Consider the following 42507-nt stretch of genomic DNA (forward strand, 5'->3'; position numbering starts at 1 on the left):
CATGAGGAACGCGTTGGCCGCCCCCCCGCCATCCACCCGGAGCTCCCGGATGGGGATCCCGGACTCGACGTTCATGACGTCGATCACGTCGCGGGTCTGGTAGGCAATGCTCTCCAGGGTGGCGCGAATGAGGTGGCGGCGTCCCGCGCCCCGAGTGAGGCCCACGATGGCCCCCCGCGCGCCCATATCCCAATAGGGAGCACCGAGGCCGGCGAAGGCGGGGACGATGTAGACCCCTCCCGTGTCCTTTAGCCCGGCCGCGATGGCCTCGGTTTCCGCGGCGTTGTGGATGAGGCCGAGTTCGTCGCGCAGCCACTGCACCGCTGCTCCCGCGATGAAGATGGACCCCTCCAGGGCGTAGACGGGACTCCCGGTGGCGTCGCAGCAAAGGGTGGCGAGAAGGCCCCCGGTGCTCTTCACCCGCTTCCGGCCCATGTTCATCATCACGAAACAGCCGGTGCCGTAGGTGTTCTTGGCAAGACCGGGCTCCCAGCATCCCTGCCCGAAAAGGGCGGCCTGCTGGTCGCCGGCGATCCCGGAAACGGGGACCCCTGCGGGCAGGCCGGACTTGGGCGCGGTCTCCCCGAAGAACCCGCTGCTCGGCCGCACCTCGGGAAGCATGGCGGGGGGGATGTCGAGGATCTGGAGGAGGCGGGGATCCCACCGCCGCTCGTGGATGTCGAAGATCAGCGTCCGCGAGGCATTGGTGGGATCGGTGGCGTGGACGGCGCCGTCGGTGAGCCGAAAGAGCAGCCAGGTGTCGATGGTCCCAAAGAGCACGTCTCCAGCCGCGGCGCCCGCCCGAAGCTCGGGGTAGCGGTCCAGAATCCAGCGAATCTTCGTCCCTGAGAAGTAGGGGTCGAGGACGAGGCCGGTACGCTCGCGGAAGGTAGGCTCATGGCCGTCCCTCCGCAGGCGCTCGCAAATCTCCGCGGTCTGGCGGCTCTGCCAGACGATCGCGGGATGAACCGGCCGACCGGTTTTCCGCTCCCACACCACCGTGGTCTCGCGCTGGTTGGTGACGCCGATGGCCCTGAGCTCTCCCGGTCCCACCCCGGCCGCGTCCAGAGCCTCCTTCATGACCCGGCGGCTGACTTGCCAAATCTCCTCCGGGTCGTGCTCCACCCAACCCGGCTGGGGGTAGAACTGCTTGAACTCGGAGTAAGCGCGGCCCAACACCTGGCCGTCGTGCGAGAAAGCGAGGGCGGTGCTCCCGGTCGTGCCCTGATCGAGGGCGAGGACGGCGGCGGGCATGGGGGCGGCTCCTTTCGAGTCCTTATTGTAGCGGGGAGGCCCGTGGAAGCGATGGCCGGGCACGGCCTCGTGATAATCTCGAACGCCCGGCGCCGGGTGAACCTTCCCCGACCGAGCCGGAGGATCGCACGGTGGGCCTTGAGATTTCTGGTTCGCGGGCCGCGACGGGTCGTCCCGCGCCTTCTGGCTTGGCGAGGGTGATGCGGGCGCTCCGCAGCAGCGCGTTCCTCGCTGTCTACGCCATCCACATGCTCCTCACGTTCGGCGCCGTCCAGCGTTTTCTCGTCTGGCCCCTGGCCCTCCTATGGCCTGCGCGTCGCCGGAATATCGTGGGCTGGTGGTTCCGCCTCCAAGCGCACTTGACCCTGGCCATGGCGCGGGTGCTCGCCAACGTGCGGATCACGATCCAGGGGGCGATTGAGCCGGGGACCTGTGTGGTGGTCATGAACCACCAGTCCGTTCTCGACATTCCCATCGCCTATGCCCTGGTGCGGGGGCCCTACCCGCTCATCCCCACCCGCGCCCGGTACCGGTACGGCATGCCCGCGGTGTCACCCCTAATCCGGCTGGGCCGGCTTCCCCTGGTCCGGCAGGAGCCGGGGTCGGCGCGGGCGGATGTCAAGAGCATGCAGGCCGCGGCCGAGCAGGTGGCGCGGGAGGAGCACTCCCTGCTGATCTTCGCGGAGGGGCATCGCACCCGGGACGGCGAGATCGGTCCATTCATGCGGACGGGCCTGAAGGTCGTCCTGGCCCGCGCCCGGCGTCCCGTCTACTGCATCGTGGAAGACGGGCTCTGGCACGTGCGCACGTTCGCCGATGTCTGCCTGCGCTTCGCGGACAGCTCGGCGGAGGTGGTGGTCCTGGGTCCGTTCGAGGCGCCCGCGGGGAAGGACATCGAGGGCTTTATCGAATCCCTCCGCGAGCGGATGGTGACCGCCCTCCGGGAGATACGGGCCCGCCGGCAGGGGAGGGAAGGAACGGCCGCCTGACGGCGGGGACCGGCCCCGGATCCCCTCCCCGGGTCAATCCGGGAGGATCAGGCTCGAGTCGCCGAATTCGTGACCGACATACCCCGCCGCTTCCATGTGGCGGTAGGCCCGCTCGAGCAGTTCCGTGGGCGCAAAGGCGGTGAGAAGCGCGAAGTGGCTGGTGCCTGGCTCGTGGATCCCGGTCAAGAGTCCATCCACGACGCGAGGACGATGAGCGGCCCCGATCCGGAGGGTCGTGACGCCCCTACCGGGATCCAGCCGGCCCGCTCCTACCGCCGCCGCTCCTTCGAGGGCCCGGACCACGGTGGTCCCCACCGCCACCACACGACGACCCCGGGCCTTCGCGAGTTCCACCGCCTCCACGGTTTCCGGGGGGACCTCGTAGGGCTCCGGGAGGGGCAGCTGGGCGTCCAGGGTGGGGTCTCCGGTCGAAGAGAGGCCGGCGGCGTGGGTGAGCGTCGCCAGGTCGACCCCCGACCGCCGGAGGCGGAGCAGCAGGCCCAGGGTGAGGGGGTGCCCCGCCGAGGGCAGCTCCGCCGACCAGGGGCGCGAGGCGTATGCGGTCTGGACGTGGGCGAGGGCCAGCGGGCGCTCGATATAGGAGTACTGCACCGGCCGGCCCTGGCGGTAGAGCGCATTCCATAGGGCCTCTCCGTCCTGATCGAAGCGGAGTCTCACGAGGCGGGCGGAGAGGGGGGAGATGCTGGTCAGCGTCGCCATGAGATCGGGGCCGAAGGTCAGCCGTTCGCGCTCCCGCAGGGGAGGGGGCGGCGGGCGGTCCTCGGTGCGCAGCCGCCAGTCCCCGGCTCCGAAAAGCACGGCCGTGAAGTCCCCTCCGGGAACGCTGCCCACGAGCCGCACCTCCAGGGGCTCTCCGGTGGACGTGCGCCCACCCAACGACGCAGGCAAGGTGGCGGCGTCATTGACCACGATGAGGTCTCCGGCGCGCAGGAGGCGAGGCAAATCAACCACCCGAGCGTCCGAGAGCGTGTTGCGACCGGGATCGATCCGCAGCAGCCGCGCCGTCTCGGGCTCGGCGCGGGGCCAGGTCGCGGGCGTCATGCCCCCGCTGCCTCAAGGGGGGGATGCGGAGCCCAGGACATCACCTCGATACGCGCCCCCTCGGCCAGACTCTCCGCGTGTTCTATGAGGGCGAGAATGCGCTCCGCGACGCGGGCGGGGTCCCGGAGCGACCCGGGATCCTCATCGGGAACGGCGTCGGCGTGCATCCGGGTGTTCATCTCCCCGGGGTCTACGGCGAGGAACCGCACCCCCGTCCCCCGGAGCTCCGCGGCCGCGATCCTCGCCAAGTGATCGAGGGCGGCCTTGGAAATGCCGTAGGCGCCCCAGCGCGGATAACCCACGACGGCCGCGTCGGAGCTGATGTGTAGGACGAGCCCGCGCCCGCGCAAGAGCATCGATCCGGCCACGGCCTTCGTCAGTCGGAAAGGGCCGACAAGGTTGGTTTCGAGAACCCGCTGCAGTTCCTCGGCCTCCGTCTCCAGGAGCAGTCGTAGGGGCAGCCGCCCCAGGGTGCTTGCGTTGTGAACGAGAAGGTCGATGGGCCCGACCAGGGCCGCGGCAGCCCCCACCAAGGGGGGGATCGCCTCGGCCTGGGAGACGTCGGCCACCAGGGCATGGGCTTCTCCTCCGGAGGCTCGGATCTCCGCCACCACCCCCTCGAGGTCTGCGCGACCCCGGGCCACGAGCACGACCCGGGCGCCCTTCCGGGCCAAGGCCCGGCCGAGGGCGGCCCCCAGGCCCCGGCTCCCCCCGGTTATGAGCACCGACCGTCCCCTTAGATCCATGGCCTGCCTCCCGCCTTCAAAGGTATGTCGCCCCCGCCAGAGGGCGAGCGTTCTTGCCAATAGATTGGCAGGGGGCTATCCTGCTGGCCATGGCGGGGGAGATCTCCGGACGCTTGGCCAGGAACATCAAACAGCTCCGGGAGGCCCGCGGCCTCACCCAGGTACAAATGGCGAAAGTCTGCGGGATACCCAGAGCCACCTGGGGTCACTTGGAGTCGGGGGCAGCCAATCCAACCCTTTTAGTGCTACACAAGGTTGCCCTCGCGCTCCAGGTGCCGCTCGAGGAGTTGACCGCCGCCCCCCGGGCCTCGGGCCGCCGGTACCCGAAAGAGGCCCTCCCGACGCGCAAGCAGGGGGACGGGGTGGTCCGCAGTCTGCTTCCGGACCCTATCCCGGCCATGCTGATCGACCGCATGGAGATCCCGCCTCAGGGACGGATCCCGGGCGTTCCGCACATGCCGGGCACGCGTGAGTATCTGACCTGCGAAGCCGGGCAGATCGTGCTCGCGGTGGCGGGAGAGCAGTGGACGCTCGGCCCCGGTGATGTCGTGGTCTTCCGGGGTGACCAGCGCCACTCCTACCGGAACGGTGGGACGCGGTCGGCGATCGGCTATTCGGTGGTGCTCCTGGCCCCGGTGGGCTGACCAGGAGAAGCCTCGCCCGCGGACGACGGCTCCCCCCGGGGTAGGCGATGGAGGGCTCCCGCAATCCCCAGCGCGGTTGCGGCTCTAGGCCTCGGCGGTCAGGGGTTTCGCGCCGGCGGGAATCAGGTTGTCCGGGAAGGGTGCGTCGAGGAAGCGGAGGCCTAGGCGCAAGACCGCCTCCGCGGTGGCGCCCTTGGTGGCGGTTACGTACATGACTTCCGCCCGCGTTCTGAAGCCGCCCTCCGCCTCGAACACCACCACCTCGCCCTTTTCGACCGCCATGTGACTCAGCACCAAGGCTCCGCCCCGGGCGATCACCTCCGTAGCCGTGTCCTCCGCCTGGGCAGTCGGGTTCTTCCAGAAGGGCATCCGGCCCAATCGAACCGGGATAGTCGCCTCGAACCGTTGGAACTCACGCCGCTCGCCCCCCTCGACCCGCGCCTTGGCCTCTGCGTAGTCTTCGGCGGTGGCGGGCTTGCCCAGGCTCTTCCACTCCCCGAGGCTGACCACAAGGCCCTGGTCCGGGCCATTTCCAGAACCCGCGCAGGGCGAGGCGGGAACCTCTCCCAAGACGACCCAAGCGCCGCCCCGGCAGGAGCAGCTCGTCGAGTGCAGCCCGACTCTCATCTCATGTTCCACCTAAAGGTCACTCCTCTTAGGGCCGGGGGCCGAGCGTCTTCCCTCACGTGAGGGGGGCGCGGGCCCAGGCTCCGGTCTCCGGGTGCGTCCGACGGCGGAAGGAGGCGTTCTCCAGCGCCACCCCCGCTTGATTAATGAACACCTCCAGGGTCTCCAGTCGGCGGAAGTCCGCCCCGGTGGCGGGGTTGTCGCCGAGGAGCAACGCGATCGTCTCCCGCTGGGCGACGAGGGGGAGCAGGGCCACGGCCTGGGAACGGACTCGACCGAGGGTGGAACCGAGGCGGGCCCAATCATCCTTCGAAAGCGGTCCCCGGTAGGGCCGGGCGCTCGCCACCACCTCCTCGAACACCGATGGCTCGGCCAGGGGGAGGGCCAGATCGCGCGCCTTCAGGCCGACTTCATCGCCCTCGGGCCCAAAGCCTCCCAGCCCCCGCAACTCTCCGTCTTTCACCACGAAGAGGACGGCGCGCTCGAAGAACTCTCGAGCCGCCTTCACGACCAGTAAAGAGACTTGGTGAGCGTCCTGAGGACGGCTGAGCTCGTCAAGCCAGCGACGGAGCGAGGTGACCTCGTCCCAGGATTCGACGCTTCGAGGGAGCTGGACAAAGGGTGAGGACCGAGCGGCGGGGGCCGCCTCCGCGGCTCCCTCCAACCGGGCCAGGATCTCCAGTAGGCGGTCGCCGAATGCCCGGAGGTCTGCCTCGAACTGGGCGGGGTCGAGGCGGGACAACACGGGCTTGAAGACCCAGCGGGACACGCCCACTCTCCGGGCGCGAGCGTGGAGCGTACGGGTCATACGGTCCGTCATCAAGAGCACGGGCGGATGCATACCCGCCTTCTGAAGGCGTTCCACGACCTCCAAGCCGCCGTTGAACGAGGAGCCATCCGAGGTGGGCATCCCCCGGTCGGCAACAAGGGTGAAGGGCAGCCCGACATCTCCCAGGCCCTTGGCCTTCTTCACCGCCGCCGAGGGCTGGCCGACCTCCACGACCTGGTAGTCGGCGTCGATGAGCCGCTGGGCCAGGCTCTCGCGAAGGTCGTCCTCGTCCTCCAGGAGCAGCACGATGCGGTGACGATCGGAAGCGGGGGGATCCGCAACGGTCTCGGGGGGTGATGCGAGAGCGGGAGGCTTCTCCTCCGGGAGAGCGGGTGCCGACGGCTTCGTCTCCGCGGAGCCGGCATCGCTCGGCTCTGCCATGGGCTCGGCAAAGCCGGATTCCACCAAAGCCACGGAGTCCCGCCGGTCTTCATCCATGGTCCGGGCCAGCTCCAACAGCAACTCCTCGGGCTTGATGCCCTGGCGCAGCGTCAGGGAGGAGATGTCGTGGGACCCGACCGCCACCGGCGGTTCCGCCATGAGGTGGAAGCAGAAGGCCCCCTCCCGGAGGCGGATGAGTTGCTCCAGCGCTACCTCGACCCGCTGCCGGATGAGCGTCCCGCGCTTCTCTTCCGAAAGCTCAGCCACGCGGGGGTCGTTCGGGAGGCTGTCGGGAGTGGTGGCGGAGACAACGAGGCCCTCGCGAAAGACAAGCGCGGCCTCGCCACCCGAGGTCTGGACGGTCAGGTATCCGGTCTTCTGGCTGAAAGCGATGATCTGAAGGATGTCGAGGAGGGGCATGTCCTCCAGGTTGCCGTTCAGGCTCACGGTAACTCCACGCGTCCCGATTCCACCGGGGGCAGCATGTGCAAGGCCTGGGCCACGAGGGGAGCGGGGAGCCGCCATCGCGCTAACCCGCAGAAGGAGATAGGGTTGCGTGGGCAGGGGTAAGGGAGGACGCGAAAGCGGGGATCCGGGATGTCGCACGGCCGTCTTGATTCCAGGATGAAGCCGGTCGGGAGCCGTATGGAGGAGGCATCCGCCGAGCACCGGCGCTTCCGGCGGCGGGGGAGTCGGCTGCGAATCGTTCTCGCGGAGCGGGCTTCCTAGCTCCGTCGGCATCCACTAACTGTTTCTGCTACTCTCGTCGAGACCCGTAGTGACGCTTCGGAATTCGGGTGAGGGGCGGAGGGGCTTGGTGGAGCGGGCCCGCCCGGGACCGGCACTCTGGCCGCCAAGGGAAGGCGAGGCCGACATCGGGCCCGGCCCTGGGGTACGGGAAACACCGAGAGTGACTCCCATCCCTCAAGTGCTCCTCCGCAGGTAGTGGCGTGGTGCGGCGACCCACCGGCTTGGTTTCTGGAAGCGGTTACGATCGATGAGGCAAATCGGAGCACGATCTCCGGGGCCGCGGCCGAGGCGAGGCCGGCTCCGCGCTCGTGACCACGCGTGCCGGAGAGGGTCCCGGCTGCAGACGGGTCCCAGCTTCCCGCGGCAGGGCGGGGTGGGCAATGCCCCCCCCCGTTTCTTGGCCACCACCGGCGCTGGCCCTGCCGTCGGGGCCGCACCCGGCGAGCGGGGGACGCGTCCGTCCCGCCCGGGATCCCAGATCGAACGATTCTCTGCCCGACGCCTGGCAAGGCGACGACCTTGAGCGACGGCGTGGGGGGTCGGACTCCCCTCGTGCGCGCGGCGATGGTCGCCGCGTTCACTTTTGCCGCGATGCTCTCTTTCGAGACCGCGAAGGAATCGCTCGCCCCCTACGCGTTCAGCCGCTGGCAGTCCCACTGGGTGACAATCGCTTTCGCCACCCTGGTCGGGGGCTTGGTCTCCTTGGTCGCGTTTCGTGCCTACGAGCGCGAGGCGCGGGCGCGGCGCGAGGCCCAAGCGGAGCGGGAGGCCGTCGTCCGGAGGCTTGAGTCGACCCTCCGCGAGAGGGAGGACCTGGCGTCCTCGCTGCGGGAGAGCGAGCATCGATATCGGACCTTCCAAGCTCTCAGCAGCGAGGGCATAGCCCGTCTCGACCTGGACGAACCTCTGGCCGTCGAGCGGCCAGAGGCGGAACAACTGGATCACATCTTGCGGACGGCCCGGCTGGCGGAGTGCAACGAGGCGTTCGTGAGGATGCTGCGCCGACCCGCCGGCGAACGGCTCGAGGGCCTGAGGCTGGCCGAACTAGCCGCGGTGTCGGAGCTGAGGGAAGGGCTGCGGGGGTTTGTGCGGGGGGGATACCGGCTGGTGGAGAGCGAAGCGCCCCGGATCCGGCCGGATGGGGTCACCGTCTGGGCGAGGGCAAGCGCGACCGGCATCGTCGAAGACGGACACCTAAGAGCGATCTGGGTCACGCAGCAGGATGTCACGGGCCGGAAGCAGGCGGAGGAGGACCTGCGCACTCGGGACCGGATTCTGGAGGCGGTGGCCTTCTGCTCGGCTCGTTTCCTGCAAGCGGGCCGGTGGGAGGACTCGGTGCCGGAGGCGCTGGCCCGGCTTGGCGAGGCCGTCAGTAGCAGCCGTGCCTACATTCTCAAGAACCACGAAGCTCCGGATGGGGAGCTTCGGGCCAGCCTCTGGCAAGAGTGGGCCGCGCCTGGCATCGCTCCTTACGCCCTCGAGAGCATCCCCTGGCGACGGGGGGGATTGGCGCGGTGGGAGGCTCTGCTCTCCGAGGGGCAAGCCGTGGTGGGGGTGGTCCGGGAGCTGCCCGAGGGCAGCAGCCCCCTCTTGAAGAACTCTGATATTCGCTCCGTCCTCCTGGTGCCGTTCTTCGTGGAGGGCCGGTGGTGGGGTTGCTTGGGCTTTGCCGAATCCCGCCACGAGCGCCACTGGTCCCCTACCGAGGTCGAGACCCTTCGGACCGCCGCCCTCATCCTGGGGGCATCGCTGGACCGGGAGAGCGGGGAGCGGGCCTTGCGGGAGAGCGAAGAAAGATTCGCACGGCTGGCGGCCGCGTCTTTTGAGGGGATCGCCATCACCGAGGAGGGGGTCTTCGTCGACGCGAACGACCAGCTCGCGACCATGCTGGGCTGCGAGCTGAGCGCCTTGATCGGGCAGAGCCCGCTGGAGTTCGTGGCGCCCGAGCACCGGGAGCTCGTTACCTCCCGCCTCCGCAACAGCTCCGACGAGCCTTACTCCCATCTGGCGCGCCGGCGGGATGGCTCGATATTCCCCGTCGAAATACGCGCTAAGCCCGTGCCCTACAAGGGGCGGACCGCCCGCGTCACCGCCCTGCGCGAGATCACGGAAAAAGTGGCCGCGGAGCACGCCCTGCGCGCGTCGGAGAAGAAGTACCGAGACATTGTCGATTTCTCTCCGATCGGAATATACCAGGCGCGGCCAGACGGGACGGTCATCACCGCCAACCTGGCCTTCGCTCAACTCCTTGGTTGCGAAAGGGTCGAAGATGTCCTCGGCCTGAACCTCATCCGGGAGGTCTACTTCGACCCCGAGGAGCGGGCCCGCCTGATCGCCGCCTACGAAGAGCTTGGCCAGGGATCTCACGTCGGGGTGCTGCTCAAGCGGAGGGACGGCACACCTTTTTGGGCCGAGATGTCGGCCCACGCGGTGAAGGACCCGGCGGGTCAAACCCTTTACTTCGAGAGCTTCGTGCAGGACATCAGCGCGCGCAAATCCGCGGAGGAGGCCCTGGGCGCCTCCGAAGAGCGGTATCGGCTTCTGTTTGAGGGCAATCCGCTCCCCATGCTGGTGTCGGACTTGGCGACGCTGCGCTTCCTGGCCGTGAACGAGGCGGCGGTGCGGCAATATGGCTACTCCCGCGAGGAACTCCTCGGGCTCTCGGTTCCGGACCTGGCTGTGCCCGGGGATCCCGATCTCGAGCGGTACCTTTCCACCCGCTTCGATCCTCGGCCCGACCTCCTCCACCTGGGATTGCGCCAACAGCGCCGCAAGGATGGCGCCCTTATCGACATCGACCTGACCAGCCTGGCCATCGCCTTTGGGGGAAGGGCCGCTCGCCTCGCCCTGGCCCGGGATGTCACCGCCGAGCGAAAGGCCAACGCCGAGCGGGAGGGGTTGCGCGCCGCCCTGGAGCGCGCGGGCACGGAATGGCAGCGGAGTGTGGACGCGGTGGACACGGCTGTGCTCGTCCTGGACCGGGATGGGCGCATGGCCCGCCTCAATCGGGCCGCTCGCGAGCTCCTGGGAAAGGAATACCAAGAGGTGCTGGGCCACCGCATCGATGAGGTGGGGCGAGAGGAACCCTGGCTCAGCGCGGCCGAGGTGGTCCGAGTCTCCCGGCGGACGGGCTCCCGGGAATCGATGGCCGCCCAGAATGCGAAGGGCACCCGTACTTGGGACCTGAGCGCCTACCGCTCGCCCGCGGGAACGGCGGTGGAGGAGCGGACGATCCTCACCGTACGGGACATCACGAGCTTCGTAGCCCTGCAGGAAAAGCTCCGGCGCAGCGAGACTATGGCCGCCATGGGTACCCTCGTGGCGGGGGTGGCCCACGAGGTCCGCAATCCGCTTTTCAGCATCTCCGCCACCCTGGACACCTTCGACGCGGAGTTCGGGACGAGCGAGGAGCACACCGAATTCTCGGGCCTCTTGCGTTCCCAGGTGACCCGCCTCACCCATCTGATGAGGGACCTGTTGGATTACGGCAAGCCGCCCGCGCTCCGGGTGTCGCCGGCCCGAGCCCAGGATGTCATCCACCGCGGGCTCCGTTCCTGCGCGCCCCTGGCCCGCGAGCGCGGGGTGAGGGTCTCGGAAGAGGCCGCGCCCGACCTGCCCGTCCTCTCCCTGGACGTCGGTCGGATGGAGCAGGTCTTCGAGAATCTAATCAAGAACGCTATCCAGCATTCGCCCGCGGGCGCAACCGTTCGCGCCGCGGCTCGCCGGGGGGGGGAGGAGCCGAATCTCAACGTCGTGTGCACGGTAGAGGACGAAGGGCCGGGTTTTCCCGAAGAGGACATCCCGCGGATCTTCCAGCCCTTTTTCAGTCGGCGGAGGGGCGGGACAGGCCTCGGGCTATCGATCGTTCAGCGGATCGTCGAGGCGCACGGTGGTAGCATCGTCGCCGCGAATCGAGCCGGGGGAGGCGCAGTGTTCGCGGTCACCCTGCCCACGATGGGGCAGGCCCCGCGAGGGTGAAGCATGTCCGAGAAGCGCAGCATCCTCGTCGTGGACGATGATCAGGACGTGCGGGTTCCGCTGCGCCGCTTTCTGGCCGGGAAGGGCTTCGAAGTGGAGGAGGCGGAGAGCCTGGTTGCCGCGCAGGAAGCGTTCAAGCGACAGCGCCCGGATCTGGTGGTCATGGATTTCTCCCTGCCCGACGGGGATGGGTTGGCGCTTCTCCGGAGCTTGAAGTCGCTGGACGTGGCCATTCCCGTCGTCATGCTGACCGGACACGGCACCATCGACCTCGCGGTGGCGGCCATCAAGGAAGGGGCGGAGCAGTTCTTCACCAAGCCCGTCGAGCTGCCCGCCCTCTTGGTCGTCATCGAGCGGGCGCTCGAGAATCAGCGCATGCGCCAGGCCTCCCTGGTAGGGAAGTCCTCGCAGGCCCGGCGGGCCGTAGACCCATTTCTGGGGGAGAGCCCCGCCATCGGCCAGCTTGCCGCGCAGGCCCGCCGGGTGGCGGCCTCCTCGATCCCCGTCCTGATCCAAGGAGAGACGGGGACCGGCAAGGGCGTGCTTGCCCGTTGGCTCCACGAGAACGGTCCCCGGAACGAGGAGGCCTTTGTCGATCTCAATTGCGCGGGCCTGTCGCGGGACCTGCTGGAGACCGAGCTGTTCGGCCACGAGAAGGGGGCATTCACGGGGGCGGTGACCGCCAAACCCGGCCTGATGGAGATGGCGCACCGGGGAACCCTCTTCCTGGATGAGATTGGCGACGTCGATCTCCAGGTGCAGCCCAAGCTTCTGAAGGTCATGGAGGAACTCCGCTTCCGCAGGCTGGGCGATGTGCGGGACCGGCAAGTGGATGTGCGCCTCGTGGCGGCCACCCATCGGGACCTGGTGCGGCTGGTTCAAGAGGAGAAGTTCCGGGAAGACCTGTTCTACCGAATCAACACCGTCTCCCTCGTGGTGCCCCCCCTGCGTGAGAGGGGTCGCGATGTCGTCCTTCTCGCCCGTAGCTTCATGGCGCGCATCGGTAGCGAGCTTGGTCGACCCGGGGTGCGGCTCTCGGAAGGGGCGGAGAGCGCCCTCGGTTCGCGCTCCTGGCCCGGCAATATCCGGCAGCTCCGCAACGTGCTCGAACAGGCGGTTCTGTTGAGCGAGCGCACGGTGTTGGAAGCGGAAGACCTACGGGATACGTCGGTGCCGGCCGTGCCCAGCGCGCGCCCGCGCGCGAGCCTGGTGGAGGCGGAGCGCCAACACATCGAAGCCATGCTGCGGGAAGAGAAGTGGAGCGTGCCTCGCACCGCCACCACGCTGGGCCTGTCCCGGAGCGCTCTCTACGAAAAGATTAGGAAGCACGGGATCCGCCTACCCAGTTCCGGCCGCTAGAAGGGCCGGAGCCGACGCCCCGGGGGCGCGCCCCCTCCCTCCTGCATAAACGATAGCGCCTGACTCGAGCCCCGTCCCGGATTCGAGACGGGAAGGTCCGGGATCCCGGAGCCTCTGTCGCTTGGGGTCTCCGTCTCCCCAGAAGAAGTATCGCGCCCGGCAGAGCTTAGCCGGAACCGAGGGCGCCGCCGAGCACTTGGCAAGAGTGTTGCTCAGTGACTCCCTGCCGGCGGTGGCCGCAGACCAAACCGGAGTGAATTGACGGCGTGGCGGCGGGAAGACAGCAGTCCTGCCCGCCGATGGAGCTCAGGGAGAAACAGATGGCACGCAAGAAGATCTTGCTCGTCGATGATTCGAAGACGGCCCTCCTGATGGAACAGATGATCTTGAGGAATGGCCCCTACCAGCTCGTGATCGCGGGGGATGGGGCGGAGGGGGTAGCCAAGGCCGTCTCCGAACTCCCCGATCTCATCCTGATGGACGTCGTGATGCCTCACATGACCGGGTTGGATGCCCTCAAGGAACTCCGCCGGCGCGAGGCCACCAAGGAGATACCCGTGATCATGGTCACCACGCGTGGGGAGGGCGAGAACGTCGAGGCCGGCTTCGCCTCCGGCTGCAACGACTACTTGACCAAGCCCATTGATTCCGTCGCGCTCCTCGCAAAGGTTCGCGACTATCTGGGGGAGTGAGGTTCGGGATGAAGAACGAAGGGCAAGAACACGGCGAATACGTGCGGCGGGTACAGGGCGAAACCCAGCGATACGCCCAGACCCTGCTCGCCGAGAACGAGCACCTCCGGCGTCGGGTGGCCGCCGTGGAGAGCGAACGGGCCGCCCTGGCGGGCAAGGCCAGCCAACTCGAGGCCGTTCTCGCGCGAAACGAGGCTCTGCAGGAAGAGAGCAGCTGGGTCGCCGCCGAACAGCGCCGCCTTCGGGGTCAAATCGCCGATCTCCGCCAGCAGATCGATGGCCATGAGACCGCGCGGCGGGACCTGGAGAGCCGCCTCAAGCTGGTGGAGGACGAGAACCAGCGCTTCTCCCAGGAGTACCTGGCGGTCGAACAGCAGAACTCCAATCTCGCGAACCTCTACGTTGCCAGCTACCAGCTGCACGGCACTCTGGACCGACGGGTGGTCTTGTCGACCATACAGGAGATCGTAGCCAACCTGGTCGGTTCCGAGGAGATGGCTCTCTTCGAGCTGGATTCCATGGGCTCAACGCTCTCGCTGATTGCCTCCTTCGGCATTGCCCCCGGTCCCTTCCAACGGGTTTCGGTCGGGCAAGGGCTGATCGGCCGGGCGGTCCGGAAGGGCACCGTCCACGTCGTGGAACGCGAAGGGCGGGAGGGGGCTTCCTCCGAGGAGGCGCACTTGAGCGCCTGCATCCCGCTGAAACTCGACGGGCGGGTGATGGGGGCCCTGGCTCTGTTCCGACTGTTGCCGCACAAGGACGGGTTCCAACCCCTGGATAACGAGCTCTTCGACCTCCTGGCGACGCAAGCGGCGGTCGCCCTCTATTGCACGTCTCTGACCGCCGGGGCGCCCGTCTCGTCGGCTTCGGCTCCGTAATGTCCGCGGGAGTGTCGGGAGTTGGTAGTGAGGAAGCCCCCGGCGGGGAGAGCGCGCTTCCCAGCGTGTACCTCCACCCGGGGCAGCTCTTTGCCTCCGCCGAACCGGCGTCGGTCACGACCGTTCTCGGCTCCTGTGTCTCGGTCTGCCTCTGGGACCGGGACCGGGGCATCGGGGGCCTCAACCACTTCGTGCTGCCCATCTGGGCCGGAAACGGCACCTCCTCAACCCGGTTCGGCAATGTCGCCATGGAGGTCCTTCTGGCCCGGCTGGTCAGCTTGGGCGCCCGGCCCCGGAACGTGGAAGCCAAGGTCTTCGGGGGGGCTTGCATGATTCAGGCGTTCCGACGCCGGGAACACCATCTGGGAGGGCAAAACGTCGACCGGGCGGTGGCCTTCCTTCAGGAGAAGGGAGTGCCCATCTCCAGTCAGGACACCGGGGGCCATCGCGGCCGAAAGCTGATCTTCCACACCGCCACCGGGGCGGCGTGGCTGAAAGAGCTGTGAAGGCACATGGATTTTGACATCGATCGCGACGCCGTTCTCCAGACTTTCCTGAGCGAGTCCGAAGAGGGACTGGCCATGATGGAGGAGGCCCTGGTCGGCCTAGAGTCACGTCCGGAAGACGGAGAGCTCTTGGCCGCGGTCTTCCGGGTGGCCCACACCTTGAAAGGGAACGCGTCGTCCCTCGGATTCGAAGGCCTGGTGCGCCTCTCCCACACCCTGGAGGACTTGCTGGACCGCGTGCGCAACCGCGCCATTCCGGTGACGGGGGACTTGGTCACGCTCTTGCTGGATGCCGTCGATGCCCTCCGCGACCTAGTCCCTGCCGCCGTCAACGGCGGCGAGGCCCTGACCGTGGTTCATGAGGCGCTTCTGCGGGAGCTCTCGCGCCGGGCGGGGGGGGTGGACGATCCACCGCCAAGCACGGGGTCCGGGGGAGCCCCCCGCGGGGAAGAGCCCGCCACCCCCGAGCCCGCGCGTCCCGCGGAGCATCGCAGCCTCCGCGTGGACATCAACCGCCTTGACCGGATGCTCGACCTGACGGGCGAGATCGCGATCGCTCGCGGTCGCCTTCGGCGGATGCTCGAGCAGCACGGGGCCCCGGCCCCGGTCCTGGAGGCGCAGGGGGAGGTCGACCGTCTCTCCCTCGATCTTCAGGAGCTGGTCATGAAGGTTCGGCTCGTGCCCCTCCGGGGGACGTTCCGAGCGTTCGTGCGGACGGTCCGCGACCTGGCCGCTCGCCAGGGCAAACAGGCCCGCCTGATCCTCGAGGGCGAGGACGTGGAGGTGGACACGAGCGTCATTGCGCAGGTGCGCGACCCCCTCACCCACATGATCCGCAATGCGCTCGACCACGGCATCGAAGCGCCGGAGGTGCGCCGGACGGTGGGCAAGGATCCCTGCGGGACCCTCGCCCTGCGCGCACGCCACGAGGGGGCCACGATCGTCATCGAAATCGCGGACGACGGCGCCGGCCTCAACCGCGAGCGGATCCTTGAGCGCGCCCGGGAGCGGGGCATCGACGCCGAGCACAAGGAGGAAGAGGAGATCCAGCGGTTGGTCTTCGAGCCCGGCTTCTCCACCGCGGAGACGGTGACGGAGCTGTCGGGACGCGGCATCGGCCTCGACGTGGTACGACGCAATGTGATGGCCCTGCGCGGGAAGGTCGGGATCCGCAGCCAGGAGGGCATCGGCACCACCATCACCCTGCGTCTTCCCCTCACTCTCGCCATCATCGACGGATTCATCGTGGGGGTGGGAGACGAGGCGTACGTGATTCCCCTGGAGGCCGTGGTCGAGTGCCTGGAGCTCCCGAAGGAGGCCTCGAGCGACACGAGGGAGGGCGGGGTCATCAACCTGCGCGGTGCGGCCCTGCCCTATCTCCGGCTCCGCCGGCTATTCGGTCTCGGCGCTCGGCCCGGGCAGAGGGAGCACGTGGTCGTGGTACGGCCGGACGCGGGACGGCAGGTCGGCCTCGTCGTGGACCACCTCGAAGGCGGGTTCCAAACCGTCATCAAACCCCTGGGGCGGCTCTTCCAAGGGCTCTCCGGAGTCGCCGGCTCCGCCATCCTCGGCACGGGGCGGGTGGCGATGATCCTGGACGTGCCTTCTCTATTGGCGGAGGCCCTTCGGGGGCAAGAGGCGGCGAAACACGAGCAGTGGTCCGCTCCGAAAGCGGAGAGTCAGGGAGCTTGAGGCCAGCAATGGCAAGGAGAACATTTATGGTGAAGAACCTTCGGATTGGCAAGCGGTTGGGCCTGGGGTTTGGCCTGATCCTGGTCCTCATCGGAGGAGTGGCCACCGCCGGGTACTGGGGGCTGGAGCGGGTGGCAGGCCTTGCCCACGAGATCCTCAGGGTCAGCGCCCCACTCGTCGAGCACTCAGAGCGCGCGCGCGCGACCACCCTGGGCCTGCGGCGCTTCGAAAAGGACTATTTCCTCAACATCGGCTCGCCGGACAAGGAAGCCGAATATGTGGCCAAGTGGAAGGACCAGAAGAAGCGCCTGGATGAGCGTTTGGACGAGCTAGAAAAGCTCGCCCAGAGCGAGACCGATCGGGAGACCGTCCGCAGCATGCGGAAAGACGCAAATTCTTATGAGGATGGCTTTCAGAGAGTGCTGACGGGCATTCGCGAGGGGGCGGTGAAGACGCCTCAGGAGGCAAACGCGGCCATCTTGCCATTCAAGGATCCGATCCACGGCTTGGAGGACGCGGCTTACGAGTTCGCCATCAAGCACTCCAAGGCGATGGAGTCCGTCGAGCCCATGCTGGCGGAAGCCGTGCGGCGCACCAACGCGATCGTGTTCGGCGTGATCCTGGCGGCTCTGGCTCTGGCCGGCGCGGCGGGGGTCGTCATCACACGGAGCATCACCGCGCCCCTGGCCCAGGCCGTGAAGGTGGCGGAGCGGGTGGGGGCGGGTGAGGTCGACGTCCTAATCGAAGTCGATTCCCAAGACGAAACCGGGCTCCTCCTCAAGTCCTTGCAGGGCATGGTGGCCTCCCTCAAGCGGATGGCAGGAGCGGCGGCGGCGGTCGCGGGCGGAGACCTCACGATCAGATTGAACCCCCAGTCCGAGCGCGACGCACTCGGCAACGCGCTCTCGGAGATGGTGGGCCGCCTCACCCAGACGATCGGTGAAGTGAAAGCGGGTGCGACCGCGCTGTCGGCGGCTTCGGCCCAGGTCGCGGCCACGTCGCAGAGCCTCTCCGCGGGGACGAGCGAGCAGGCGGCTTCGGTCGAAGAGACCACCGCCAGCCTGGAGGAGATGTCTGCTTCCATCACCCAGAATGCGGAAAACAGCCGCCAAACGGAGCAGCTGGCGATCAAGGGTTCGAAGGACACCGAGGAGGGGGGCCGGTCGGTGAAGGAGACCGTGGTGGCGATGCGAAGCATTGCTGAGAAAGTGTCGATCATCGAGGAGATCGCCTACCAGACGAACCTCCTGGCTCTCAACGCGGCCATCGAGGCGGCGAGAGCGGGGGAGCACGGCCGGGGTTTTGCCGTAGTCGCCACAGAAGTGCGGAAGCTTGCGGAGCGAAGCCAGACCGCGGCTAAGGAGATTAGTGGTTTGGCCGCGTCAAGCGTAACCGTGGCCGAGCGGTCTGGGCAACTCTTGGGAGACCTCGTACCCAGTATCCGGAAGACGGCTGACTTGGTGCAAGAGGTGACAGCCGCCTCGGCCGAGCAAGCCTCGGGGGTCGCCCAGATCAACCGGGCCATGACCCAGGTGGACCAAGTGACCCAGCGCAACGCCGCCGCGACCGAGGAGCTCGCCTCGACCGCGGAGGAGATGGCGGCTCAGTCGGAGGCTCTGCAGCAGCTCGTCTCCTACTTCAAGGTTACGGCCCTGGAGGGCGGTCCGGACCAGGTGACCACCCTGTCGCGGAGCACCACCGCCCGTGCCGTCCCGCGCAAGAGCAACGGCGAGGCGCGAGCCATGCCCGAGAGCCCAGCCTGGCACCGCACGGCCGGCGCCGACGCGGACTTCAAGCGGTTCTAGGAGGTGTCCATGGCAAGCCAACCGACCGTGGCCGAGCAGGCCCAGTATCTCGGCTTCCAAATAGCCGGGGAGGAATACGCGATCGGCATTCTCCGAGTGCGGGAGATCTTGGAGTACGACACCCTCACCAAGGTGCCGACCACCCCCCCGAGCATCCGGGGGGTCATCAACCTGCGCGGGAGCGTGGTGCCGGTGGTGGATCTGGCGGTGAAGTTCGGGCTCTCGGAGAGCGTGATCAGTAAGCGGACGTGCATCGTGGTGGTGGAAGTGAACCTGGATGGTGAACGGGCGGTGATGGGTGTTCTGGCCGACGCCGTCAGCCAGGTCATCGATCTGCCGGCAAGCGAGGTCGAGCCACCCCCGCCGTTCGGGACCCGGGTACGGGTCGACTGCCTGATCGGAATGGGAAGGGCAGGCCGGAAATTCGTCCTCCTACTCGACATCGACAAGTTGCTGTCACTGGACGAGCTGGAGATGACACGCCAAGAAGCGGGCCCGACCGCCGCCGTCCCTCCCGAGGCACGAAGGGACGGGGAGCCGAGCCCCGCCGAGCGGGACCAGCCCGTCCCTCCAACAGAGATGGGGTCTTGAGCGGTCGCTCCATCGCCGGGCGGCCGGCGAAAGGCGGGCAGGCCCTGTTAACCGAGCCTCGTGACGCGCCGCCGCGCGAGGCCACGCTCTACGGAGAGCAGGAAGAGAAAAGCGCATGCGAATGATGTCAGTCGGGGTTCTGGCGTTGATGGTGGGTTCGAGCGGGCTCGTTCAGGCCGCCAAAGAAGAGTTCGGCACCGCCCGGGAAGCGGAGGCCATGGTGGACAGGGGAGTCGCCCGCATTAAGGCCGTGGGCTCAGAGCGGGCCTACGCCGACTTCACGGACAAGGCCCCTGGATTTGTCGACCGTGACCTCTACGTCGTGGTCTACGACCTCGAGGGCCGCGTATTGGCCCACGGACAAAACCCAAAGATGGTGGGCAAGGATCTGATCGACCTCCGTGACGCGGACGGAAAGGCCTGGGTCAAGGAGAGGGTCGAGCTGGCCCGCGGCAAGGGAAAGTTCTGGCACGACTACAAGTTCACGGATCCCCTGACGAAGAAGGTGCTGCCGAAATCCACCTATTGCGAGCGGGTCGAGTCGACGGCCGTCTGCGTGGGGATTTACAAGCGGTAGGGTCCGGTCGTGTCCGCGCTTCGGCCGCAAATCACGGAAAGGCAGGATGTCTTGAAGCTTTATCAGCGCATTCTCTTAGCCCCCGGGCTAGCCCTTTTTTTCTTGCTCCTGTTCGGGGCGGTGGTCTACCGGGCCTTGAGCACCGACCAGGTCGCGATGAGGGAGATTTTCAGCACCCGCTTCGGGATCTTCCAGAAAGCAGATCAAGCTTTGGCGGACATCGACGCAGTTCATGCTGCCGTGTACCGTCTCGTGACCTGGATCGGAAACTACGACCCGGCCAAGATTGCGCATAAGTCCGCCGAGTTGATGACCCAGATCGACGGTGCCACCGCCATCGCGAAGGGGCTGGCGGGCGAGGCTCGGCTGAGCGATGAAGAGAAGGGGCACCTGGAGGCGATCCTGGGTCAGCTCGCCAACTACCGGAAGCACGTGGCGACTGCCGTCGACCTTGCGAGCGTCGATGTGAACACGGGCTTGGCCGCCCTGCAGACGGCGGACATGACGTACCAAGAGCTGCGCGGCAGCCTGGATGGGCTCATCGACGTCGAGAAAAAGCTCGCCCAACGGCGATACGACGAGGCGTTGGCCACCTACCAGGGCGCCCTTCTTCTCGCCAGCGTCGTCTTTTCACTGGCGATCGCGGGCGCGGGCATCGCCGGCGGCCTCGTCACTCGCTCCGTCACCCGGCAGTTGGGCGGGGAGCCGGAATATGCCTCGGAGGTGGCGCGGCGGGTGGCGGAGGGAGAGCTCACGCTGGCCATCGCCACTCGAGCAGAGGACCGCTCGAGCCTGCTCTTCGCCATGAAGACGATGGTGGAGCGCCTAGCCCAGGTCGTAGGGGACGTACGCGCCTCGGCGACGGGCCTCTCCGGGGCCTCGGACCAGGTGAGCGCCACCGCCCAGGCTCTTTCCGAGGGGACTTCTGAGCAGGCGGCCTCCGTGGAGGAGACGACATCGTCCCTAGAGGAGATGAGCGCTTCCATCACGCAAAACGCGGAGAACAGCCGTCAGATGGAGAAGATGGCCTCCCAGGGGGCGCGAGACGCGGCGGAGAGCGGAGAAGCGGTGTCCCAGACGGTGGGGGCCATGAAGTCGATCGCGACCAAGATCTCGATCGTGGGCGAGATCGCTTACCAGACCAATCTTCTTGCTCTCAACGCCGCGATCGAGGCCGCGCGGGCGGGTGAGCACGGGAGGGGCTTTGCGGTGGTGGCCACCGAGGTCAGGAAGCTGGCGGAGAGGAGCCAAATCGCGGCCAAGGAGATCTCGGGGCTGGCCGATTCGAGCGTGGAGCTGGCGGAGCGAACGGGCCAGTTGCTCACGGATCTGGTCCCCTCGATCCGCAAGACCGCGGACCTGGTCCAGGAAGTAACGGCGGCTTCCATGGAGCAGTCGTCGGGGATAGGCCAGCTCAACAAGGCCATGGTCCAGGTGGACCAGGTTACGCAGCGGAACGCCTCCGCGGCGGAGGAGCTGAGCTCCACCGCGGCGGAGATGGCCTCCCAGGGCGCCGCTCTCGAGGAGCGGGTGTCCTACTTCCGCCTGCCCCAAGAGATCATGAATGCCGTCCCCGTCATCAGCCCGCGGCCTCCAATGCCGGCCAAACCATCGTCGTCCCTGCTACCGGGGTCGGGCGGGGGCAACGGGCGGGGTGCGGTGCCGGAGCGAGCGGAGAAGGGCTTCGTTCGCTTCTGAGTAGGGGGTTTCGGCCGAGCTATGGAGCAACCGGCAGCCGCGTCCCCGCCCGCCCCCGAGAGGCGTGGGGGCAAGGGGGTCAGGTCCGAGACAACACCTCGTCGGGGTCATGAGACCGGGGTCATCGCCGACATGGGGTTAGAGAGTGGGGAGTAAGGACAGGGAACCGGGGACGAGGTCCGCGATGGAGATGATGCGACGATGGTGAGCGAAGGAACCCCGACCGCCCTCCGCGGTCTGCGGCACGGTCCCGCGTCCTTGTCGGAGCGCCACTTCGGACTCTTCCGGGCCCTCATCCACCGGGAGGCGGGCATCCATCTCTCTCGCGCCAAAAAAGCCCTGGTCGAGGGACGGCTGGCGCGGCGGCTCCGCGAGCTCGGGCTCGACTATGGGGCCTACTACCGGCTCGTGGAGTCCGACGAGGGGGAGCGGGTGCGCATGCTGGACTGCATCTGCACCAACGAAACCCACTTCTTCCGCGAACCAAAGCAGTTTGCCTTCCTGGAGAGTCGGGTATTTCCGGAGTGGGTCGCGCGAGGCGAGGGCGGAAAGATGCCGAGGCGGGCGCGCGTTTGGAGTGCGGGTTGCTCGACGGGCGAGGAGCCCTATTCCCTGGCCATGTCCTTCCTGGCCCGCTTCCCTCCCTCCTCGGGATGGGAGATCGACATCCTGGCCACGGATCTCTCCACGCGTGCCCTGGAGAAGGCCCGGTCCGCGGTCTGGCCGCTGGCCAAGGCCAAAGAGATCCTGCCTCCATACCTCAAGACCTTCATGCTGAAGGGCACGGGCCCGCAAGCGGGAAACATGAAGGCGGGTCCAGAAATACGTTCCCGCGTGCGTTTCCAGCGACTCAACCTGAATGCGGAGCCCTTCCCACTCGCGGACCGTTTTGACCTCATCCTCTGTCGGAACGTTCTCATTTATTTCGACGCCCTCGCCAAGGCGCGGGTCATGAACAGGCTGATCGACCGCCTGGACCCCCAGGGTTACTTATTTCTGGGACATGCGGAGACGGTGGCGGGCCTGAACGCCCGCATGCGCAGCGCGGGTCCGACGGTGTACGTTCCCGCGGGCGGGCCTCAGGCATGAGGACCCTGCGTGATCCGGAGCGCCTGGAGGTGCTGGTGGTCGACGACTCCGCGGTCGTCCGACAGGTGACGACCGCGATCCTGCAGAGAGTGGGATTCAACGTGGCGGTAGCTTCGGACCCGTTGATCGCGATGCAGAAGATGGCTCAGTCGCGTCCGTCCGTGATCCTTCTCGACCTGGAAATGCCCCGGATGGACGGCCTGTCGTTCCTGCGCAAGATCATGACCGAGGATCCCATCCCCGTTGTCGTCTGCTCCGGTCTCGCGGGGGCGGGCACCCAAGGTGCGCTTCAGGCGATGGAAGAGGGTGCGGTGGCGGTGGTAGCCAAGCCCCGACTGGGGATCCGCGAGTTCCTCCAAGACTCCGCCATCGCCCTCGAAGAGGCCTTGCGGGGGGCAGCGGCCGCCCGCCTCCGGCCGCGCACCCACTCCGCCGCCTCGTCTGGCCACCGGGGAGAGGCCGGCTTGGCGGTTGCCGGACCCCGCCTCCGGGTGACGACCGACCGCGTGCTCGCCATTGGAGCCTCGACGGGCGGGACTGAGGCCCTGCGCGTCATTCTGGAGAGCCTGTCTCCGGACTGCCCCGGGCTGGTCATCGTCCAGCACATGCCCGAGATCTTCACGAAGGCCTTCGCAGACCGGCTAAACCAGACCTGCCGCATCGAGGTGAAAGAGGCGGCCCACGGCGATCGCGTGGTGGAGGGCCGTGCACTGATCGCCCCCGGCAATCGCCACACCATCGTGGTCCGCGACGGGGCTCACTACGCGGTGCAAGTCACGGACGGTCCCCTGGTTTCCCGCCACCGACCGAGCGTCGATGTGTTGTTCCGGTCGGTGGCCGCCGCCGCCGGGCCCAACGCGGTGGGGGTGATCCTGACCGGGATGGGGGCCGACGGGGCGGACGGCCTGCTGGCCATGAAGCGAGCCGGTGGCTCCACCATCGCTCAGGACGAAGCAAGCTGTGTGGTCTTCGGTATGCCCAGGGAGGCCATCGTGAGGGGGGCGGTGGACGATGTGGTCCCCCTGCCGCTGATCCCTGCGTCCATGCTGGCGAAGGCGGGCTCGCAGGGGCCGGGCGAGAGGAGGCGGGACCAAGGCAGTTGCGCGTGAGCACGCGCCTCGGGTCGCGCCCGGCCGTGCCCTCGGACCTCTCCTGACCACCTCTCGCGTGATGCTTCGGAGTTGGGGAGGGACCCGCCGGGCCGGGTTGGGTCAGCAGAGGCCCGGTGCGCCCTCTAGTGAAGGCTGAGCACGACAGTGGCGATTTGCGCCTACTAGTTCCGGGCGTACCCGACGCCGCGGCAGCAGAGCCGCGTGGCCCGGGAGTTCGGGGCTGCGCGCTGGGTTTATAACCGGGGCCTGGAAACAGTCTCCCCGGCCTGGCGTGAGCGGCAGGAGAGGATCACCTGCGTCGATTTCTCGCGCCAAGTGACCAAGCTGAAGCAGGCCGAGGTGCCCTGGCTGAAGGAAGTCTCGAGCTATGTGCTCACCCAGTCGCTTCGGGATCTGGAGCGGGCCCTTAAAGCATCTACTCCAAGCGGGCTCGCTACCCACGCTTCAAGAAACAGCGCGCAGTTCGTTACCAGCTTGATGCGCGACTCGTCGCCGTGGCTGCAACGCCCCCCCGTAGCCGCGAGCATGCCCATTCACGTTCCCGGGCGAAACGCCCTTCCGCCGGGCCTATAGCCCGAAGCTCAGGCTGGGCACCGCCGCTCCCGCGTCCCCCCGGAGCCGTCCTGAGTCCCGGAACTCGTGATCCCGTTTCCCGGACACGCCCCGCAGTCGGCTGTCTCCGCGGGCGGCAAGGTCCGTCCTATCAACGCTGGCCACGCTCCACCGCGCTCAGGAAGGCTTGGCAAGGGGGTTGCAGAACGACTACCGACGCGACCCAGTCCGTAGGCGTTTCTAGAGGGGCGTTGAGCTGGGCGTCGTGGAGGGGGTAGCAGTGGGGCGTGGGGTTATGCAGATGGCGGGCGAGGGGCCGACGAATGGGAAGCAGGCCGGGCCGGGGTGGCTGCGAGCGGTCACGAAAGAGCGTGTCGAGGAGGGGTTGCCGCTGACGGGTCCGATCTTCTTAGCGTCTCTGGTCCGGGAACTGGCACGGGTTCTGGACGTGCCCTACGTGTTCGTGGCAGAGGCTACGGGTGCCGGTGGGCTGGCCCGCACCCTCGCGCTTTGCGCGCACGGGCAGATCGCCCCCAACGTCGAGTACCCGCTGCAGCAGATGCCCTGCCGGGAGGTAGCGGCGGGAGGCACCGTCTGCTACCCACGGGGAGTGCGTCTGCATTTCACACCCGGGCCCATCGTCGGGGAGTCAGACCTGGAGAGCTACCTGGGTGTGTCCTTGCGGGGAGAGGGACGCCCGGCTTGGATCGCGCTCATGGATACCAAGCCCCTGGCGGACCCGGGCCGGGCAGAAAAAATGCTGTTGAGCCACGCCGACCGCGCAAGAGCCGAGCTGCACCAGCTCCGTGCCGAGGAGGCCTTGCGGGAGACCCGCGGGAGGCTGGAGGTTCTGGCGGAGATGCGCAGCGGCGAGCTGCGCGCCGCCAACCAACGCCTGGAACTCGAGACCGCGCAGCGCGGGCGCGCTGAGGACGCCCTGCGCGTCTCGGAGGAGAAGTTCTCGAAGACCTTCCGGTCGAGCCCGGGCTGCGTGACCATCAGTACGTTCGGCGAGGGGCGCTTCCTGGAGATCAACGAGACCTTCCTCCGCGTCGCTGGATTCGCGCGCGAGGAGGTGGTGGGCCGGACGGGGCTGGAGCTGGCCCTGTGGGCGGAGCCGATGGAATGGGAGCGGCTCCGGCGACTCCTGCAGGTGGAGGGCACGCTCCGAAATAAGGAGTACGTCCTCCGCACCAAAGGTGGCGAGCGGCGGGTCATGCTGACCTCAGCGGAGACCATTGATCTGGGGGGCGAGGCCTGCGTGCTCGCGGTAGAGATCGACATTACAGAGCGGAAGCGAGCGGAGGCCGCGCTGCGTGCGAGCGAGGAGCGCTATGCCCTGGCTGCACGCGGGGCCAACGATGGGCTCTGGGACTGGGACCTGATCGGGGGCGGGGTCTACTTCTCCCCCCGCTGGAAGGAAATGCTCGGGCAAGGGGAGGTGGAGGTTACCACTCACCCGAGCGAGTGGTTCCGCCGCACCCACCCCGAGGATCGGGACCGGCTGAGCATGGAGATCGTCTCCCACCTGGAGGGCATGAGCGCCCACTTCGAGAGCGAGCACCGGGTTCTGCACCAGGACGGTACCTACCGCTGGATGCTCTGCCGGGGGCTGGCCGTGCGCGATGAGTTCGGGCGGGCGACCCGCCTGGCGGGCTCGCTGACCGACATTACCCGACACAAAGCCATGGAGGAGCAGCTCATCCACGATGCCTTCCACGACCTCCTGACCGGCCTTCCCAACCGCGCCCTCTTCATGGACCGGCTCGACCGCGTATTGGAGCGGGCCAAGCGGCACGCAAAGGACGGCTTCGCAGTGCTCTTCCTGGATCTGGACCGCTTCAAGGTGGTCAACGACAGCCTGGGCCACACGGTGGGGGACGAACTCCTGGTCGGGATTGCGCGCCGGCTCTCGGCCACCCTTCGGCCCGAGGACACCGTAGCCCGCCTGGGGGGCGATGAGTTCGCGGTCTTGCTGGAGGACGTCGGGGGAGTCAGCGACGCTACCCGCGTGGCGGGCCGGATCGGAGAGGAACTGCGGCGCTCCTTCAGCGCGGGCCAGCAGGAAGTCTTCACGACCGCGAGCATGGGAATCGCGGTGAGCGCGACCGGCTACGATCGGCCCGAGGATGTGCTGCGGGACGCCGACACCGCCCTCTACCGGGCCAAGGCCCAGGGCCGGGCTCGCTACGAGGTCTTTGATCGGACTATGCACCTGCGCGCGGTGGCTCGGCTCCAGATCGAGACGGACCTCCGGCGGGCGGTGGAGCGGGGGGAGTTCGCCCTGTGCTACCAGCCGATCATTTCTCTGCCCGCGGGGGATCTGGCTGGCTTCGAGGCCCTCTTGCGCTGGAACCACCCCACGCGGGGCCGCGTGCCGCCCGTGGAGTTCATTGCCGTGGCCGAGGAGACAGGGCTGATCGTTCCCCTCGGGAACTGGGTGCTGCGGGAGGCGTGCCGGCAGGGCCGGGTATGGCAGGACCGGCTGGGCCCGGGCCGCGCCCTCTCCATCAGCGTAAACCTGTCCGCCCGCCAACTGGCCCAGAGCGACCTGGTGGAACAGGTGCGCGATGTGCTCGCGGAGACGGGCTTGAAAGGCGATCGCCTTCGCCTGGAGATCACGGAGACGGTGATCATGGAGAACGCCGAGGCCGCGGCGGCCATGCTGACTCGCCTGAAGGAGCTCGGGGTCCGGGTGTCGGTCGACGACTTCGGGATGGGCTACTCCTGTCTCAGCCTCCTTCACCGCTTCCCCATCGATACCTTGAAGATTGACCGCTCGTTCGTGGGCTTGATGGGGCCCAAGGGGGAAGGGGGTGCGACCGTGCGTACCATCGTGGCCCTCGCCCACAACCTGAGCATGGACGTGATCGCGGAGGGCGTGGAGACGCAGGCGCAGCTCTCCTCGCTTCGGGAGCTGGACTGCGGCTATGCGCAAGGGTATCTGATCTCGGAGCCGCTCGACCCAGAGAGAGCGGAAGCGCTCTTGGGGAAGGTGGAGGCGGGGATCGGGCTCCTCGGCGCGAGCCCGAACGAGCCCAGCCCCGCGGGGCTCATCCCCATTTGCGCCTGGTGCAAGAAAGTGCGCGATGAGCGCGGCGAATGGCGCGACGCGGCTCTCCCCGTGCTGGGCGCCGAGAACCTGACCCATGGGATCTGCCCGGAGTGCCTCCGGAAGCAAGCCCCGCCCGGCCCCGAGTAGCGCCGCGGATGCCTCCAACGCATCATCCACTCGCTCTTCTCACGGGGCCGCCCGCAAACGGGCGCCGAGCATTTCCACCGGGAGCTGGATTGAGGGTCGCCCCGTCGCGGAACCGCAGAGTCCTTCGGCGCGAGCGGGCGGCCGGAGAAAACGCAGTTCGGGTCATCTGCCCGCGCATGACCATCGTGAGTCCCGGACCGCTCGGCGGCCTCGGGCGACGGCCGCCAAGCAACGCAAATCCATTGCAGAGCGAGGCCGCATGAGCTCAGCGAGTGCGAAGAAGCGAATTCTCCTGTTGGACGACGAACGCGCCATCCTGGTGCCAATCGCCAGGTACTTCCAGAACCTCGGCTGCTGCGTGGAGATCGCGGAGGCGGCGGAGGAGGCGATCGCCCTCATCCGTGAACGCGGTTATGACCTGGCCATGCTCGACATCCGACTGAGCCGGCTCGGGGGAGTAGAGGGTCTCGAGGTTCTGCGGGAACTGCGGAAGAGTGACCGGCGCACGCGCGTGATCATGCTCAGCGCCTACGTGTCTCCGGAGGTCGAGGAGGAGGCCTTCCGGGTGGGGGCGGACGCGGTCCTTCGGAAGCCCCAGCCGCTGGGCGACCTTGCGAAGCTCGCTTTTGGCCTGATGGGGGAGGCGTCGTGAGCCGGGCGGCGCGCGTCGGCCGCCTGTCCGGGCCCCCCGGGGAGGGGATAGCGGAGTCCTTCTGGGGGGCGTTCCGATCCTCGCCCGACGCCTGCGCCCTTTCCACGCTCGAGGAAGGACGCTATGTGGAGGTGAACGACGGCTTCACGCGCCTCCTGGGCTTTGCGCGGGAAGAACTTCTGGGCCGGCCCGCCGTGGAAACCGTCTGGCCCAGCCCGGGCGACCGGGAGGCATTCCTGCGCACCCTCGAGGGGGGCACCGCGTTCCGGGAGCGTGAGGTAGAGCTCCGGACGAAATCAGGCGAAAGGCGGACGTTCTCGATCTCCGCGGAGGCCGTCGACGTCCGAGGGCGCCGGCACCTAATGACGATTTCCCGGGACGTTACGGATCAAAAGCTGATGACGGAGGCTCTGCGCGCGAGCGAGGAGCGGTATCGCAACTTTCTCGCCCTGAGCACGGACGCCATCGGCCGCATCGAGCTCAGCGAGGGACTCGCGGTAGACCTCCCAGAGGAGGAGCAGCTCGCGCATATCTGGCGCCACGCCTATGTGGCGGAGTGCAACGACGCCATGGCGAGAGGCAGCGGCTTGGCGTCGGCCGCGGATGTCCTGGGGCGGAGGCTGGCCGAGGTCCTCCCCGACAGCCCGGAGGAGCGCAACGGGCTCCTCCGCTTCATCCGCTCCGGCCACCGCCTCATCGACGACGAGCTGTGCCGCGTGGGCCGGGATGGCCAAGCGCGCTGGCTCCGGCGGAACGTCCTGGGGGTGATGAGCGGGGCCCAACTCATTCGGGCCTGGGTCGTGACCCGCGACGAGACGGCGCGGAAAAGAGCGGAGGTGGCGGTCGATGAGCAGAGGGCTTTCCTTCGCCAGGTCCTCGACTCAAACCCACACCTGATCTTCGCTCGGGACGGCCACAATCGCATCACCCTTGCCAACCGCGCGACGGCGGAGCTGTACGGAACGACGGTGGAGGCTCTCACCGGGGAGCAGGGCGCGGGGGCCGCCCCTCCCCCAGGAGTGGTCGAGAGCTTCAACCTCGGTGAGGTCGAGACGCTCGTCTCGGGCGGGGAGCGGGCATTCCGGACTGCGGTCAGGGACGCCGCAGGCGGGCTCCGGCGGTTTGACGTCGTCGAGCGCCCGCTCCTAGACCCGCAAGGCGCGGCCCACCAGGTCATCAGCGTAGCCACGGATGTGACGGCCCGCCTGCGCGCGGACGAGGAGCGGAACCGACTCCAGACCGCCCTCGAGCACGCGGCCCGGGAGTGGAGGGAGACCTTCGACGCTATCGACGTCGGCATCCTGGTGACTAATGACTCGGGCCGCGTCGTGCGCGTCAACCGCGAGGCGGCCGCCCTGGCCGAAGGCTGCCGGGAGTACGAATCATTGCTCCATCGCCGCTTGGAGGCGATCGGAGCCCAGGAACCGTGGCGCACGGCGGAGCAGGTGAGAGAAGCGGCTGCGAGGCAGACAATGCACATTGCGCGGCAGATCCGGGACGAGGCTACCGCGCGTGCCTGGTACATCACGGCCAGCCCAATGAAGCGGGGGGCGGGGGCTGCGCCCTGGGTCATCGTCACCCTGCGGGACATCACCGCGGAGACGGAAGTGGAGCAGCAGCTCCGGCGCTCTCGGCAAATGGAGGCCATGGGCGCCCTCGTCGCGGGTGTGGCCCACGAGGTGAGGACGCCCCTCTTCAGCATCTCCGCCACCCTCGAGGCATTCGAGAGCGAGTTCGGGGTCCGGCCCGAGCAAGAGGAGTACGCCGTGCTTCTGCGCTCGCAGGTGCGACGCCTCACGCAACTCATGAGCGATTTGCTCGACTACGGCAAGCCTCCCGTACTCAGCCTTTCCCCGGGGGGAATCGATGAGGTCGTCCGCCGTGCGCTTCAAGCCTGCCGGGGCTTGGCGAAGCAGTCCAAGGTCTCGCTGACGCTCGCGCTTGAGGAGAATCTTCCCCCCGTGCGACGCGACCCGGGCCGGCTGGAGCAGGTCTTCCAAAACCTGATCGCCAACGCGATCCAGCATTCTCCACCCGGCGCAGCCGTGGGGATCGGGGTCGGTCGCGCTCCCCAAGGCCGGGGGGGGGTCTGCTGCACGGTGGAGGACCGAGGCAGCGGGGTTCCCAACGCCGACCGGCGAAGGATCTTCGAGCCCTTCGTCAGCGGTCGCAAGGGCGGGACGGGTCTGGGGCTCTCCATCGTGCAGCGCATCGTGGACGGACACGGAGGGACGGTCACGGCCGGCAGCCGGCCTGATGGGGGGGCGGTCTTCACGGTCGTTCTTCCCGCCGGGGAAGAGGATGCGCAGGCAGGAGCGCGGTGCTGAGGACAGTCCGGCCACACGGACGACCGTCCGACTTTCGGGACGCTACTCCCTTCCCGGCCTCGCCTCCACCCAGTGCGGACGCGGACTTTGAACGTGGGAGGATTGGCAAGGAAGTTGCCATAGGGTTTGGAATGTCAGCAAGCCACAAGAACGTATGGACGAGTCGTGCGCAGATAACACTCTCCCAGAGCCGCATCCTGATGGTGGATGACGAGATCGACATCCTTAAACCGGTGATCTCCTACTTCCGGGTGCTCGGGTGCCAGGTCGTGGGTGCGCGGGAGCCGGAAGAGGCGCAGGCCCTGCTCGAGCACGAAGCTTTCGACCTGATCATCCTGGATCTAGGGCTCACGCGCTTTGGAACGGACGGGCTTGAGGTGGTGAGGGGCATCCGGGAACAAGACCAGCGGACGCCGATCATTGTCCTGAGCGCGCATGTGGCCGCGGAAGTCGAGGAAGAAGCGCTTCGGGCGGGCGCGGACTACGTCCTGCCGAAGCCACAGCCCCTCGCGGATCTCGCCCAGGTGGTCATCGGGCTGATCGGTGGCCGGTCATGAGCGACCAGACCCTGCTCGAACAGATCCTGGATCCGGGGGCGCTCTCGGCGTGCTTCCAGCCCGTTGTCGAGAGCAACGGGTCGGGTTATCGCACCCACTACCTCGAGTGCCTGGTCCGGGGCCCCAAAGGAACGGCGGCAGAGCGCCCGGACGTGCTCTTCAGCTATGTGCGCCGGAAGCATGGGGAGGTTGCCGTGGACCGCGCCTGCATCCGAACGATCCTGAGCGTTGCCGAGGCCTTCCCCGGTGACGGGAGCCTGGGCATCAACGTGCACTCCGTAACCCTCGCGGTGGACCCCGACTTTCTCGTCTTCTTGAAAGAGGAGGCCGGCCGCCACGGCATCGACCTCGCGCGGATCATCATCGAGATCGTGGAGCACGGCGTCCCCCGGAACGGGACGGCCTTCGGGGAGGCCCTGGCCGGCCTCCGGCGCCTAGGGGTGCGGGTGGCGCTGGACGACATCGGACTCGGGCATTCGAACTATAAGATGATCCTCGACAGCCGTCCCGACTACTTCAAGATCGATCGGTACTTCGTGCAAGGAGCCGGATCCGACTTCTACCGGCAGGCCGTCCTCAAGTCCGTTGCCGAGCTTGCCCGTCCGTTCGGAGCGCGCGTGGTGGTGGAGGGCGTAGAGAACGAGGCGGACCTGGCGGCGGCGCGGTCGGCGGGAGCCACCCTCTTTCAGGGATTCGCGTTCAGCCGAGCGCTGCCGGGTTCGGCCTACCTGGGCGCTACCCCCCCCCTCGGATCGACTCGCCCCGGGATCGAGGAGCAGCCGGTCTCCCGCCGACCTCAGGGAGATGGCTCTTAGAAGAGAAAACGGATTCCTGCTCCTATCTGGAAGCCTCCGGCGTCGAGCTCGAGGGTGTTGCCGGGGGAGGGGTGGAGCCGTGCTTTGGCGCGGCTGAAGCGCCCCTGGGCGCCCAGGGCGATGTGCTCGCTCAGCCGGCCGTCCAGGCTGGCCCCGAGGTTGAAACCGAAGGGGTTGTCCAGGAAGGCGGCGGAGGGGGCGGAGACCGCGGTCACCGTGTCGTAGGGGTAGGTCTGGGTGTACTCGATGTGGTCGATCAGGTCGGCGCGCACCTTGATTAGGCTGACTCCGGCGAAGAGCGAGGCCTCGAGGTGCCTTCCGGCGGCAGGGACGAAGACGAGGTCGAGGTGGCCGGCCGTCTCGGAGTAGGACAGCCCATTCCTGGTGCCGCTGGCCAAGCGGGGCCGGCCGAAGTAGAGGGGGTGGGGCAGGACGGCGCTGAAAGCCACGCTCTCGCTGCGCTTCAGGTAGCCGAGGGCAACCGCGAGACCGAAGTGCCGGCCTAGCATTTGGCGGACCGCCCCCTCGAACCCCGGCCCGGGGTCGGCCTGGTAGCCGGCGTCAAACCGTCCCGCCTCCGCGAACTGGGTGAAGCTCCGGGATTCACGGAAGGACGAGGAGCCCAGCCCGTATAGACCGCTCAGGCTCAGCGCGGTCCGGCTCTCCGCCCCCGCCAGCCCGGGCAGGAGGCCCAGGATCAGAAGCCCAGCCGCGGCCGCCAATCGGCTCGGCAATGGGGTGTCCTCTCGGAAGCTCAGTTGACCCCTACCGCCGTCCAGGCCAGGGCCACCTGGAGGGCCTCCGGGCTCGCGGGGCCGTAGAGGTCCGCGGCAGCTTGCAGGGTCGCGGCGCGCGCATCCGCGAAGGTAGCAGTGGGCGTGAGGTAGGCCGTAAAGCCACGGTAAAAGATCTTCTCCGCCTTCTCGCGATTGGGACTCCCCAGGCCGCCCACCCCCATCCCCGAGGTGCGGTTCACGCCCCCCTCGATCAGGAGGTAGAAGGCCTGGTTGATGACGCCGTTGTTGTGGTGAGCCCCGCCCGAGTCGTTGGGGCCGTGGTAGAGCCGGGAGTAGTGGTCGGCGTCGCAACCGGTCTGGGGGTTGCAGAACTGCGAAGGGTTCTCCATCGAGCGCACCGCCGTCCGGGGAGGATCGAAATCGAAGGCCAAGTCCTCGCCCAGGAAGTAGTCCGCCAGGAGGCGTCCATTCCCCGGCCGCTGCTGGAAGAACTCGACCGAGGTGCCCATGATGTCGGAGAAGGCCTCGTTGAGGGCGGCTGTCTCTCCCACGTAAATGGCGGCCCAGGTGTACTGCGTGACGCCGTGGGTCATCTCGTGGGCCACCACGTCCAGGGCTCCCGAGAAAACCCCGTACGTCCCGTTTCCGTCTCCGTAGAACATGCTGTTGGTGAAGGGGTCCCAGAAGGAGTTGGCGAAGTCGGAGGCCGGGGAGAGCAGGTGGGTGATGCTGCGCATGGGGAGGTCCTGTCCGTCGATACCCCGCCGGCCGTGGCGCTTGAAGTAGTAGTCGTACGTCCAGCCCGCATAGGTGTGGGCATCCACCACGCCCCCGTCCGTCCACGTATTGTTCGTGCTGGTGGCAACGAAGGCGGGATCGATGACGGCCGTGGTGAGGAACAGATCGGCGGCGAGAAAGTTGAACTTCAGATCGTAGGTCGTCAAGGCCGGTGGGCGCAGCTGGTCGACGGCCCGGAAGGAGCCGCCCACCGCGTCCGCCGAGACCTTCTTCTTGTCGCCCCACACTCCCGTGCCCAAGCCCACCGCGGAAACGGTGGGCAGGTCGTCGTAGCGCCAGGCCACCTGCCCGGTATGGGCGTCGACAAAATAGCGATCGAGGTGGTGGTCGAACCGCACCCACAGCGTCCAGGCGAGGGCGGTGTGGCTGATGAGGGGGAGGAGCACCAGTTCGGGTTCGCCCACGGCCCGCGCGCCCTGTCCCCGATCGACCTCCGCCACGCGCACCGCCTGGTTCGGGGTGACCGCGGGCACGGTATCCACGGCGATCCCTTCCTGCAGGCGGCCGAAGACGGAGAGGGTTTCCCCTTGTTCGTCCACCTGCCGGACGAGCTGGGCGCCGAAGACGCGCACCCCCCCGATGCGCTGTTCGTACCGCCGGTGTTGCCGATTCGGAAAATCCGCGTCCGGCTGGACCGAGGCCAGGCGGAGGGCATCCTGTGCCTGGAGAGCGTCGATCCGGGCGCCCCAGATCCGCGCCTCGGGTCCGGTAACTGCGGCCACCCGCGATTCGTGGTGAAGGAGATCGTCGGGGGCGCTGGTGCCGCCCGCGAGGGACAAAATGAAGAGAAGGGGGGCGAAACGCAAAGACATGATGGCCTCCGGCCCGCCGGCCGCGATCCCGCCCGGACTATAGGGGTCGCCACCCAAGGGGTCAAGCACGCCGCGCGAGGTCCTCGCGGCGGGAGCCTCGGTGGGACGCCCCTGGCCCCCGACAGCCGCCGGCGCCAGTTGGGGCCGAAGCCCGGCTCTCGCGGGGAAGCGCCTCAAGATGTGGAACAACAACCCGACGCCGCGATCAAAGGAATGATCTTCCGGCCCGCGCTCGCGTTCAGGAAATGCTGCTCCTTGCTCGGCGGCAAACCCGCCGCTATACTCTCTGCATCAAGACCGATGTCCCCGCGTTGTCGAGGTTGGTAGGGCGCGCGCGAACGCTGCCTTTCAAAGGAGCGAGGCGCACGGGGTTCTTTGGCCCTGGCCTTCCTTCCCGCGCCGCGGGAGACCCGGACTAGAGGATGAGCGGCGGCCCTTGCGGTGGGCGAGCCTCACCGGCGCCCGCTCCGAAGTTCGGATAGGGAGGCCCGGGAGAGCGCTCGCCACGCAGGCGGGCGCAGACGTCCGGAGAGCGGGAGACAAGAGACCATGCGGTTCCTCCGCTACATAGCCAGGCACCTGAGGCACAGCTGGATTCGCACTGGAAGCACGGTGCTGGCGATGTCGGTGTGCATCTTTCTCTTTTGCACCCTCGAGACGCTGGTCGCCGCCATCAGTTGGAACCTAAAGAGCGCAAGCGCCTCCCGGCTGATCAGCCGGCATTCGGTGGGCCTTACCTTCAACCTCCCGCGCGCCTACAAGAGCCGGATCTCTGGTGTTCCCGGGGTGAAGGGCGTGGCTGGCTACAATTGGTTCGGCGGGTTCTTAGGCACGCCGCCTGACCCCAAGAAGTTCTTCCCCAACTTCGCGATCGAGGGGGAGGACTTCCTGGCCATGGACCCCGAGTACATCCTCACCCCCGAGGAGAAGCAGGCCTTCTTGAGCGATCGCCGGGGCTGCATCGTCGGGCCCGACACGGCCGAGAAGTTCGGCTGGAAGGTAGGGGACGTGATCCAGCTGACGAGCGTGATTCCCCCCTACCAGGTGGGCAAGCCGTTCGAGTTCGTGATCCGGGCGATCTTTCGCGTCGACAACGCCCGGTATCCGGGCACGAATGCGGGCGTGATGTTCTTTAACTACGAGTACCTCGACGAGGCAACCCGGGGCAAGGCCGGGATCAGCATGTACAAAATCCTCATCGAGACACCCGAGAAGGCGGGGGCCGTCTCCAAAGCGATCGATAGCCTGTTCGAGAACGCAGATCCTCCAACCCGCACCGAGACCGAGGCCGCCTTTCGCGCGGGGTTCATCGCGATGGCCGGCAACCTGGCCTTGCTCCTCCGGGCCATCGGCCTGGCGGTGAGCTTCACGATCCTGCTCGTGACCGCCAATACCATGAGCATGGCCGTGCGGGACCGCCGGACGGAGATCGCGGTTCTCAAGACCCTCGGGTTTCCGAGTCGGCTCGTGATGGGGCTCATCATGATAGAGGCCCTTTTGCTGGCCACCCTGGGCGGAGGCCTCGGCCTTTTGCTGAGCCGGCTCGCCATCCACGCGCTGCCCAAGCTCCCGTTCGTGGGTGACGCGGTGGCGGGGTTCCCGAACCTTGGGTTGTCCCCGACCGTGGGTGGCCTCGGGATCGGCATCGCCCTCCTTCTCGGGCTCCTGGCCGGCCTCGTGCCCGCGGTGGGCGCCTATCGCTCACGGATCGCCGATTCATTGAAGGGGATCTAGCGTGGCTCTCCCCGTTTCTTACAACGTCAGGAACCTGCGCGTGCGGTGGCGTACGAATCTGCTCGCCATCGCAGGGATCGCCCTGGTGGTGGCGGTGTTTGTCGTACTGCACGCGGTTTCGGCGGGGTTCCGGCTCGCCTTGAGGGCCACGGGGCGCTCCGACAATGCCATCGTGGTGCAGAAGGGAGCGACATCCGAGCTCACGTCGGGCTTCACCAGGGAGGATGCGGAGCGGATCCTGGTGGACAGCCGAGTGGCCCGCGGGAGCGATGGCGTGCCTCTGGCTTCTCCCGAGATCGTGGTGATCGCGAACCTCGCGCGGGTGGCCGATGGGAGCCTGACCAACGTCCTCTTCCGGGGGGTCACGACGCGCGCTTTCGACGTTCGGGGGGGAATCCGACTGACCTCGGGAAGGAAGTTCAAGCCCGGGCTCTACGAGCTCGTGGCCGGGGACAAGGCCCAGGCCCGCTACGGGCTGGGCCAGGGGAGCACGGTCAAGATCCAGAGGCACGATTGGACGGTGGTGGGCGTCTTCGCCTCCGAGGGCAGCGGTTTCGAGAGCGAGCTCTGGGGGGATGTGGACGTCATGGCCGGAGAGTTCCATCGCGAAGGCGGGTATCAGAGCCTCGTGCTTCGTCTCAAGGAGGCGACGAGCCTGCCCTCCCTAATGAAGGACATCGCGGACAACCCCGGAGTCCAGCTGGAGGCGAAGGAGGAGCGCCGGTTCTACGAGGACGAGGCGGGGCCGACGGCTAAGGCGATCATGGGTCTGGCCGTCTTTGTCGCGCTCATCATGGGCGTGGGCGCCGTCTTCGGGGCCATGAATACCATGTACGCGGTCGTGGCCTCGCGTACGCGCGAGATCGGGACCCTGCGCGCGCTGGGCTTCTCGCGGCGCGCGATCCTCCTGGCATTCGTCACCGAGTCCGCGTTTCTCGCGTTCGTAGGGGGCTGTCTGGGTTGCGTGCTGGCCCTTCCCGCCGACGGCCTGGCCACCGCCACCGGCGGGCCGAACTTCTCCGAGCTTGCCTTCGCTTTCCGGATTACCGCCGGAGCCGTCTCGTCTGGGCTCATTTTCGCGGTGGTCATGGGAATCTGCGGCGGGCTGCTGCCTTCGGTACGGGCGGCGCGGCTCCCGATCATCAATGCCCTTCGCGAGGCCTGACTTCCTCTCCGGCCTGCGATCGGGTTTTTCTCGCCTTGAACGCTCAGGCGGCCGGCTCGCGCCCGGGCCATGCAACCCCCCAGAGGTCGCTTAGAATAGACGCTCGAAACGACCGACGGGGGTGGGCATGTGGCTAGCGGCGGCCATCTGGTCCGGGCTCTGGTTGGCGGGCGGGGGTTCCTCGGCCGGGCCGCTGCGGGCGGTGCCGCGTGAGCAGCTCTGCATCACCAACGGCGTCATCACCACCAACGCGGAGGGGGCCCTTGTCGTCGACTCCGCGGAGATGAGGGCGGTGGTCGCGTCCGGGGCGGCGCGGACGGTAGAGGCACGCTTGCGCTACTTGGGCCCCACGAAGGAGGTCAAGAGACTGGCGTCCGGCGAGCTACGCCGCCAATTCGGATTCAAGTTGCGCGCCGCCAACACCTGCAACCTGGTCTACGTGATGTGGCATATCGAACCGGACACCAGGATTGCGGCTTCGGTCAAGAGCAATCCCGGCATGACGACGCACGCGCAGTGCGATGCGCACGGCTATCGCAATCTCAAGCCGTCGCAGCAATCCCCGGTCCCCGTCCTCCGCCCCCACGAATGGCACCGGTTGCGGGCAAGCCTGGCCGGGGAGAGCCTGACTGTGTGGGTTGATGGGACCACGGTTTGGCAAGGGAACATCGGGGCGGAGGGCCTGCCCTTTGATGGCCCGGTCGGGATGCGCTCCGACAACGGCCGCTTCGAGGTCGAACTGTTTCAGTCGGCGCCGGAGGGCGGGAGCTTCCATCCCGTCAACCCCTGCCAAGCCGATCCCGGGGAGAGTGAGTGAAGGGGCGACGGGCGATGGCTTCGCGCCGGGGATCGGCGAGCGGGCAGGAGAGACCTCCGGGACGCCATTGCCTCCCCTGGCCCGGTTCGGCCGTTCTCAAGTCAGGGAGGCCTTCCCCGGGGGGAGGGCGTATGGGCTCTAGGGCACGCTCGGGCCTCGGTGCGTTTGTCCTCCTTCTTGGACTCTTGCCACCGGCCGTACGTGCCGGGGAGCGGCCCAGCCTCGACTCCGTAGGAGACGCGCTCGGCCGCGTCCGGATGCTCCGTCAGACCGCCCTCTCGCCCGACGGGGAGTGGGTGGCCTGGGTCGAGGGCATGGAGGGGGAGGGCCTCGAGGGCCCTTCCACGATCCACCTCGGCCCGCGCGGAGGTGGCCCCATCCGCGCGATCAGCGTGGCCACGGATGGCCGGCCCCACCACGAACGCGGTGTCCGCTTCTCGCCTGACTCCCGCACCCTCGTCTTCCTCTCCGACGCCGAGCACGCCGGCCAGCTACAGCTCTACCTGGTTCCCGTAGCCGGCGGCCAGGGCCGGGCGCTCAGCCACGTATCGGGCCAGCTTGCCGATCCTTCGTGGTCACCGGACGGCCGGCGCCTGGCCGTCCTCTACGTCGCGGGCTCGACCCAACCCCGCGGCGCGCGGGTCCCCTACAAGCCGGACGCGGGGGTGGTTGAGGAGAAGGTGGAGGAGCAGCGCATCGCCATCGTCGACGTCGATACGGGCGCCCTGCGCGAGGTGAGTCCTCCCGACCTGTACGTCTATGACTACGACTGGTCGCCGGACGGAGGCCGGCTGGTCGCGGAAGCCGCGCGTGGGTCGGGCACCAACAACTACTGGACGGCCGAGCTTTTCTTGATCGAGGCAGACTCCGGGCAGACGAGGTCGATCTGGAAGCCGCCCTTGCAGATCGCCGTTCCCCGCTTCTCTCCCGACGGCAGCTCCGTGGTCGTCATCCACGGGCCGATGAGCGACGAGGGCGTGAACGGTGGGGATGTGTTCTCGGTGCCGGTGGGGGGCGGGGAACCCAAGAACCTCACCCCGGACCTGGCGGCCTCGGCGACCTGGCTCGGTTGCCTCCCGGGGGGCGAGATCCTTTTCACCGCGCAGGCGGACGGCGGCTTCGCGGTCGGCCGCGTCCGCCCCGGGCAGGCGGCCACGCTCGTGTGGCAGGGCCCCGAGGTCCTCTCGAGCCCGAGCTTGGACCGCGGGGGACGCATGGCTGTCGTCCGCCAGTCGTTCACGTTTCCGCCCGAGGTGTGGGCGGGGGAGACCGGGCGCTGGAAGCCCGTCACGCACGTTAACGGAGGCGCGAGGCCGCTGTGGGGTGAGGCAAAGAGCCTGCATTGGGAGTCCGATGGCTTCCGTGTCCAAGGTTGGCTCATCGCGCCCCCTGAGGTCGAGCCGGGCCGAAGCTACCCGATGGTGGTCTCCGTGCACGGGGGCCCGTCGGCGTCGGCGACCCCGTCGTGGCCGGTCCGGTGGACGGGGGTGCTTCCCGCCCAGGGCTACTACGTGTTCCTACCCAACCCCCGGGGCAGCTACGGCCAGGGCGAGGCCTTCACACGGGCCAACGTCAAAGACTTCGGTCACGGGGACCTGCGCGACGTGCTGCGGGGCGTGGACGCCGCGCTCCAGGCGGCCCCCATCGACGCGGGGCGGCTGGGCCTCATCGGCTGGAGCTACGGCGGTTACATGGCGATGTGGGCGGTGACGCAAACCGACCGGTTCAAGGCCGCGGTGGCGGGGGCGGGTATTGCGAATTGGCAGAGCTACTACGGGCAGAACCGGATCGATCGCTGGATGATCCCCTTCTTCGGGGCTTCTGTCTACGACGATCCCGCCGTGTACGCCCGCTCGTCGCCGATCACCTTCATCAAGAACGCGCGCACGCCCACGCTCGTCTTGCACGGCGACCGCGACTCGGAGGTGCCGACGCCCCAGGGCTACGAGTTCTGGCACGCGCTGAAGACGCTCGGGGTGCCGACCCAGCTCGTGATCTTCGAGAACGAGGGCCACGCGATCTCGAGCCCGGAGCACAAGAGGGATCTCCTAACCCGGGTCGTGGCCTGGTTCGACCACTACCTCGGGCCTTGAGGCTCAACCGTCGGGGCCCCAAGCCCTGGAAATGAGGAAAGAATCAGGGCCCGCACGTCGTCGAGAGGTTTCCTTCGAAGCGGACGTTCTGCGATGAGAAGTTAGGGGTTAGGGGCTCGGCTTGCTCCGCAGGCTCCGAAGAGCCCTCCACCCTTGGTGGGTGGAGGTCGCTTTTGGGGATCACCGAGCGGACCGGGGCCGGAGGTCCCGTGCCGCCCGTGGAGCCTGGTCAGTTTTTGCTCGGGGCCACGTAGTCCAGCGTCACTGATCGATATCCGAGATCCGCGGCTTCGGTGCAGCCGAGGGTGATCGTCGCTTCCGGCTGCTTCCAGACGATCTGCTCGGTCTTGACGTTGGTTTGCAAGTTGTTCCGATCGGAGGGGGCGGAATGCTTCTCGGTCAGGACCTTCTCCAGGTCGCTGCACGTCGTGAACCCCGCCTTGACCGCGGACAAGCGAACGCGGTCAAGCGCGTTTGACTCGAAGCCTAACAGGACCCGGAAGGTCATGCCGTTGATCTCGTAGGCGGGGATCGCTACGTCGGTCGCGCCCCCTGTCGGTGGGCCGAAATTCGCGGGCTGGGCCAGCCGCTGTGCTTCGGAAGGAAATGCCGCGAGCACTTCCGCCTTTGTCATGCCCCAGCGGGCCCCTCTCCACGCTGATGGAGGGGGCGGGACAGTGGTAGTCGTGGTGGTGGTGGCAATGGGTGCGGTGCTGGGCAAAGCCGGCTGCGTGGCGGCCGGCTTTGCCGTCTGCTCCTTGGGTCCACAGGCGGCGAGGACTACCGCGATGAGGACACTGGAAGAGATCGGGCAAAGGCGGCGGCCTCTAGGCCCGGGCGCCAAATGGGGAACGATCCTGGGGGGATTCGAACCATATTCCATTGTTCACCCTCCGGGGTCTGTACGGGCGGCATAGTCGTTCACGCGCGCTTTCGTTGCCCTGGCAGAGCCCATAGCCGACCCGTGAAGGGCATCTTGCCGTACATTATCCACCCGCTACCGTCACTCGCCTGCGTTTTTACAAAACTCGTCGTCGGCCAGGACTCGATCAGAGCGTTCAGACCCTCGTAGCTGGCAACCAGATCGCCGAGTGATCGGAGAGGAAACGGCACGAGCTTCAAGAATAAAGACTCAGGTGCGAGGTCAACAGAATTGGGGCCGTCGGCGACCTAACGCATTCGACCAATGTCACGCTGCCCCAGCACCTCCGGTTGGCAGTTCCGGACGCCTGCGAGGATGAATCGCCTCTACCCTCAATGGATTCTGAGGTGAGGTCGGAAGGAATTAACCCTGGTCACCGATGATGAGTTCGGCGCGGATTTCGTCCGGTGGCAAGAAGAACTCGGAGTCACCAACACGTCGTTGACGTGAACGCCGGGCAGGGTCGCCAAAGCCGACGGTATTCTTGGCACGTCTGCGCGATGAGCGCGGTGGCGAACTCTCTCCTGGTCTTTGGTATTAGAGTGCCCGCGCCGATCCAGCAGCCACCGTGCGCCGAGCCCGGCGCTCGCTGAGGAAGCCCTTCAGACCCGCGAGGACCGTCGCGAAGCCCAGTGGCGTGAAGCTCCTGCGGAAGAAACGCAGGAGGATCTGCTCGTGCGCCTTCTGCTGAAGCAGATAGCGGAAGAACCGCTTGCGCCCCAAAGGCGCCGAGTCGGGAAGGTTTGCGATGGTGTGTTGCAGCTCTGCGAAGGGCACCCCATTCTTGCCTGCGGTGTCGAACGCTTCGAACATCCGCCGGTAGGTGCGCTCGTTGTTCATCATCATCAACGCCTTAACCAGGCCCCCGTCCGCCAGGCGGGAGCGGCGAACCTGCGTCTCCGAGCTAGCGGCTCGGAACGACAGGGAAACCCGCTCGGTCTCGATATCTTGAGTCCGGTGGATCATGTCACCCCGCAGCAAGAGGAGGTCACCAGCGTCCAGCTCCGGTGCGTGCGCGAGCTGCTCGAGGTCCTTGTGCATCACGTGCTCCAAGCCAGTGTCGTCGAGGTAGACAAGCGTCCGGTCCCGGCTGGGGAAGAAGCGTGCCGCACCGCCGCGGACGAGCGTGCGGAAGGTTCCCGGACTCTCCTTCTCGAGCACATCGAAGGGGATGATGCACAGATTGGACTTGTCCCTCCTTGGCTTGTTGATGGGGATGTAGAAGTTCAGGTAGTCATAGTGGTTCTGGGTCTCAAAGAAACTCTCGTGGTCCTGGTGCCAAAAGGGCTTGAACCCGGGCCAGGCGAAGCGAGCGGTAGCGAAGTACACCGCGCCTAGGGGAAGGTCCACGTGCAGGCTTGTGCCCTGTGTGACGAGGGCGAGGACTTCTTGCACGCGTTCCCGGACGATCTGGTGGGCCTTCCCCGAGGCGCCGGACAGCTTCAGATTGCGATTGTCCGCGTTCACGGGCTGGCTCGCGAAGTCCTCTCGGCAGACCTGCAGCTCCGCTGGGGGCAGAAACGAGGGAATGAGGACGAAACCCCGAGTCTCAAGGTCCTTGAAATCGGATGCTCTCATGAAGCCTCCGCAATACCCCGAGTCACCGTCGCGGAGAGGGAGGCTCTGACGGCCGCTTCTTAGGGCTAAGGGGCGGCCAGAACTGTAGCCCACGGGACAGGTCGGCTGCAAGCTCACGGCGACCAGGGAGGAGCGGGCCGAGATGGGGCTGGAGATGGCGCGGCTGCGGAACTGAAGGGTGCGCCTCCCTCCATGCCGGCGGAGAATGGCAGGACCCGGAGCATGGCCAACGGCCACTTAACAAACGGCGTCGCCTGGGTTGGCAGAGCAACTGAGCCTACCAGTTGCGATTCCTTTTCCTTCCATGGGTTAGTGGCGCGGGGCCAGTTGGGCGTGGCGACCCTGGAGGGATTCGAACCCTCGATCTCCACCTTGAAAGGGTGGCGTGCTGGGCCTCTGCACCACAGGGTCAGCGACCTTCACATTACGCTGGAGCGCCGGCCGGATCAACCCTCTGGTTTTCCTTTGGAAGAGTGCCCTCCTTATA

General features: G+C 67.5%; 32 protein-coding genes, 1 tRNA gene and 1 pseudogene. 24 read left to right on the forward strand and 10 right to left on the reverse strand.

Annotated features, from left to right (window positions below; genetic code table 11):
* Window positions 1-1254 (reverse strand): glycerol kinase GlpK (glpK, locus tag VN461_01325; protein ID HXB53389.1); only part of this gene is annotated, 1254 nt, incomplete at its 3' end.
* Between the two features lie 200 nt (window positions 1255-1454).
* Here glpK and VN461_01330 point away from each other — a divergent pair.
* A complete protein-coding gene (locus VN461_01330) occupies window positions 1455-2243 on the forward strand; it encodes a lysophospholipid acyltransferase family protein (protein ID HXB53390.1) in 789 nt (262 codons plus the stop codon).
* Window positions 2244-2276: 33 nt separating this feature from the next.
* On the opposite strand, the gene VN461_01335 is transcribed toward VN461_01330, so the two are convergent.
* On the reverse strand, window positions 2277-3305 hold the full coding sequence (locus VN461_01335) for an S-adenosylmethionine:tRNA ribosyltransferase-isomerase (protein HXB53391.1): 1029 nt from the start codon (window positions 3303-3305) through the stop codon (window positions 2277-2279).
* Window positions 3302-4051 (reverse strand): SDR family oxidoreductase, encoded by a 750-nt coding sequence (locus tag VN461_01340; protein HXB53392.1) that lies wholly within the window; start codon window positions 4049-4051, stop codon window positions 3302-3304. Before VN461_01340 ends, VN461_01335 begins: the two co-directional genes overlap by 4 nt.
* 89 nt (window positions 4052-4140) lie before the next feature.
* Between VN461_01340 and VN461_01345 the strand changes: the two genes are divergently transcribed.
* Window positions 4141-4695: an XRE family transcriptional regulator gene (locus VN461_01345; GenBank protein ID HXB53393.1), complete on the forward strand. Its 555-nt coding sequence runs from the start codon at window positions 4141-4143 to the stop codon at window positions 4693-4695.
* Between the two features lie 84 nt (window positions 4696-4779).
* Here the strand turns inward: VN461_01345 and VN461_01350 are convergent, their stop codons facing one another.
* Together VN461_01350 and VN461_01355 are read right to left on the reverse strand one after the other, a co-directional pair.
* Window positions 4780-5322, reverse strand: coding sequence for a PilZ domain-containing protein (locus VN461_01350; protein ID HXB53394.1), 543 nt, complete (start codon window positions 5320-5322; stop codon window positions 4780-4782).
* Window positions 5323-5377: 55 nt separating this feature from the next.
* Entirely contained in the window at window positions 5378-6979 is a 1602-nt protein-coding gene (locus VN461_01355; GenBank protein HXB53395.1) for a DUF4388 domain-containing protein, read from the reverse strand.
* Between the two features lie 822 nt (window positions 6980-7801).
* Here VN461_01355 and VN461_01360 point away from each other — a divergent pair.
* The 18 genes and pseudogenes from VN461_01360 to VN461_01445 all read left to right on the forward strand — a co-directional run bounded on the left by VN461_01360 (window position 7802) and on the right by VN461_01445 (window position 31364).
* Window positions 7802-11260 carry a PAS domain S-box protein gene (locus tag VN461_01360; GenBank protein ID HXB53396.1) on the forward strand — a complete coding sequence of 1153 codons (3459 nt, stop codon included), beginning with the start codon at window positions 7802-7804 and terminating at the stop codon, window positions 11258-11260.
* 3 nt (window positions 11261-11263) lie between these two features.
* Window positions 11264-12619 (forward strand): sigma-54 dependent transcriptional regulator, encoded by a 1356-nt coding sequence (locus VN461_01365; protein ID HXB53397.1) that lies wholly within the window; start codon window positions 11264-11266, stop codon window positions 12617-12619.
* A gap of 320 nt (window positions 12620-12939) precedes the next feature.
* Window positions 12940-13311 carry a response regulator gene (locus VN461_01370; GenBank protein HXB53398.1) on the forward strand — a complete coding sequence of 124 codons (372 nt, stop codon included), beginning with the start codon at window positions 12940-12942 and terminating at the stop codon, window positions 13309-13311.
* Window positions 13312-13319: 8 nt separating this feature from the next.
* Window positions 13320-14189, forward strand: a complete 870-nt coding sequence (locus tag VN461_01375) for a GAF domain-containing protein (GenBank protein HXB53399.1) — start codon at window positions 13320-13322, stop codon at window positions 14187-14189.
* A 65-nt stretch (window positions 14190-14254) separates the two neighbouring features.
* A complete protein-coding gene (locus VN461_01380; protein ID HXB53400.1) occupies window positions 14255-14695 on the forward strand; it encodes a chemotaxis protein CheD in 441 nt (146 codons plus the stop codon).
* A 6-nt stretch (window positions 14696-14701) separates the two neighbouring features.
* Window positions 14702-16387, forward strand: a complete 1686-nt coding sequence (locus VN461_01385) for a chemotaxis protein CheA (protein ID HXB53401.1) — start codon at window positions 14702-14704, stop codon at window positions 16385-16387.
* A 26-nt stretch (window positions 16388-16413) separates the two neighbouring features.
* On the forward strand, window positions 16414-18192 hold the full coding sequence (locus tag VN461_01390; protein HXB53402.1) for a methyl-accepting chemotaxis protein: 1779 nt from the start codon (window positions 16414-16416) through the stop codon (window positions 18190-18192).
* Window positions 18193-18201: 9 nt separating this feature from the next.
* On the forward strand, window positions 18202-18783 hold the full coding sequence (locus VN461_01395) for a chemotaxis protein CheW (GenBank protein HXB53403.1): 582 nt from the start codon (window positions 18202-18204) through the stop codon (window positions 18781-18783).
* A gap of 115 nt (window positions 18784-18898) precedes the next feature.
* Window positions 18899-19360: a cache domain-containing protein gene (locus tag VN461_01400; protein ID HXB53404.1), complete on the forward strand. Its 462-nt coding sequence runs from the start codon at window positions 18899-18901 to the stop codon at window positions 19358-19360.
* 51 nt (window positions 19361-19411) lie between these two features.
* A complete protein-coding gene (locus VN461_01405) occupies window positions 19412-21058 on the forward strand; it encodes a methyl-accepting chemotaxis protein (protein ID HXB53405.1) in 1647 nt (548 codons plus the stop codon).
* A gap of 201 nt (window positions 21059-21259) precedes the next feature.
* On the forward strand, window positions 21260-22147 hold the full coding sequence (locus VN461_01410; protein ID HXB53406.1) for a protein-glutamate O-methyltransferase CheR: 888 nt from the start codon (window positions 21260-21262) through the stop codon (window positions 22145-22147).
* Entirely contained in the window at window positions 22144-23256 is a 1113-nt protein-coding gene (locus tag VN461_01415) for a chemotaxis response regulator protein-glutamate methylesterase (protein HXB53407.1), read from the forward strand. The genes VN461_01410 and VN461_01415 overlap by 4 nt, the downstream gene beginning before the upstream one ends.
* A gap of 180 nt (window positions 23257-23436) precedes the next feature.
* Window positions 23437-23832 (forward strand): annotated as a pseudogene (locus VN461_01420) (helix-turn-helix domain-containing protein).
* Window positions 23833-24091: 259 nt separating this feature from the next.
* Window positions 24092-27013: an EAL domain-containing protein gene (locus VN461_01425; GenBank protein HXB53408.1), complete on the forward strand. Its 2922-nt coding sequence runs from the start codon at window positions 24092-24094 to the stop codon at window positions 27011-27013.
* A gap of 259 nt (window positions 27014-27272) precedes the next feature.
* Window positions 27273-27665, forward strand: a complete 393-nt coding sequence (locus VN461_01430; GenBank protein ID HXB53409.1) for a response regulator — start codon at window positions 27273-27275, stop codon at window positions 27663-27665.
* A complete protein-coding gene (locus VN461_01435) occupies window positions 27662-29992 on the forward strand; it encodes a PAS domain S-box protein (GenBank protein ID HXB53410.1) in 2331 nt (776 codons plus the stop codon). Before VN461_01430 ends, VN461_01435 begins: the two co-directional genes overlap by 4 nt.
* A 131-nt stretch (window positions 29993-30123) precedes the next feature.
* On the forward strand, window positions 30124-30549 hold the full coding sequence (locus VN461_01440) for a response regulator (GenBank protein HXB53411.1): 426 nt from the start codon (window positions 30124-30126) through the stop codon (window positions 30547-30549).
* Window positions 30546-31364, forward strand: coding sequence for an EAL domain-containing protein (locus VN461_01445; protein ID HXB53412.1), 819 nt, complete (start codon window positions 30546-30548; stop codon window positions 31362-31364). Before VN461_01440 ends, VN461_01445 begins: the two co-directional genes overlap by 4 nt.
* On the opposite strand, the gene VN461_01450 is transcribed toward VN461_01445, so the two are convergent.
* Window positions 31361-32098, reverse strand: a complete 738-nt coding sequence (locus tag VN461_01450) for a hypothetical protein (GenBank protein HXB53413.1) — start codon at window positions 32096-32098, stop codon at window positions 31361-31363. The genes VN461_01445 and VN461_01450 overlap by 4 nt on opposite strands.
* A gap of 20 nt (window positions 32099-32118) precedes the next feature.
* Window positions 32119-33711, reverse strand: coding sequence for a M4 family metallopeptidase (locus VN461_01455; GenBank protein HXB53414.1), 1593 nt, complete (start codon window positions 33709-33711; stop codon window positions 32119-32121).
* Between the two features lie 549 nt (window positions 33712-34260).
* On the opposite strand from VN461_01455, the gene VN461_01460 reads away from it, so the two are divergent.
* The 4 genes from VN461_01460 (at window position 34261) to VN461_01475 (ending at window position 39520) form a co-directional block, all read left to right on the forward strand.
* Complete coding sequence (locus VN461_01460; GenBank protein ID HXB53415.1) at window positions 34261-35445, forward strand: FtsX-like permease family protein; 1185 nt, start codon at window positions 34261-34263, stop codon at window positions 35443-35445.
* Window position 35446: 1 nt separating this feature from the next.
* Window positions 35447-36610, forward strand: a complete 1164-nt coding sequence (locus VN461_01465; protein ID HXB53416.1) for an ABC transporter permease — start codon at window positions 35447-35449, stop codon at window positions 36608-36610.
* A gap of 127 nt (window positions 36611-36737) precedes the next feature.
* Window positions 36738-37427, forward strand: a complete 690-nt coding sequence (locus tag VN461_01470) for a hypothetical protein (GenBank protein HXB53417.1) — start codon at window positions 36738-36740, stop codon at window positions 37425-37427.
* Window positions 37428-37558: 131 nt separating this feature from the next.
* The gene (locus VN461_01475) at window positions 37559-39520 is read left to right on the forward strand and encodes a S9 family peptidase (GenBank protein ID HXB53418.1); all 1962 of its coding nucleotides are present in this window, start codon (window positions 37559-37561) and stop codon (window positions 39518-39520) included.
* Window positions 39521-39749: 229 nt separating this feature from the next.
* Here the strand turns inward: VN461_01475 and VN461_01480 are convergent, their stop codons facing one another.
* From VN461_01480 to VN461_01490, 3 genes are all read right to left on the reverse strand, one after another.
* Window positions 39750-40154 (reverse strand): hypothetical protein, encoded by a 405-nt coding sequence (locus VN461_01480; protein ID HXB53419.1) that lies wholly within the window; start codon window positions 40152-40154, stop codon window positions 39750-39752.
* A gap of 825 nt (window positions 40155-40979) precedes the next feature.
* Entirely contained in the window at window positions 40980-42020 is a 1041-nt protein-coding gene (locus tag VN461_01485; protein HXB53420.1) for a hypothetical protein, read from the reverse strand.
* A gap of 334 nt (window positions 42021-42354) precedes the next feature.
* Window positions 42355-42431 (reverse strand) — tRNA-Glu (locus tag VN461_01490).
* Window positions 42432-42507 lie beyond the last annotated feature (76 nt).

It is taken from the genome of Vicinamibacteria bacterium (assembly GCA_035570235.1).
In the GTDB taxonomy this organism is placed as follows: Bacteria; Acidobacteriota; Vicinamibacteria; order Fen-336; family Fen-336; genus DATMML01.

Excerpts from the sequence above, each read along its gene's own strand:
- VN461_01390 (HXB53402.1), top strand. The coding sequence starts at position 16,414 with ATGGTGAAGAACCTTCGGATTGGCAAGCGGTTGGGCCTGGGGTTTGGC.
- VN461_01375 (HXB53399.1), top strand. The coding sequence starts at position 13,320 with ATGAAGAACGAAGGGCAAGAACACGGCGAATACGTGCGGCGGGTACAG.
- VN461_01395 (HXB53403.1), top strand. The coding sequence starts at position 18,202 with ATGGCAAGCCAACCGACCGTGGCCGAGCAGGCCCAGTATCTCGGCTTC.
- VN461_01445 (HXB53412.1), top strand. The coding sequence starts at position 30,546 with ATGAGCGACCAGACCCTGCTCGAACAGATCCTGGATCCGGGGGCGCTC.
- VN461_01385 (HXB53401.1), top strand. The coding sequence starts at position 14,702 with ATGGATTTTGACATCGATCGCGACGCCGTTCTCCAGACTTTCCTGAGC.
- VN461_01430 (HXB53409.1), top strand. The coding sequence starts at position 27,273 with ATGAGCTCAGCGAGTGCGAAGAAGCGAATTCTCCTGTTGGACGACGAA.
- VN461_01370 (HXB53398.1), top strand. The coding sequence starts at position 12,940 with ATGGCACGCAAGAAGATCTTGCTCGTCGATGATTCGAAGACGGCCCTC.
- VN461_01460 (HXB53415.1), top strand. The coding sequence starts at position 34,261 with ATGCGGTTCCTCCGCTACATAGCCAGGCACCTGAGGCACAGCTGGATT.
- VN461_01350 (HXB53394.1), bottom strand. The coding sequence starts at position 5,322 with ATGAGAGTCGGGCTGCACTCGACGAGCTGCTCCTGCCGGGGCGGCGCT.
- VN461_01335 (HXB53391.1), bottom strand. The coding sequence starts at position 3,305 with ATGACGCCCGCGACCTGGCCCCGCGCCGAGCCCGAGACGGCGCGGCTG.
- VN461_01415 (HXB53407.1), top strand. The coding sequence starts at position 22,144 with ATGAGGACCCTGCGTGATCCGGAGCGCCTGGAGGTGCTGGTGGTCGAC.
- VN461_01485 (HXB53420.1), bottom strand. The coding sequence starts at position 42,020 with ATGAGAGCATCCGATTTCAAGGACCTTGAGACTCGGGGTTTCGTCCTC.
- VN461_01455 (HXB53414.1), bottom strand. The coding sequence starts at position 33,711 with ATGTCTTTGCGTTTCGCCCCCCTTCTCTTCATTTTGTCCCTCGCGGGC.
- VN461_01475 (HXB53418.1), top strand. The coding sequence starts at position 37,559 with ATGGGCTCTAGGGCACGCTCGGGCCTCGGTGCGTTTGTCCTCCTTCTT.
- VN461_01345 (HXB53393.1), top strand. The coding sequence starts at position 4,141 with ATGGCGGGGGAGATCTCCGGACGCTTGGCCAGGAACATCAAACAGCTC.
- VN461_01340 (HXB53392.1), bottom strand. The coding sequence starts at position 4,051 with ATGGATCTAAGGGGACGGTCGGTGCTCATAACCGGGGGGAGCCGGGGC.
- VN461_01365 (HXB53397.1), top strand. The coding sequence starts at position 11,264 with ATGTCCGAGAAGCGCAGCATCCTCGTCGTGGACGATGATCAGGACGTG.
- VN461_01410 (HXB53406.1), top strand. The coding sequence starts at position 21,260 with ATGGTGAGCGAAGGAACCCCGACCGCCCTCCGCGGTCTGCGGCACGGT.
- VN461_01440 (HXB53411.1), top strand. The coding sequence starts at position 30,124 with ATGTCAGCAAGCCACAAGAACGTATGGACGAGTCGTGCGCAGATAACA.
- VN461_01470 (HXB53417.1), top strand. The coding sequence starts at position 36,738 with ATGTGGCTAGCGGCGGCCATCTGGTCCGGGCTCTGGTTGGCGGGCGGG.
- VN461_01400 (HXB53404.1), top strand. The coding sequence starts at position 18,899 with ATGCGAATGATGTCAGTCGGGGTTCTGGCGTTGATGGTGGGTTCGAGC.
- VN461_01480 (HXB53419.1), bottom strand. The coding sequence starts at position 40,154 with ATGACAAAGGCGGAAGTGCTCGCGGCATTTCCTTCCGAAGCACAGCGG.
- VN461_01330 (HXB53390.1), top strand. The coding sequence starts at position 1,455 with ATGCGGGCGCTCCGCAGCAGCGCGTTCCTCGCTGTCTACGCCATCCAC.